Source organism: Verrucomicrobium spinosum DSM 4136 = JCM 18804 (genome assembly GCF_000172155.1).
Classification (GTDB): Bacteria; Verrucomicrobiota; Verrucomicrobiia; order Verrucomicrobiales; family Verrucomicrobiaceae; genus Verrucomicrobium; species Verrucomicrobium spinosum.
On record NZ_ABIZ01000001.1, the window covers coordinates 1,729,782 to 1,787,452 of the forward strand.

Annotated in this window: 34 protein-coding genes (1 of these 34 only partly in view); 22 read left to right on the forward strand and 12 right to left on the reverse strand. The window is 61.3% G+C overall.

Annotation, left to right across the window (positions count from 1 at the left end):
- The first annotated feature begins 90 nt into the window (after nucleotides 1–90).
- Together VSP_RS43915 and VSP_RS42005 are read left to right on the forward strand one after the other, a co-directional pair.
- The gene (locus VSP_RS43915) at nucleotides 91–234 is read left to right on the forward strand and encodes a LytTR family transcriptional regulator DNA-binding domain-containing protein (RefSeq protein WP_081452431.1); all 144 of its coding nucleotides are present in this window, start codon (nucleotides 91–93) and stop codon (nucleotides 232–234) included.
- 710 nt (nucleotides 235–944) lie between these two features.
- Nucleotides 945–12,839 carry a beta strand repeat-containing protein gene (locus VSP_RS42005; protein ID WP_157210770.1) on the forward strand — a complete coding sequence of 3,965 codons (11,895 nt, stop codon included), beginning with the start codon at nucleotides 945–947 and terminating at the stop codon, nucleotides 12,837–12,839.
- A 106-nt stretch (nucleotides 12,840–12,945) separates the two neighbouring features.
- Here the strand turns inward: VSP_RS42005 and VSP_RS06740 are convergent, their stop codons facing one another.
- Nucleotides 12,946–14,082: a hypothetical protein gene (locus VSP_RS06740; protein ID WP_009959590.1), complete on the reverse strand. Its 1,137-nt coding sequence runs from the start codon at nucleotides 14,080–14,082 to the stop codon at nucleotides 12,946–12,948.
- Between the two features lie 98 nt (nucleotides 14,083–14,180).
- Nucleotides 14,181–14,528 (reverse strand): hypothetical protein, encoded by a 348-nt coding sequence (locus VSP_RS06745; RefSeq protein WP_009959591.1) that lies wholly within the window; start codon nucleotides 14,526–14,528, stop codon nucleotides 14,181–14,183.
- Between the two features lie 356 nt (nucleotides 14,529–14,884).
- Here VSP_RS06745 and VSP_RS06755 point away from each other — a divergent pair, with 356 nt between their 5' ends.
- The 3 genes from VSP_RS06755 to VSP_RS06765 all read left to right on the forward strand — a co-directional run bounded on the left by VSP_RS06755 (nucleotide 14,885) and on the right by VSP_RS06765 (nucleotide 20,176).
- Nucleotides 14,885–15,190, forward strand: a complete 306-nt coding sequence (locus VSP_RS06755) for a hypothetical protein (protein ID WP_009959594.1) — start codon at nucleotides 14,885–14,887, stop codon at nucleotides 15,188–15,190.
- Nucleotides 15,191–15,307: 117 nt separating this feature from the next.
- Nucleotides 15,308–19,189, forward strand: coding sequence for an NHL repeat-containing protein (locus VSP_RS06760; protein ID WP_009959596.1), 3,882 nt, complete (start codon nucleotides 15,308–15,310; stop codon nucleotides 19,187–19,189).
- Between the two features lie 114 nt (nucleotides 19,190–19,303).
- Nucleotides 19,304–20,176 carry an SGNH/GDSL hydrolase family protein gene (locus tag VSP_RS06765; protein WP_009959597.1) on the forward strand — a complete coding sequence of 291 codons (873 nt, stop codon included), beginning with the start codon at nucleotides 19,304–19,306 and terminating at the stop codon, nucleotides 20,174–20,176.
- A 566-nt stretch (nucleotides 20,177–20,742) separates the two neighbouring features.
- Here the strand turns inward: VSP_RS06765 and VSP_RS06770 are convergent.
- Complete coding sequence (locus tag VSP_RS06770; protein WP_044134060.1) at nucleotides 20,743–21,630, reverse strand: LysR substrate-binding domain-containing protein; 888 nt, start codon at nucleotides 21,628–21,630, stop codon at nucleotides 20,743–20,745.
- Nucleotides 21,631–21,738: 108 nt separating this feature from the next.
- Here VSP_RS06770 and VSP_RS06775 point away from each other — a divergent pair, with 108 nt between their 5' ends.
- From VSP_RS06775 to VSP_RS06785, 3 genes are all read left to right on the forward strand, one after another.
- Nucleotides 21,739–25,002 (forward strand): efflux RND transporter permease subunit, encoded by a 3,264-nt coding sequence (locus VSP_RS06775; RefSeq protein ID WP_009959599.1) that lies wholly within the window; start codon nucleotides 21,739–21,741, stop codon nucleotides 25,000–25,002.
- 54 nt (nucleotides 25,003–25,056) lie between these two features.
- Nucleotides 25,057–26,277 (forward strand): efflux RND transporter periplasmic adaptor subunit, encoded by a 1,221-nt coding sequence (locus VSP_RS34225; protein WP_009959600.1) that lies wholly within the window; start codon nucleotides 25,057–25,059, stop codon nucleotides 26,275–26,277.
- 325 nt (nucleotides 26,278–26,602) lie between these two features.
- Nucleotides 26,603–27,118, forward strand: coding sequence for an SgcJ/EcaC family oxidoreductase (locus VSP_RS06785; protein ID WP_053332315.1), 516 nt, complete (start codon nucleotides 26,603–26,605; stop codon nucleotides 27,116–27,118).
- 4 nt (nucleotides 27,119–27,122) lie between these two features.
- Here the strand turns inward: VSP_RS06785 and VSP_RS06790 are convergent, their stop codons facing one another.
- Nucleotides 27,123–28,187: a zinc-dependent alcohol dehydrogenase gene (locus VSP_RS06790; protein ID WP_009959602.1), complete on the reverse strand. Its 1,065-nt coding sequence runs from the start codon at nucleotides 28,185–28,187 to the stop codon at nucleotides 27,123–27,125.
- Nucleotides 28,188–28,512: 325 nt separating this feature from the next.
- Between VSP_RS06790 and VSP_RS06795 the strand changes: the two genes are divergently transcribed.
- From VSP_RS06795 to pbpC, 4 genes are all read left to right on the forward strand, one after another.
- Nucleotides 28,513–34,299 (forward strand): alpha-2-macroglobulin family protein, encoded by a 5,787-nt coding sequence (locus tag VSP_RS06795; RefSeq protein WP_198141336.1) that lies wholly within the window; start codon nucleotides 28,513–28,515, stop codon nucleotides 34,297–34,299.
- A 29-nt stretch (nucleotides 34,300–34,328) separates the two neighbouring features.
- Nucleotides 34,329–34,910 carry a hypothetical protein gene (locus VSP_RS34230; RefSeq protein ID WP_198141337.1) on the forward strand — a complete coding sequence of 194 codons (582 nt, stop codon included), beginning with the start codon at nucleotides 34,329–34,331 and terminating at the stop codon, nucleotides 34,908–34,910.
- Between the two features lie 127 nt (nucleotides 34,911–35,037).
- Complete coding sequence (locus VSP_RS42010; RefSeq protein ID WP_157210771.1) at nucleotides 35,038–35,178, forward strand: hypothetical protein; 141 nt, start codon at nucleotides 35,038–35,040, stop codon at nucleotides 35,176–35,178.
- A gap of 152 nt (nucleotides 35,179–35,330) precedes the next feature.
- Complete coding sequence (gene pbpC / locus VSP_RS06810; protein WP_009959607.1) at nucleotides 35,331–37,607, forward strand: penicillin-binding protein 1C; 2,277 nt, start codon at nucleotides 35,331–35,333, stop codon at nucleotides 37,605–37,607.
- Nucleotides 37,608–37,622: 15 nt separating this feature from the next.
- Here the strand turns inward: pbpC and queA are convergent, their stop codons facing one another.
- The 4 genes from queA to VSP_RS06830 all read right to left on the reverse strand — a co-directional run bounded on the left by queA (nucleotide 37,623) and on the right by VSP_RS06830 (nucleotide 41,471).
- Nucleotides 37,623–38,597: a tRNA preQ1(34) S-adenosylmethionine ribosyltransferase-isomerase QueA gene (queA, locus tag VSP_RS06815; protein ID WP_009959608.1), complete on the reverse strand. Its 975-nt coding sequence runs from the start codon at nucleotides 38,595–38,597 to the stop codon at nucleotides 37,623–37,625.
- Nucleotides 38,598–38,621: 24 nt separating this feature from the next.
- Nucleotides 38,622–39,170, reverse strand: coding sequence for a DUF3592 domain-containing protein (locus VSP_RS06820; RefSeq protein ID WP_009959609.1), 549 nt, complete (start codon nucleotides 39,168–39,170; stop codon nucleotides 38,622–38,624).
- A gap of 57 nt (nucleotides 39,171–39,227) precedes the next feature.
- Nucleotides 39,228–40,001 (reverse strand): SDR family oxidoreductase, encoded by a 774-nt coding sequence (locus VSP_RS06825; RefSeq protein ID WP_009959611.1) that lies wholly within the window; start codon nucleotides 39,999–40,001, stop codon nucleotides 39,228–39,230.
- Nucleotides 40,002–40,085: 84 nt separating this feature from the next.
- Nucleotides 40,086–41,471: an apolipoprotein N-acyltransferase gene (locus tag VSP_RS06830; protein WP_157210772.1), complete on the reverse strand. Its 1,386-nt coding sequence runs from the start codon at nucleotides 41,469–41,471 to the stop codon at nucleotides 40,086–40,088.
- 301 nt (nucleotides 41,472–41,772) lie between these two features.
- On the opposite strand from VSP_RS06830, the gene VSP_RS06835 reads away from it, so the two are divergent.
- Entirely contained in the window at nucleotides 41,773–42,393 is a 621-nt protein-coding gene (locus VSP_RS06835; RefSeq protein WP_157210773.1) for a hypothetical protein, read from the forward strand.
- 34 nt (nucleotides 42,394–42,427) lie between these two features.
- Here VSP_RS06835 and VSP_RS06840 read toward each other — a convergent pair whose 3' ends face one another.
- The 3 genes from VSP_RS06840 to VSP_RS06860 all read right to left on the reverse strand — a co-directional run bounded on the left by VSP_RS06840 (nucleotide 42,428) and on the right by VSP_RS06860 (nucleotide 47,303).
- A complete protein-coding gene (locus tag VSP_RS06840; RefSeq protein ID WP_009959616.1) occupies nucleotides 42,428–43,510 on the reverse strand; it encodes a sugar kinase in 1,083 nt (360 codons plus the stop codon).
- A 1,552-nt stretch (nucleotides 43,511–45,062) separates the two neighbouring features.
- The gene (locus VSP_RS06855; RefSeq protein ID WP_009959619.1) at nucleotides 45,063–46,181 is read right to left on the reverse strand and encodes an Ldh family oxidoreductase; all 1,119 of its coding nucleotides are present in this window, start codon (nucleotides 46,179–46,181) and stop codon (nucleotides 45,063–45,065) included.
- 162 nt (nucleotides 46,182–46,343) lie between these two features.
- Nucleotides 46,344–47,303 (reverse strand): phosphoglycerate dehydrogenase, encoded by a 960-nt coding sequence (locus VSP_RS06860; RefSeq protein ID WP_009959620.1) that lies wholly within the window; start codon nucleotides 47,301–47,303, stop codon nucleotides 46,344–46,346.
- 160 nt (nucleotides 47,304–47,463) lie between these two features.
- On the opposite strand from VSP_RS06860, the gene VSP_RS34235 reads away from it, so the two are divergent.
- A complete protein-coding gene (locus tag VSP_RS34235; protein WP_009959621.1) occupies nucleotides 47,464–47,709 on the forward strand; it encodes a hypothetical protein in 246 nt (81 codons plus the stop codon).
- 550 nt (nucleotides 47,710–48,259) lie between these two features.
- Here VSP_RS34235 and VSP_RS06870 read toward each other — a convergent pair.
- On the reverse strand, nucleotides 48,260–50,419 hold the full coding sequence (locus tag VSP_RS06870) for a TonB-dependent receptor plug domain-containing protein (RefSeq protein WP_009959622.1): 2,160 nt from the start codon (nucleotides 50,417–50,419) through the stop codon (nucleotides 48,260–48,262).
- A 263-nt stretch (nucleotides 50,420–50,682) separates the two neighbouring features.
- Here VSP_RS06870 and VSP_RS06875 point away from each other — a divergent pair, with 263 nt between their 5' ends.
- From VSP_RS06875 to VSP_RS06910, 8 genes are all read left to right on the forward strand, one after another.
- Nucleotides 50,683–52,014 carry a sensor histidine kinase gene (locus VSP_RS06875; protein WP_029190236.1) on the forward strand — a complete coding sequence of 444 codons (1,332 nt, stop codon included), beginning with the start codon at nucleotides 50,683–50,685 and terminating at the stop codon, nucleotides 52,012–52,014.
- A gap of 24 nt (nucleotides 52,015–52,038) precedes the next feature.
- Entirely contained in the window at nucleotides 52,039–53,433 is a 1,395-nt protein-coding gene (locus VSP_RS06880) for a sigma-54-dependent transcriptional regulator (protein WP_009959624.1), read from the forward strand.
- A gap of 180 nt (nucleotides 53,434–53,613) precedes the next feature.
- On the forward strand, nucleotides 53,614–53,997 hold the full coding sequence (locus VSP_RS06885; protein WP_009959625.1) for a rhodanese-like domain-containing protein: 384 nt from the start codon (nucleotides 53,614–53,616) through the stop codon (nucleotides 53,995–53,997).
- A gap of 98 nt (nucleotides 53,998–54,095) precedes the next feature.
- Complete coding sequence (locus tag VSP_RS06890; RefSeq protein ID WP_009959626.1) at nucleotides 54,096–54,413, forward strand: heavy-metal-associated domain-containing protein; 318 nt, start codon at nucleotides 54,096–54,098, stop codon at nucleotides 54,411–54,413.
- A gap of 82 nt (nucleotides 54,414–54,495) precedes the next feature.
- On the forward strand, nucleotides 54,496–54,963 hold the full coding sequence (locus VSP_RS06895) for a thioredoxin family protein (protein WP_009959628.1): 468 nt from the start codon (nucleotides 54,496–54,498) through the stop codon (nucleotides 54,961–54,963).
- Between the two features lie 154 nt (nucleotides 54,964–55,117).
- Nucleotides 55,118–56,287 (forward strand): glutamine-hydrolyzing carbamoyl-phosphate synthase small subunit, encoded by a 1,170-nt coding sequence (gene carA, locus VSP_RS06900; RefSeq protein ID WP_009959629.1) that lies wholly within the window; start codon nucleotides 55,118–55,120, stop codon nucleotides 56,285–56,287.
- Nucleotides 56,288–56,492: 205 nt separating this feature from the next.
- Nucleotides 56,493–57,071: an FHA domain-containing protein gene (locus tag VSP_RS34240; RefSeq protein ID WP_009959630.1), complete on the forward strand. Its 579-nt coding sequence runs from the start codon at nucleotides 56,493–56,495 to the stop codon at nucleotides 57,069–57,071.
- A gap of 120 nt (nucleotides 57,072–57,191) precedes the next feature.
- Nucleotides 57,192–57,671, forward strand: partial view of an adenylosuccinate synthase gene (locus VSP_RS06910; RefSeq protein ID WP_009959631.1) — the start only. The gene runs 795 nt beyond the window's last position; only the first 480 of its 1,275 coding nucleotides appear in the window; it begins with the start codon at nucleotides 57,192–57,194; its stop codon lies beyond the right edge, outside the window.

Sequence of the window (57,671 nt, forward strand, 5' to 3'; positions counted from 1 at the left end):
GCCAGGCAGATGGTGCGGAAGGGTTGAACGGGAGCTGCCGGTGAACATCGATTCCATTAACCGGATCGAAGCAGATGCAAGCTATGTACCTTGCGCTGCGACAACGAGCGGCATCTTGTCCGATGCAGTATTCGCGAGCTGGAGCAGCGGATTGATGGGAGGTTCTTTCTGCGGTTGAATCGATCCGCATTCGTCGATTTTGACCGGGTTGCGGAACTGCGTCACACAGGATAGACAGTGCGAGTTGTCTTGAATGCCCCGAGAATGACTCCAGGTGACAGAGGCTTCGAGGATCGGGTCAGTTTCGCAAGAGGGGAGAGTGGTGATTTGTTGTATTTGTCAAGAGACAATTGAGCGATGTCTGGGCAGGCTGTTTTCAAGTTGGAGCAGCGTTGCCAATGGGGATGGCGAGAATGTTTTCGGCATGGTTTGGCAAAGTTGGTCCATTCTTCGAACGCCTCTCGTCAGGCCCCTTGAGGGGCAGGATACAGCTCTCTGTGCGGAGAACTTGTTCAGCTAGTCGGCCTGTTCTCAAAAGCCGTTTGCTCTCAAAATGATTTTTTGAAAGAAATGGATGCCAATACAACGTACTCACCGAGACATGAACTCACCCCTTCAGCTATTCTGTGGCAATCCATACTGGCCGACTGCCGATATGGTCATTGTGGAACACGTGTCCCCTGAATACGACTGAACGAAATTGTCCCGACCGCTGGCCATTTTTTGCACTGTATGGAGTTGCAGGAAATCTTGTCGTCGAGTCCACCTGGGATGTTGTTCTAACAGGATCATCTTCCCTCCGCCGTGATGTCTTTTATGGACTCATGCGTTAAGACGCATGCTCTCCTCAATTCATCTCCCTGAGCGGATTGCCATGCGCAACCTGATTTCGTTCTTCCTCCCACTGTCTCCAGTATTGGTTCTTTTTCCGTTGCTGTTTCCTCATGAGTCCCCGTCGTTTTTCCCGATTGATGATCTTGGCCGCCGTCCACGCATTGCTGCCATGGTCGCCATTCGCACATGCACAGTTCTTTGACGCGTCTAGTGATTCCGGACTCAATCCCAATCCCGGGGCGGCTCCGATGTTGTGGAACAGCAATGTCTGGCAGATCAGTGGCACGCCGGGTTCAACCGCGCCATCAGCTTGGGTGAACGGGAATTCCGCGATGTTCCAGACTGTGGGCATCAACCGGTTGGATGTTGCCGGTCCCGTTTCCGTCAATGAACTGCATCAATACGGCTCCAGTGAAACCTACATCGGGGGATCGGGAACTCTGGAAATCTCCGGTGGTTTTGTGGTCAACTATTCGACGGAGGATCTTCATTTCTCCAGAGGGTTGAGGTTGAACCTCAATCCCGCCTTGCTGGGCTCATCGAACCAGACTTGGGATGCCTCGGGTGCGGACATCGTCGTTGATGCAGTCATTTCGGGAGAGCTTCCGGGAGATCCATTGATGGGAGGGGGAATGGTGAAGCAGGGGAGCAACACGCTATTCCTCAACAATGCCAACACTTACTCCGGAATGACCACCGTGAACGCGGGTTGGATTCACCTCGGCAACACTCGGGCGTTGGGGGCGAGTACCGTCACTCTGGCAGGGGGAGGACTGCGGTATGGCGCGGGGATCACGGTGGACATCTCCTCGAAAATCGCTGAAATCACTGGCGCTGGAGGTTTGATCGATACAAACGGAAACGACATCACCTTCAAAAAGAGCCTGGTGGGTGCCGGCACACTTTCGAAGACGGGTGACGGGAGGTTGACGCTCAAAGCCACGGCCGGAGATGTTTCGTTTGCCGGGTCCGTCATTGTGGAGCAGGGTATCCTAGCCCTGTCGGCGGGGACGGGTTTTACCAACAACTTTATCCCCACTGGCGGCATTGTCGTAAAGGACGGGGCCACCTTGGACATTTCCGGTCTGGCGGACACGGTTGCCACCGTGACGGCTCCAATTTCGCTTGCAGGACGTGGAGTGGACAATCTGGGTGCGTTGGTAAAGAACTCATCTGCGGATTGGGATCCTGGGTTTTCGGGACTGAGCCTCACCGGGCACACCACTGTCGGAGTGCACGGAAGCCGTGTCGATATTGAAGGCCCATCGAACGCCAATGGGTACAGTCTCACCAAGATTGGAGCGGGCTCGTTTCAGATGGACAGTTCGTTGGAGAATCTGGGCAATGTGTATGTGAAGCAGGCCGAAGTGGGCTTTCATGGCAGCTCGACCCTGGGAGTCAATACGCATTCTATTGTGATCAATTCCGGGGCCGGCATCTCCTCCTGGGAACGCGGAGTAAGCTCGGAAAAGGGCATCATTCTAAACGGCGGATACATTTCGCGGACGGGGCGCAACACTGCCGTGACGTCCAACGGCATGCTGATCCAGGTTCGAGGAGGATTGAGTGTGGCATCCGGCCATTCGGAATTCCGCAACAACTTCGGTGGCTATAACTATGTGGTTTACCAGTTGAACACGATCAGCCGCCAGATCGGTGCCGCGTTGAATGTGCAGGACACTTCAGCATTGTCCACGACAGGTACGATTGGTGGGACCCCACAGTTGGGCAACCCAACCCTTGTTACCACCAGCACAGGCAACACCAATGGCATCATTGGGGGTTACTTCACCTACGGCAACAACACCTGGGCGGTCAACGCCACGAATGGAACCAATGGCTCCGTGACTGGCCTCACTGCCTTTGAAATGAGCCTGGACCCTGCGGCTTGGGCAGATGCCACACCCAAGAACATCAGCTTGAATGGCAATGCCTCGGGTTCGATTGCGAGTGATTTGACCATCAACTCCTTGCGGCTCACCGCTGCATCGGTCGTCAACATTGATGCCACCCGGACCCTGACGCTCCAGAGTGGCGGACTTCTTGTGACAGGCAGCGGTGCCACCTCCATCGCAGGTGCTGGAACCTTGCGTGGTGCGGCAGGTCAGGATCTTGTCATTCACCAGAACGGTTCCCAGACTCTCACCATTGCTGCCACCATTGCCGACAATGGGGGGGCAACAGCGCTGACCAAAACGGGAGACGGCATGCTGGTGCTTTCCGGCACCAACACTTATACGGGGCACACCTACATCAATGGGCGGGCAGGCGGTGGCAGCAGCACCGGTCAGGCGATCCTCTCGGTCACCAGCCTGGTATCATCAGGCTCCGACAATTTGGGCAGTTCCACCAATCAGATCTACTTCAACAATGGAGTGTTGCGCTATGCCAACACCACCACGGATGCGACCACGGTCCGCACAGTGAATCTTCTCTCCGGCGGCGGCACTTTTGATGTTCAGACTTCAGGACGCGTCTTGACGCTCTCTGGCAAGATCACTGGCGAGGGACTTGCCGCTGATGAGGGCTATTTCTTCGGTCAGGGTAATCTTAACAAGGTGGGCGCGGGCACGCTAATCCTCACCAGTGGGGACAATGATTATACCGGATCCACCATCATTAGTGCGGGAACGCTCCGACTGGCAGGTGCAGGCAAGTTGGGTGGCAAGGACACTTACTATTCCCAGGTGGTGATGAGCGCGGGTGCCACGCTGGAATTAAATGGCACAAATCAGACGGTGGGTTTGCTGTCAGGTGCTGGCGGTTCCATCCGGAACAGCGGGTCTGGCACTTCCGTGTTCACCATCGGTGCGGACAATGTCAGCAGCAATACTCCGTTGTGGGGAGTGGGTGCGGGCTATGGCGGGGTGATTGAGGACGGCACGACCGGCAAGGTTTCCCTCGTGAAGACTGGCACGGGCCTGCAGATCCTTTCGGGAAACAACACCTACACTGGGGCTACGGATGTGACCCGGGGCAACCTTCAAGTGGGAAGTGGCACTGGTGCCACCAGTGGCGCGGTGGCTGGAGCTGGCGGAACCACGGTGAGGACCGGTGCAACCCTATCTGGCAACGGTACAGTGGGGGCCGCAACAGCGCTTACGCGGGTGCAGAGTGGGGGTATGTTGTCAGTAGGGACTTTTGAGCAGACTGTTGCTCAAACACTGGCCATCAACGGTGCCTTCCTCAACGATGGCGTCATCAGTCTGGATGTCTGGGGGAAAGGGCTTTCCGACCGGCTGAAATTCAACACGGATTCTTCCATCGATCTGAACGGCAGTCTTATCCTCAATAATCAGTCAACCTTCACCGCGTGGGAACTTGGTGACAGCCTGCAGTTGATTGACTGGGGTGCCGTCTCTCTGGCTAATCGCAACATCAACTTCGCCACGGTAGATCTGGGTTCTCTCGGCATCCTTACCGAAGGGCTGCTTTGGGACTTCGGTCGTTTTCAGAGCACAGGCGTAATCCGGGTGATGGAAGATGTGTTGTATGGGGCCCTGGTCTGGGACGCAAACACCAGCACCTCTGGTGCCCAGGACAACAACGGCATCTGGACCACTGACAATCACTGGTGGGACAGCAACACGGCAACGAACACCGCATTTGTAAATGGCGGCAGCGTGATTTTCGGCGCAGGGAATGGTGCCCCTGGCACCGTATCCGTATCCGTGGCAGCGGCCGGGGTGACGGTGAAACACATCACCTTCCAGAATCCCGGAAGCGGCACATATGATATTCAGGGACCGGGAGCCATCACCCTTGGAACCAACAGCTGGATCACCACCAATGTGGACGCCACCATCCGCGCCACTCTGGCAGGTGCTGGAGGTTTTACCAAGGCAGGCGCCGGAACGTTGACTCTGCTCGGAAATAACACCTTCACGGGCATCTCCACCCTGTTTAGCGGCGTGCTGGAAGTGGGATCCACCCGTGGGCTCGGCCTGGGCGGGGCAGGAACCATCGTTTTTGATGGGGGTACCTTGCGGCATGGCATGGGTATCATCAACGATTTCTCCACGCGATTCGGAGCGATTGGCGGTGGCGGTGCAGTGGTGAACACCAATGGCCAGCATATCACCTATGCTACCGGCTTCACGGGCAACGGCACCTTCACGAAAACGGGTGACGGGCGGCTGTTGCTCAGTGCGACGACCAACACCTACGGAGGGCAGATTGTCGTGGATCGCGGCATCCTCGCCATTGGTTCGCGCAACGTGTTTGGCACAAGCTCGAATTTCACCAACGGCATCGTGGTGCGTAGCGGCGCGACGCTTGACCTGTCTCCCGTGCCGGATGCGGAACTTACAAGCAACACGCAGGAGCGCATTGAGCTCTACGGACGGGGGGTGGACGGGCTGGGTTCCCTGATTGTGAACTCCAACACGAACTGGTTCACGGGCAATCTCCAGCAGTTCTATCTACGTGACAACGTCACCATCGGGAAATCCAACGGCAACCGCCTCAACGTCAATGGTGACGCAGGTGGTTTTGCCATGACTTTGGTGGGCAATGGCCACTTCACGACGGACGGCTTCAACAACATGGGAAACGTCTATGTGAAGGGGGGGCAGTTCATGATGCAATCTGGCACCTTTGGCTCCTCCAGCACTTCTGTGGTCATCAACACGGGGACTTACATGAGTTTCTGGGAGCGCAACAACACGCTCAACAAGCGGATCGTACTCAACGGTGGTGCGATGTTTCGCACCGGCGGGTCCACTGCGGCTGTGGGCACCGCCGGCGTGCTGGATATGACGGGTGGGTTGGTTCTGGCAGCGGGGCACTCTGAGATCCGTCACGGGTCTTCACAGATGATCTTCAAGCTGAATGGCATCAATCGCGAAACTGGTGGCACACTGAACATTCAGGATACGGCAGCGCTGACGGGATTCCAGAATCCGGCAATGGTGACTACCACCACAAGCAACACCAACGGCATCATTGGCGGGTATCTGACCTACGGCAAAAACACTTGGGCAGTGAATTCTGGCGCAACGGCCGTGGGCGGCAAGACCGACGTGATCGTGGGGCTGGCTACGGCTGACTACGCCAGCGACTTCCTGGCGACTGGGAACAACGTGGACGTCACTTCCGCCAACCAAACGCCGGGCGCGGGTTTTACCGTGAACTCTCTCCGCTTCAATCAAGCGGCGGCAGTGACTCTCACGCTTGGCGGCACCAATACGCTAAGCAGTGGCGGTATTCTCGTGACGTCAACCGTGGGGAACAATGCAGTGAACATCAACGGCGGTACGCTGGTGGGTTCGGCTGGTACGGGAGGGGATTTGATCATTCACCAAAACAACACCAGCAACGTCCTCACGATCAATTCCATCATCGCCAACAACGGAGGCAGCGCCACTGGCCTGACCAAGTCAGGTGCAGGAGCTTTGGTTCTCGGAAACACGAATACCTACACCGGCCACACGTACATCAATGGTGATGCGGGTGGCGGTGGCGTCGGGGAAATTCGCGTGTCCACACTCTCCACTTCCGGCAATGACAACCTGGGGGCCTCGTCCAATGGCTTGTACCTGAATAACGGGCGTCTGCGCTACACCAACAGCGGCACCAATGCGGAGACAAGCCGGGAAATTCACCTGCTCTCGGGCGGCGGACGGTTTCAGGTGGATACTGCTGGTGTCACCCTGACGCTCAGCGGCAAGATCACAGGCGAGGCGCTTGCTGCGGATGAAGGATGGTATTGGGGGCAGGGCACCTTGTTTAAAGACGGAGCAGGCACACTGGTCATCACCAATGGCACCAATGACTACACCGGTGGCACTACGATTACGGCGGGAACGTTGCGCTTGAGCGGGGCTGGCAAGTTGGGGGCTGCCCATGGCTATCTCAGCGTGAGCAACGGCATCCTCGATCTGGGGGACACCAGCCAGGCGGTGGGTTTGCTTTTGAGCACTTCCACGGGCGGCATCATCCAGAACAGTGGTAACGGTGTTTCAGTGCTCACCGTGGGAACTGGCAATGCGAGCAGCGGCGTGAACGGTTCGACGTATGGATCGGGCAGCGGCTATCAAGGTGTCATCCGGGACAATGCAGGCACGGGTACAGGAAGCGTGGCCCTGGTCAAGACGGGCACGGGCCTTCAGATTCTGACGGGCACGAGTACTTACACCGGCACCACTCTGATTCAGCAGGGCATCCTTCAGATTGGTGCAGGTACAGGCACTACCTCAACTGCCCGCACGGGAAGCGGCCTCCATACGGTCCTCACCGGAGCGACTCTGTCGGGAAATGGGATCATTGGTGGAAACACGGTGGTAAACAGCGGGGGGCTTATCAGTGTGGGCAACTTTGGCCAATCAGCCGCGCAGACGCTCTCATTTGCCGGTGGTCTAACCAATTCCGGGGTCCTTGCCCTGGATGTATGGGGCGCGACCTCGGTGGATCAGATCAAATTCCTGGGCAATGCCACTGTGAATCTCGGTGGGAACCTGGTGCTCAACAATCAGGGTGCCGTGGCTGCCTACGGATGGCAGGTCGGTGAGGCTCTCTCGCTCATCGACTGGGGCGGCACCTGGCTGGACAACCGCAACCTGCAGAACCTGTCTCTCGACATGTCTCTGCTGGGGCTGGCCGACGGCGTGAACACCTACTGGGACGTCAGCCGTCTGGGTGTGGACGGTACCATTGTGGTGCGTTCCAATGACCTGGTCTGGGATGCTGACACCGGCACGACGGCAGCGCAGGATGGTGCCGGAACCTGGACGACGGACAATCGTTGGTGGAATGGCTCCTCCAACGTGAACTTTGTCTCCAATGGCACCTCCAACGTGATCTTCGGGACGGGGTCCGGCAACGGGGCGGTGGTTCAGGTGAATAACACGGGCGGCATTTCTGTCCGCGACATCACCTTCAAATCAGGCACCGGCACCGGTGCGGCCAAGTACTACTCCATCTCCGGCGCTGCCGGTGCCAATGGTGTGCTGACACTGGCTGCGGGCAGTTGGGTGAAGGCTGATCACGACTACGAGGTGGATTACGGCTCCACCATCAGCGCCGTGATTGCCGGGACCAACTGGTCCAAGGCAGGCCTTGGGCGCCTGATCCTGTCCGCCGACAACACCTTCACAGGAAACCTTTCCGTGCTGCAGGGCGTGTTGGATGTCCGCAGTGCTTTGGCGCTCGGCACCACCGCGGGAAATACCCAGGTGACGGGTGGCGCGACTCTGGAGGTGCGCGGCGGCATCACCGTGGCGGAGAACCTGGTGCTCAATGGCAGCGGCTACAACAACGGTGGTGCTTCCCTCGGTGCACTGCGCAACCAATTAGGAAACAACACCTTCTCCGGCACCATCAGCCTGAACTCCGCCACCCAGGTGACCTCAGATGACGGGACGCTGTCTCTCTCTGGCGTGATCAGCGGCACCGGTGCCCTGAACGTGACCGGGGTGAAGAGCACTGCAATTGTCCAGTTGTCAGGCTCCTCCGCCAACACCTTCTCTGGTGGCGTGACGGTGACTTCCGGTGAGCTCCGCCTCAACAAGACCGCTGGGGTCAATGCCATTGCGGCCAACTCACGCATCCAGATTGGGACGGGTTCCTCCCGTGCCGTGTTGCGCCTGGCCCAGTCCAACCAGATTGCGGATGCAGGGACGATTCTCTCGTTTGGCGGCACAGGCTCAAATGCCGGTGTGTTCCAGATGATGGGACTCTCGGAAACCGTCGGTGCCATCGAGAGCACCGGAGGGGCCGGGATCATTGAGAACGGAAACACTTCTGCCACCAGCCTGAGTACCCTCACGGTCAATCACACCACCGATCACGTGTTCAGCGGCATCATGCAGAATGGAGCCGCAGGTCTGCTGGCGTTCACCAAGAGCGGGACCGGAAAGCTCACTCTCACCGGGGCCAATACGTACACAGGTGCCACCGCGATCCGCGGTGGTGTTCTTGAGCTCTCCGGAGCCAATGGCAGAATCACTGGCAGCAGCGGGATTCTGGTGACAGAAAACACGGTCTTGCGGCTGACCAACGCCAGCGGTGCTAACAACTCGGATCGCCTTGGCAGCGGGGTCTCGATCCTGCTGTCCGGCAGTACCCTGGACTTCAGCCATGATGGAGCGGCCAACTACTCTGAAACGGTCAGCGCGGTGCAGATCAGTGCAGGTTCCAATGTGATTTCCACTTCGCAGGCCGCGGGGAGGACTTCCGCATTGACGATCGCTTCATTGCAAAGGCTGGATCGCAGTGTGCTGGCTCTCTCTGGAACACAACTCGGACAAAATGCCAGCAACCAGATCCTGGTCAGCAACTTCTCCCAGAATACTCTGGACCACGGCATGCTTCAGGCCTGGATCACCATTGGCAACAATTTCACCAAATACGGTGGCAACGGCGTGACGGCATTGTCCGGGAGCGACTACCACACCGGGGCTGAATCCACTTGGGCGTTCGACAAGAACGTGAAGATCACCTCCAGCCAGACGCTGACCCAGGATCGCAACGTCAACTCGCTGAACATTGATCAGACAGGAGGTGGCGCGAACCTGAACCTCGGTGGCAGGAACCTGCGTGTGGAGTCAGGCGGTCTGATGGTGGGCGGTGCCTATGATTCCTCCATCTCCAATGGTACACTCACCGCAGGGACGGGGACGCAGCAGGGTGGGGAACTTATCATCTATCAGAACTCCGGATCGGCCTACACGCTGAACATCTCAGCCAACATCACGGACAACGCGGGTTATGCCGTAGGGGTGACCAAGGCAGGCAGTGGAAACTTGATCCTGTCTGGCCAGAACACCTTTACGGGTGGTCTTGCCGTGCAGTCCGGCAAGGTGACTCTGGCCGCAGGCGGAGCGCTCGCTGCGGGCAATGATCTGGTGGTCAACTCCGGCCGCTTTGACTTCAACGGTCAGAATCTCGTGCTGGGCAAGCTGGCCAGTGATGTGAACTCAACCTCTGGTGTGGTGGAGAACCTGGGCGCGGCCGCCAGCATGACCATTGGATCCGGTGGCGCCAGCAGCAGCTTCTACGGCAGTGTACGCGGAGCGGTGACGGTGACCAAAACCGGCACTGGCACCATTACCCTGGGAGGAAACAACACCTACACGGGGCAGACGATTGTCTCCGGGGGCATCCTCCGGATTGGTCATGCCAATGCACTCGGTGCGCTGGGGAATGCCGGCAACGGCACCATCGTGCAGAACGGAGCCACGCTGGATGTTTCTGACATGCCGCGACTGGGGGCACCCTATGGCGAGTACATCACCGTTTCCGGGCACGGCGTGGACGGGCTTGGTGTTATCACCAAGAACTCTGCGGAGGAGTGGAACTACGGCTTCGGTTACCTGTTCCTGGATGGCGATGTGACGCTGAACTCCAGCGGCGGTCGTTTCGATGTGGAAGCCGGCGGTTCGGATGCCCGCGGCCACAGCATCACGAAAATCGGCGGCAGCGGTCTGACCTTTGACGGCACGATGGCGAACCTGGGCAACCTCTACTCCAAACAGTCCAGCATTCAGTTTGCCGGTGCTGCGGACATGGGATACACCAATGATGCCTCCGGCCACAACTTCATCTATGTGCTGACCAATACCGGACTCAACTTCTGGGACAAGCAGTCTGACGCCAAAGGCGTGGTGCTGCGCGGCGGTTCGATGAACCGCAACGGCTCCAGCGCCACCTCGGTGACGGGCAGTGTGCTGGATGTGACGGAAGGTCTGTACATCGAGGCTGGCAACTCCGAACTGCGCTCCAGCAACTCTGCCCAGGTGTTCCAGCTGAACGCCATCAACCGCTCTGTGGGGGCCACGCTTAACGTGGTCTCCACCAGCAGCACACTGGCCACCACCACCAGCCAGAACGTGAACGGCATCATCGGCGGCTACGCCACCCATGGCGGCTCCACCTGGGCTGTTGGCTCCACGAACGGCACCGCTTCCGCGATCACGGGCCTTGGCACTTACGAGACCAGCACCACCGCCAGCAACTGGGCTGCGGACGAGAACATCAGTCTGGGAGGCAACGCCTCGGGGATCGTGACGCAGTCGATCAACTCCCTCCGCCTCACGGCGGCGGCTACGGTGACCATCGGAACCACCAATACCCTGACCATCAGCACGGGCGGTCTCTTGGTGACCGGCTCTGGAGCCACCCGGATCACCGGAGGCACCTTGGTGGGGGCTTCTGGGAAGGACCTGATCATCATCCAGAACGCGTCTGCGGCTCTGACGATTGACTCTGTCATCACCAACAACAGCGGAGCCACTGCGTTGACCAAGGTGGGTGCCGGGACCCTGGTCCTTACTGGAAACAACACCTACACCGGCGGCACGCACATCCACGGCCAGGCGGGCGGGGGTACCCGCGGGATCCTGCAGGTGTCCAAGATCGCGGACGCGGGAGATAGCAACCTGGGGAACTCCACCGGTGGAAGCAACGGCCTCTACCTGAACAACGGCCTCTTGGAATACACGGGCGCTGCGGCCGCCACCACCGGGCGTTCCGTGCAGCTGCTTTCCGGGGGCGGGGAGTTCCGCGTGACCACAGCCGCCGCATCGCTGGAACTGAACGGCGTGGTGTCGGGTGAAGCGCTGAACAGTGATGAAGGCTTCTATTCTGGTCAGGGAATCCTCGTGAAGAGCGGCGACGGCACCCTCATCCTGAGTGGCACCCAGGCCAACACCTACACAGGCGACACCACGGTGAACACCGGAACCCTGGCACTCAACAAGACGGGCTCTACGGAAATCAGCCCGGTGAATGCCGTCAATGGCAACATCATTCTGAACAACAGTGCCCGGCTGGTTCTGATGGCCTCCCATCAAATCAAGGATACGGCACTCGTCACGCTCAACGGCTCCAGCGTGCTCCGTCTGGAAGCGGCGAATGAGACCATCGGAGGACTCGCAGGAACTTCTGCGACGGCCACGGTGCAAGACGGAATGGATGGCCTGAACTCGCTCACTCTCAAGGTGGCTGCCGGGAAGACTTACTCCTTTGCCGGATCCATCTCGGAGCCAGGCACCCTGCTAAAAATCATCAAGGACGGTGAGGGCACCCAGATTCTCACCAAAGGCCTTGGCACCTTCGGCGGCCTCGAGGTCAAACAAGGGAAGCTTCAAATCGGGGACGGTCAGACGATCACCGGTATCGGCATGGGGAGCGACATGAGCGTGGAGGAGGGTGCTGAGCTGATCCTGAACACGAGTTCCGCGGTGGAGTTCTCTCCCCAGCTTTCCGGACAGGGCACCCTCACGCAGGCGGGCACGGGGACCACCACCATCTCCAGCGGTAGCTTCAGTGCAAAGACGCTCAATGTTCTGGCGGGCCGGGTGCTCGCAAACTCCAGCAGCATGACGACGAACATCCAGGTCACCGGAGGCGTTCTCAGTGGCACCGGTGTCGTCACGGGGAACGTGATGGTGAAGGGTGCCGGCCAGATCAATCAGAAGAACTCAAATGGGTTCGATGATGGCTATGGTGTATTTACGGTGAACGGGAACCTCACGCTGGCCCGGCCAGAAACGTCTTCTGTCCCAAGACTGGTTCTTGGAGTCAATTACGGAGGCGCCACCGTCAAAGATGCTGACTTGGCCAGCTGGATTAACACGAACGGGGCGGACGTCTCCGGGTACTTTGCTTCCGTGGGGGACGCGACCTTCATTCAAAACACCTACGACGTCAGCAACTACACGCATGACCAGTTGCTCGTGAACGGTGTGCTGACTCTCGAAGCGGGGGCACTCATTGTGCTGGAGAATACTCACGGCTATGAGTTTGAACTCGGGGATGTCTTCAACCTTCTTGACTGGACCAGTCTGAATCTCGTGGCATCGGGCACGGACAGGCTGTGGAACAAGGAGTGGGACCTGCTGTTGCCCACCCTCACCGGAGCCAACATGCGCTGGGACACCAGCCTCTTTGACCAGTACGGGATTGTGTTTGTCTCGGCACCTGAACCCGGGAGAGTTTGCCTGTTGTTGTTCGCCTTCGGAGGTGTTCTGCTGCGTCGCAGGCGTTCTGTCCGTCCGCAGTGCTGAAACGTCCAAGATTGCATCAGAGAGCCACCGCCTAATCCGGCGGTGGTTTGGCCTCGCCCCAGGGTGGGGAAGGTTTCTGACTGTCTTTGACCCTGTTTCTTCGATTTCACCTGCGCCTCGGCGCACTGATGAGCTGCATGGATCCAACAAATTCCGAAGCACCAAGAGGGCTTCGGACGGCAGTGTTTTTTTGCCATTTTCCTTCTGTGGATAAGAAGGTTGGCCGTGCGCCCGGCTTCAGCTCCGGGCCGGGAAAAGAATATTCCGTTGGCCGATGAGGAGAAGGTGCGGGGGCGCTCTTCCACGCAGAGACATCGCGGCGTCTTTGAGTGGCGATGGCAACAAAAGCAAAGAACACCAACACCACAATCCGCGGTTCCGGAACGGTCGAGAACTCGATGCCAGATGATGCCATGCTGTCCAGATAGAGTGCGATCAAGTCGTCAACCGAAGTGGTGCCTCCCACTCCGTAGTGGATGCCCACGAGGACGAGTTGCCCGTCAACGACCGTAAAGGTGGGGCTGCCGGAGTCGCCAGCCTGCAAGAGCGCTTCGCCAATGCTGGAATCTTGATCGTAAACCAGTCCCTTCTTGATCACGCCGCCGCCCAAGTTCACGTCCACCAGTCCCTCGGAAGTGTTGGTTCCAATTCGTGGAGAGTACCAGGGGGCAGTGGTTTGTTCTGTCCCGTCACCATGGCCATACACCAGCAGGGAGAGGCCTTGATATTCGCTTGTGTCTCCCAGATCCAGAATGGCATATGAGGCGATGCTGGATGATACGGTGGTGGTGAGGCGCCCGATCCTCAAGTCACCCAGGGCATCTGCAATCTCGGCAGTGGGTTCAAAAGTGTAGCTCGTGTCCACAGTGTAGGTCAGGACGGTGCCGTCTGCCGTCACAAACGACACCTCGGACCCAATTCCGTAGTGTGCCGAATAGACAAAGTACTGGTCGCTGATCATGGTGATCGCGCGGGTGGGCAGAGCCGTGTCCCAGCCGACTCCCGAGAGGTCGTAGCTCGCCGCAACGGACCCTGCGCTGGAGTTTATCACCGGGGCGCTGGGGAAGCCGGAATCAAACCGGTCATGCAAGTCCGGGTTGTAACCCACAATCGTGATCGCGTGGGCGGACGCCGTGAGGCACAGCGCGAAGATGAAGAGAATGAAACGACGCAACATGACATGCCGTGGTGGATGATGCGGGGTGCTCAACAAGGCGTTGTCCAGATTCCAGCGCGGTTTCATCAGGAATAGAGGAAAGTGCAAATGATCGGCTGAAGATGAAGGGCAATTTCATGGACCGGATCCATCGGGTTCGGTCTGCTACCCCGTGGAGGTCGGCGTCAGGCTGCATCAATGTGCCCATCGTTTTCCAGCAGTTTTGCCACGGATGACCATGTGTGAATCCATTCTTTGATGTGAGCGGGATCAACTTCGAAGAGGGAGGCGCAGGCTGACAGCTGCGTGTCCTGGGTGGATAGCACCACCACCAGAGCTGCCATCAAGATCGGATTGCAAGCCATGGTGAAGTGAGGCCTCCCGCGAAATGTCCTGGGCACCGACTCGTGACGGGAGGCCTCCAACAGCGCGATGACGTCACTCTCGTCATTCACCCGCAGCCAGAGCCGGATGACCAGATAGTGGCGTTCCTCCACTAAGAAACTGCTGATGATGCCTGAGCTTTGTTCCATGACGGTCGAGGGGTGACTCTCAGCCGGAACACTGCCCGTCCGACAGGAATGCTCAAATGGGATGGCTCAAAGGCGGTCAATTGTGTCATGAAGGCAGTGGATGCGATCATGAACCCCGCCCCTCACAGCTGCATGGAGCCGAAAAAAATTCAATTTCCAATGCCAATTTCAGAAGGGGACGACAATTCCACTGTGTGAACGTATTTGAGCAAAACGCCCCCTCCGCCAAGGGCATTCGGCCAGCCCTCCGGCGTGGACGCCTGCCTTGCCGCTGGTGTCAGTCCTGGAAACGAGGGTGGGGCTCAGTTTTGACGACAGACTGGACCGTCCCGGGTGTTTTTTGAGAGAGAAGATTCATGGACCAGCCCGCCACCATACCAGAAGCCATCACAGACGAACTCTTCGTCAGCCTGCTCGTAGCCAATCAGCCCCGGGTTTACCGCTTTCTCATGACGCTGGTGCCGCTGAGGGAGGGGGTGGAGTTTGCCGGGGGCAGTGTCATCGTGCGGCTGGCGGCAGACGGCGGGCTGGGCTGGCCCTTGAAAGGCTCTGCGGAAGACGTGGCCGTGGCCCGGCGCAAGGGCACGGCACCCCTGCCACTAAAAGTTAGAAGACTGAACACCAGTGAGTTGCGCCTAAACGCCTCTTCACCTGCAAGATGAGTTTGACGAACATCATCTAGCGTTCTGTGTCAGACACTTGACTCATAACCCGTAACCTCCAAGTCTGATTTTAGGGTTATTTCAAACAGCCCGTTCCATTTCAACCTCCGTTTCCTCATGCGTTTGTCCCATTTTGTTTTCATGGCCGTCATGGTCATTGGACAGTTCTTGTCTCGCGCCCAGGCTGCGGGGGAGGGCGTGCCCGTCACTTTTGAGTTGCCCAACACGCCGGGGAAGACCTATCTGGTCACCCTGGCCACGGTGGAGGAGTCCCGGCCAGACTGGGTGGTGAGCACCTTCGTGGCGGGCGAGCCATTCACCGTCACGACGGAAAACAAGGGGCGGTTCACGGTGCGATGGGATGGCTTGGATGAGAACTGCATGCCCGTGCCTCCCGGATCTTACGGTCTGAAGGGCATCTGCTCTGAGGCGCGCGTCTGGCCGGTGGACGGGGAGATGCATGCCATCACGCCGTGTTTCGCCGGTGGGGCTTCCCGCTGGTTGCCGTCACCCGATCGCTGGGAGCTTCCGGTGCCCTTTGGCGGGGATCCCGTCAATGCACCGCTTCAAGATGTGGCCGTGGGCCCGAACGGTGTGGCGGTCTTCTACTACCAGTACCTGGAGAACGGCACGAACTGCCCCATGTTCGACCTGAACAAGCCCGTGGGATATGAACAGTTCCTGAAAGCCTTCTCCTCGGGTGGCGCGGGTGGCGGGCCTGCGGTCGCCACGGACGGTGAGACCGTCTGGGCCTTCAGCACCGATGGCGGGCCCAAGTTTGTGTATCGTGCGGACCAGAAGTCGTTTGGTCAGAGCCCCGGGGCGAATCGTCGCAACGGCTATCTTCCAGAAGGCTGGGTGACGGCCATGGCGGTGGCGCGGGAGTCGTCCGCCGCCCGACCCGTGGTTTATGTGGCCCAGCGCGGCAGGATTGTGACCGAATCCACTGCGGGGCCATCTTCCTACTCGCACCGGTTTGTGGAAAGCAAGACCGAAGCCGTGGACCAGATCACCGTGCACGACGGGGGCGTGGGCAAGGTGCTTCAGACCTTGACGCTGGAGCGGCCCCTGGGGCTCGTGATTCAAGGTGGCCGGCTGCATGCGCTTCACAAGCGGGCAGAGAGGTTCGTGGTAAGCACGATGGCTTTGAAGGACGGTCTCCCCGCCGCAGACTGGGAGCTGGCGTTTGAAGTGCCCGTCGAGGTGACGCCCGGAGACCTGGAGTGCGATGCGTCCGGCCGGTACTACCTCAGCGATGCCCCCGCCAACAAGGTGTACCAGTACGACAGCCAGGGCAGGGTGCTGCGGACCTTTGGCCGTGCCGCCCGGCAGGAGCCAGGAAAATACGACCGGGAGACTTTCATGGCTCCCGGCAAGCTCGCAACGTGGCGGGACGCCGCAGGCAAGGACCGCCTGCTGGTCGTGGACCAGGAGGGGCCCAACCGCGTGAGCGAATGGGGCGCAGAGAGCGGCCAGCTCATCCGGGACTTCCCCTCCCACCAGACCAAGTGCAACAATGGTTATGCCATCGATCCCGCGGACTCCTCCCTGGTCTATCTCCCGGGTCACGGTGGCTGGCTGACCCGGTTCAAGATTCACCCAAGCACCCGGGAGTGGCAGGTGGATGCCGTCTGGCCGGATGTGGAAGCGGGGCAGCGCAAGGGTCTGGACAAGCCGGTGGCCGTGCGGGTGCAGGACCGCCTCTATCTTGCCAGCGACCAAAACCTCTCCATCTACCGCCTTGAGGGCAACCGCTGGATGCGCTCCGCAGGGCTGGTGCAGCAGGAGAAGAAGTCCTTCTTCTGGAATGACGCCAACCACAATGGGGCGGCTGATCCGGAGGAGTTGCGCCCCACTGACGTGCCCAAGGGCGTCCTTACCTATCACGGCCAGCGCTGGCTGTCAGACCTCAGCTATGTGGCCCCGGCCATGGGCGGGCAGGACGTCTGGCGTCTGGCTCCAGCGTCCTTTGATGAGCACGGCAATCCGGTGTTCCAGTCCTGGCAGAAGGTGCTCACAGACCCTGTCTTCGCCTCACGCAACGCAGGCACCGCCGATGCGCTGCACGGGGGCAACGAACTGGCGGACAACTTCTCCAGCGACTGGATGCAGGTGGATGGTTCGATGAAAGACGGGTTCTACATCCAGGCCCGGGGCGGGCGCAACTTTGATGCAAATCGCGGACCCCAGCACAAGATCTCCCGCTATGTGCCGGACGGGAAGGGGGGCTTTCAGTTGAAGTGGCGGGTGGGGCGGAGCGTGTTGGGCGGAGAGGCCCGGCGTGGCGAGCTGACCGGCGGCATGCGCCTCTTCAAACCGCTGAACGGATTGCTCACGGTGGTGGACCAGAGCCGGAGCGGACTCTTCCTCTATACCGATGACGGGCTGTATGTGGACACGTTGTTCCCACCGGGCGAGAGGAAGGGCACAGGCGTGTATCAGCAGCCTGGCGAATTCTTTGCCGGGACCGTCTTTACCGATGCGGCGAGCGGCAGGATCTACTACGGTTCAGGGAAGTACACCCCCCTGCTGTATGAGATGCGGGGCTGGTCTTTGCAGGAAAATCCCGTCCGCCGTCTCACCACGCTGCCCAAGGCCGTTGTCATTCGTTCCAGTGAAACAGCCTCCCCTCCGGAAATCGCGCTCAGCTTGCGAGGCGGGGCCGGGAAGGCGCGCGTGGCCCGTTTTGCCCCTGCGCTGGGCGGCGCCGTGCTGGATGGCTCATTGACAGGATGGGAGAGTGCGGCCCCGGTCATCTTCGGGCCGGGTAAAGATCGCACGGTGGAGGTTCGAGGTCTCTATGATCCGGATCACCTTTACCTCCGGTGGCATGTGCGCCTGGGAGCCGCGTTCCAGCCAAGGTCCACGCCGCCGTTGGAGCGGTTGTTCACGCATGACCAGTCGGCAGAAACGGTGGGCCTCTATTTTCAAGGGGATGTCAATGCCCCGGCCAAGGGGCCTGCAGTGGGGCGCCCGGGAGATGTGCGACTGGTCTTTGGCTTGTTCAAGAATGGGGAAAAGCTCGTCCCGGCGGGAGTTGGTCTGTATCCCAAGTGGGAGGGGAACAAGGGCGTACGCCAGGTGTACCGGACTCCGGTGGGTGAGGCCGTCTTTGAGCATGTGGGGAAGGTGGAGGGGCTGAGGCTGGGCCACGCCATTGATGAGGACGGCAGGGGATTTGTCATTGTCGCCTCCATCCCGCGCAACGCGTTCCCGGCTTTGAAATCTGGGTTCGATGGAACACTTCGGACCCAGGTTAACTTTGATGCCAACCTTGGCGGGCATCAGAAGTTCTGGTGGGCGAACACCGATGGCTCAGCCAGCGTGGAGACCTATGATGAACCCAGCGAGGCGCGGCTTTACCCAGGATCGTGGGCACCGCTGACGTTTGAAGGCCTGGAGCGCGGCGTCGTGGCACAGCATTGGCAGTTGCTGGGCCCGTTCGGCGGTCCTGGGGCAGAGAAGTTCACGCGCGATCCGCAGAACAAAAAGGAGGTGCAAAAGTTCTATGAATCGGCAACCTTCCCGCCAGATGATGCCAGGGTGGATTTGAAGGCTGCCTATGAGGGGCCGCAAATCAAAGGCTACTGGCCAGATCAGAAACGGCTGATGTGGAAGCCAGCGAAAGCCGCGGACCTCGATACCCGCATCATCTGCGGAGAGGGGGCGCAGGTGAACTATGGGGTGACCTGGGTGCATGTGCCGGAGGACAAATCACTGATCCTTGAGTTCCAAGGGCACCGCATGACCTACCTCCGCTGGTCGCTGAATGGCGAAGCTCTGGAGGTGCCGGCCAAGGAGTACCTGGAAGCCGGGGCGAAGCAGCTCATGACGGCGAGTCGCCCGGTCCTTCTGAAGAAAGGGTGGAATCAGATCTTCTTCCGCAGTTACAACGTGGGTTATGTCCCCTATCGCGTGGGCTTGGTGGTAAAGGGGCCCGCAAAGGACCTGTGGGACTTGCGCTTTACCGGGAACCCTCCGGAAGCTGGCGACAACTAGCGGCATCGCGATTTAGGAGTCTGTCGTCATGTGCCGGTGGAGTTGCTAATTTTGGTCGAAACGGCGCGTTAATATCTCACTGGTCTTTCGGCCAGCCTCACTCATCTCTCTACCATGAAGTCAAAACCGTCCTTCTCCCGCCTCGCCATCGCGCTGGCCGCCTTGTCCGCCTTTGTCACCTCCCTTACGGCGGCAGATGCTCCTCTGGTCAAAACGGGCACCAAGGTCGCGTTCCTTGGCGATTCCATCACCCAGGGCGGAGCGAGCCATCCTGGTGGCTATGTGCGCCTGGTTGAGAGCGGGCTCAAAGCCGCTGGCATCAACATCGTGGCCATCCCGGCGGGCATCAGCGGCCACAAGTCCAACGACATGCTGGCCCGTCTGGACAAGGATGTGATCAGCAAGACGCCGGACGTCATGACCCTGAGCTGCGGCGTCAATGACGTCTGGCATGGGCCTCGTGGTGTGGAGCTGGATGCCTACAAGAAGAACATCACGGAGATCGTGGATCGCGCTCAAAAAGCCGGCATCCAGGTGGTCATCCTCACTTCCACCCTCATCGGCCCCAAGCTGGATGATGCCAACAACACCAAGGCCAAGGCCTACAACGAATTCCTTCGTGATCTGGCCAAGGAGCGCAAGCTGCCGGTCGCAGACCTCAATGCCGACATGATCGAAGCACAGTCCAAAGACGCCCCTGGCGGCGGCAAAGTAAATGTCACCACCGACGGCGTGCACATGAACTACCTGGGCAATCTCATGATGGCCAAAGGGGTGCTGAAGAGCTTCGGCCTCAGCAGTGCCGATCTCGCCAAGGCAGAAGCGAGCTGGCAGACCATTCCCGATGCGGTGACCGTGACCGCCAAGGCCAAGCTCAGCTTGAAACAGATGGAGGCCCTGGAAGCCTACGCCGCTAAACAGAAGAAGTCTGTGGATGCGGTGATCGCGGAGATGCTGCAGGCCGCGGTGGCGGGAGCGGTGAAATAGTTTGCCGGTTGCGCGCGCTTTCTGGCACCCCTTCAGGGTGCAATGAAATATCAAAGATACCAGGGGCAGGGCTCGTCAGACTCGCCCGGCCCCTGGCTACCCTCTGAGATGCCTTCGGCATGGCGGAGATGACGGCTAGAGTGGGAGCGGGGGGAGCTTCGCCGCGGGCCGCACGTGACGCTGGAGGCTGATACGCTTTATCTTACGTGACAGATGACCATCACCTGGATGCGAAGCATCTTTAGGAGTGCGGCGAGAATCGCCGCTTTCGGGAGTCCTGTGCAGGATAGGCGGCGAGAAAGCGTCGTCGAAGGGAGGCGGCGCTGCGGGAGAGCGAAGGGTGACAGGAAATCACAAGGGGTGCCCAAGCGGCGGTTCCCGCGCGCACTCCAAAATCCCGCTTCGCGGGATCAGGTGCTGGCTGCGCTGGGTGATGTGGGAGCGCTGGGGCCTTGATCTGGAGTTCCATTCTCCATCACTCCACCACTCCGTCACTCCACCACTCCGTCACTCCATCACTCCATCACTCCATCACTCCATCACTCCACCCTGTCCACCGCCCCCCCTCACGACTCCGCCGCCAGCTCTTTGAAACAACCCCGGAAGTTCGCCAGGATCGGGGACTCATCCTGCTTCCGCCAGACCAGCACGGTTTGCACCTTGGGCAGCCCTTTGGGCAGCGGGCGGAAGATGAGGCCGGGGCGTTTGACCTGGGCCAGGGTCGCTGTGGTGGGGGCGACGCCGAAGCCGGCGGAGATGAGCCACATCTTGGTCTGGATGTCGTGAGCATACTGTACTGCTCGTGGCGTGGCACCCACTTTGGCGCACTCGGCGAGGAATGAATCGTAGTACCCGTGCTGCACCCGCGGGTCCATCATCACGAGCCCCTCGCCGTCAAAGTCAGCCCAGGTCAGCTTCTCTTTGCGTGACAGGCGGTGGCCGGTGGGCATGGCCAGGAGCTGGCTGGATTCCTCCACATGCATGGAGTCCAGCTCCGCGAAACCCACCGGCGGCCGCAGCAAGCCGGCGTCCAATTCCCCGGCGCGGAGTCGATGCAGTTGCTCCGTGCTCGTCAGGTCAAAGAGGGACAGCTGCACGCCCGGGAACTTCTGATGGAAACAACGAAGGATCTTGGCCAGCCACGCATTCGCCGTGGGCGCAATGATGCCTACTCTCAAGGTGCCCACCAGCCCCTGGTCCGCATGGCGTGCCCGTTTCTCCGCCTGATTGGCGGCAGACAATACGATGCGAGCTTCCTCAAGAAAGACTCTTCCCGCGTGGGTGAGATTGACGGATCGCGTGTTGCGAATGAAAAGCTGGACGTTGAGTTCTTCCTCCAGAGATTTGATCTGCGAACTCAAAGCGGGCTGTGCGACATGAAGAATCTCCGCTGCACGGTGAAAGTTTAAAGTGTCTGCCACCGCAGTAAAGTAACGCAAATGTCGCAGTTCCATGGCCATTGATACGTTTGGCCTATCAGTGCGGGACCAAGCTTATATTGGGAAAATGTGTGCAAATCGTTTATTTGCCCGCCCAGCAATTATTGAAAGGAACCCCCCCTAATGTGGATTGTCCGTCTTGCGCTTCGGCGTCCTTATACCTTTGTCGTTCTGGCATTGGTGCTCCTCCTGTCCACGCCGGTCATCCTTCTCAGGACCCCTACGGACATCTTCCCGTCGATCAACATCCCGGTGATCTCCATCATCTGGCAGTATGCAGGATTGAGCCCGCAGGAGGTGGAGCAGCGCATTCTCTACATTCACGAGCGCTCGTTGAGCGCGACGGTCAATGACATTGAGCACATTGAGTCGAACTCCTATAACGGGGTGGGGATTATCAAAGTGTTCCTCCGCCCAGGTGCCTCCGTGGATGCGGGCGTGGCCCAGTTGACAGCGGTGGCGCAGACCATCTTGAGACAGATGCCGCCGGGCCAGACGCCGCCGCTGGTGATCCGGTACAACGCCTCCACGGTGCCGATTCTGCAGTATGCCTTTACCAGCAACAAGATGTCCGAGCAGGAGATCTATGACACGGCGCAGAATCAGGTGCGCGTGGCTCTGGCCAGTGTGCAGGGGGCACAGATCCCCTGGCCCTATGGTGGCAAGACGCGGGTGGTTTCCGTGGACCTGGACCTCACGGCGCTCAAGTCCAAGAACCTCACAGCGCGGGATGTGGTGAACGCCATGGATGCGCAGAACCTCATTCTCCCGGCCGGTACGGCCAAGATCAAGGAGACGGAATACAACGTGGGGGTGAACAGCAGCCCGCGGGTGCTGGATGAACTCAACAACCTGCCGGTGAAGACGGTGAACGGGGCCACCATCTATGTGCGGGATGTGGCGCAGGTGCGCGATGGTTATCAACCGCAGCAGAACGTGGTGCGCAAGGACGGCGTGCGCGGGGTGTTGCTCACCATCATGAAGAGCGGCATGGCCTCCACTCTCCAGGTGGTGGACAGTGTGAAGGGCGAGTTGCCGCGACTGCTGGCGGGCCTCCCGGACGATCTGAAGGTGGAAGAGTTTGCCGACCAGTCCCTCTTCGTGCGGGCGGCGGTGAATGGGGTGGTGCATGAGGGCATCATCGCGGCGGCGCTGACAGCGTTGATGATCCTCCTCTTCCTTGGCTCATGGCGCAGCACCGTTATCATTGCCGTCTCCATCCCGCTGTCGGTATTGGCCTCCATTGCCATCCTGAGTGCGCTGGGGGAGACCATCAACCTCATGACGCTGGGCGGCCTGGCCCTGGCCGTGGGCATCCTGGTGGACGATGCCACGGTGGAGATTGAGAACGTGCACCGGCACATGAGCATGGGGAAACCCTTCGTGCAGGCCATTCTGGACGGGTCCAAGGAAATTGCGCTCCCTGCCTTCGTGTCCACCCTCTGTATCTGCATCGTGTTCGTGCCCATGTTCTTCCTCACGGGGGTGGCGCGTTACCTCTTTGTGCCGCTGGCAGAGGCGGTGGTGTTCGCCATGATGGCCAGCTACTTCATCTCCCGTACGCTGGTGCCCACCTTGATCGCCTGGTTCTACAAGAACGTGCCCCATCATGCCCCGGAAGATGCGGCTCACGGCGGACAGGGCCAGGGTGCCCCCGGGAAGAAGCCGTTCCTTCTGGCGCGTCCTTTCGTGGCTTTCCAGCGCGGCTTCGAGCGTGCGTTCGCCAGCTTCCACGCCGGCTATCAGCGGTTGTTGGGGGCGGTGCTGCAGCAGCGGGTGGCCTTTGTCATCCTTTTCCTGGCCATGGCCGCAGGGTCCCTGGCCCTGGTGCCGCAGTTGGGACAGGATTTCTTCCCGCAGGTGGATGCCGGGCAGATGAAGCTCCACCTCCGTGCCCGCAGCGGGACGCGGATCGAGGAAACCGCCCGGCTGGTGGACGCGGTGGAGCAGGTCATCCGCAAGGAGATCCCCTCCCATGAGATTGCCGGCATCCTGGACAACATCGGGATTCCCAACTCCGGCATCAGCCTTTCGTACTCCAACAACGGCCTCTACGGCACGGGGGATGCGGACGTTTTGGTGTCCCTGAAACATGGCCACCAGCCCACAGAGGAGCATGTGCGCCGTCTGCGCCTGCGCCTGAACAAGGAGTTTCCCGGAACCACCTTCTACTTCCTGCCGGCCGACATCGTGAGCCAGACGCTGAACTTCGGTCTGCCGGCGCCCTTTGACGTGCAGATCTACGGGCGTAATCAGACGGCCAACCGGGCGCTGGCGGCGAGGCTGGCCGACAAGATTCGCGCCATTCCCGGCGCGGTGGATGTGCGGGTGCAGCAGCCTGCGGACCAGCCCCAGTTCACCGTGGAGGTGGATCGCGAGAAGGCCGCCGAGATCGGCCTCACCGAGCGTGATGTGGCCAACTCTGTGCTGCTGAGCCTGAGCGGCAGCGGCCAGGTGCAGCCCCTCTACTGGCTGAACCCCACCAATGGCATTCAGTACCTCATCAATGCTCGTACCCCGGAGCGTGAGATGGACTCCCTGGCGAATCTGGAGGCCATTCCGGTAAGCCGCAGCCAGGCGGGTGAAGGAGACGGGCAGCTCCTGTCCAACCTGGCCACCCTGAAGCGCGGTCAGGGGCCGGGCGTGATCTCGCACTTCAACGTGCAGCCGGTGATCGACGTCTTCGGCGGCGTGAGCGGCCGGGACCTGGGCGGCGTGGTGAGCGATGTGCAGAAGCTGGTGGATGAGATGCAGCATGAACTGCCCAAGGGCACCTACATCCTGATGCGGGGCCAGGCAGAGACCATGCGGAGCAGCTTCCACGGACTGGGCCTGGGCATGATCATGGCCATTGCTCTGATCTACATGCTGCTGGTGGTGAACTTCCAGAGCTGGGTGGACCCCTTCATCATCATCACCGCGCTGGTGGGCGCCATTGCCGGGGTGGTGTGGGGCCTGTTCCTCACCCAGACCACGCTGAACGTGCCTGCGCTGATGGGTGCCATCATGAGCCTGGGTGTTGCTACCGCGAACTCGGTGCTCATTGTGAGCTTTGCCCGGGACAACGTGTTGCAGGGGGCGACCCCGCTGCAGGCGGCCTTCAACGCCGGCAGCACCCGCATCCGTGCCGTGCTCATGACGGCCCTGGCCATGGTCATCGGCATGGTGCCCATGAGTCTCGGCGTGGGTGAGGGGGGCGAACAGAACGCCCCGCTCGCCCGGGCGGTGATCGGTGGTCTGACCCTGGCCACGCTGGCCACCCTCTTCTTCGTGCCGGCGGTGTTCTCCCTGCTGCATCGCCCTAAGGTGACCGTGCTGGATCCGCTCCTCATGGACGAGGACGACGCTGCCCTGCCCGCCGCAGCCATGAAGTCCGCAGTTTCCTAGTCCCTTTCATTCGTAAGGTATTTTCATCAAACCCCCCGTCGTCCTTTTCAGAACATGAACGCTGACATTCCCGCCACCCCCGGCGCTCCGGTGACCCGTCCGCCTGAACCCTTCTCCGTGCCTCCCGGCAGACGCCCCCGGCTGAGTCTCTATTACCTGGGCACCATCCTCCTGGCAGGTGCCGGGGTGTACTTTGGCATGGTTCCCCGTTTGCAGCAGAAGGCGCTCGTGGCCGCAGAGACGCAGGAACTCTCCACGCCCACGTTTGACACGGTCAACCCCGGGCCAGGCAAGGTGCCGGAAGGTCTGACCCTGTCTGCCGAGCTTAAGCCGATCATCGAAACACCCGTGTACGCCCGTGCGAGCGGATATGTGCGGGCCTGGTCGGTGGACCTCGGCGCGGTGGTGAAGGCGGGCGACCTGCTGGCGGAACTGGAGACGCCGGAGCTGGATCGTGAAGTGGCCGAGGCCCATGCGACCCTGCAGCAGGCCGAGGCGGCTCGTGCCCTGGCAGAGACCACCGCCAAGCGGTGGGCGACTCTGGCAGAAACCCGCCTGGTGAGCACGCAGGAGGTGGATGAAAAACGCGCTGACCTCACGCTGAAAACGGCCGCTGTCAATGCCGAGCGCGCCCGCGTGCAGAGGCTGGAGCAGTTGGTGGATTTCTCAAAGATCACCGCGCCCTTTGCCGGCACCATCACCGCCCGCCAGGTGGATGTGGGGGAGCTCGTGAGCGCGGGCAGCAGCCATGAGCTCTTTCGCCTTGCCCGTACGGACCGCTTGCGTGCGTACATCCGTGTTCCCCAGAGCCAGTCTCGCGCCGTGAAGCTGGGGCAGATTGCGGAGATCGCCCTCCCTGAGGCGCAGGGACGCACGTTTGAGGCCAAAGTCGTGCGCACCGCCGGTGCGATCGATGCGGCCTCCCGCACGCTGCTGACCGAGCTGGAGATCGACAACTCCAAGGGCGAGATCCTCGCCGGCAGCTATGCCCGGGTGCGCCTGGCACATGCCCAGGAGAATGTGACGCTGACGCTCCCTGCCAACACCCTTCTCTTCCGTGCCGAGGGCATCCAGGCTGGCGTCATCGACGCCAACAACAAGGTGCAACTCCGCACGCTCAAGCTGGGGCGTGACTTCGGACCCAGTGTGGAGATCCTGGACGGCGTGACCGTGGCCGACCGTGTGATCTTGAACCCGCCCGACTCCCTGTTGCAGGGAGCGATGGTGCGGCCTGCCACGCCCGCCAAGCCGGAAGTGACCACGGCGGCGCGGTGAGGATTTCGAACCCGGAGGGTTCACCACGAATAGCCACGGGTTAGGCGAGTCTAGCGAGCTCAACCCGTGGGAAGTCGTCTGCACCGAACTACCGCGGAGCGGTAGGCCCTGAGCGGGGAGCTTAGAATGTGGCGTTTGGTCGCCCTGATGGCCTACCGCTCCGCGGTAGAGCTTCTGCCCCACCTGTCCCATGGGTTTCACTCGCTACGCTCGTTTCACCGCATGGCTATTCATGGTGAACCCTTCGGGTTCGGGGCGGTGCGCGCCTTATATCGTCGGCGCATGACTTCTTGCCTTCTCCCGACAATCTTGCTTGGATGATGGCATGCCTGCCGCACCTGCTGATGGGGACGTGAACAAGGAGATCACAGACCTTTACCACCACCTGCTGGCAGCGTGGAATGCCCGGGACGCCAGCGGGATGGCGGCCCTTTTTCACGGGGATGGCAGCGTGGTGGGCTTCGACGGCAGTCAGATGAATGGACGGGCCGCGATCGCCGCAGAGCTGGGCGACATCTTTGCCAGGTATCCCACCGCCGCGTTTGTGGGGCTGATCCGGGAGATCCGTGCTCTGGGGCCGGAGGGCGTGCTGCTGCGTGCGGAGGTGGGGATGGTGCCGCGGGATCTGGCGGACATCAATCCGGCGCTGAATGCCATCCAGAGTCTGGTGGCGGTGCGCCTGCCGTCTGGCGTGTGGAGGATCGCGTTGTTTCAAAACACCCCGGCGGCGTTTCACGGCCGGCCAGAGTTGAGTGAGAGACTGACGGAAGAGCTGCGTGCGGAGGTGCAAAGATTGCACTCAAACCCGCACGCGCATTCCCAGCCGCCTACGGCGAGCTGATCGATCAGCCTTCCGGCGTCAGCACCACCTTGAGCAGGCCGTTGCCCGGCTGCACGCCCTTGTGGAACCAGTCGCCGCCCTCGCTGAGCGGGGCCACCACGCTGAGAAGGGGCTGTACCTGGATGGTGCCGTCTTCGATGCGCTCGATCGCCTCGGGATACTCCCCGGCGCAGGCGCAGGAGCCACGCAGCGTGATCTGGCGGGTCACCACTTCCTGGAGCGGGAAGGGCACATTTGGCTGGAGGTTGCCCACCAGCACCACCGTGCCGCCCTTGCGCACACTGCGGATGGCGAGGTCCACCGGCGCGGCGGCACCCACCACCTCGAAGCTGGCGTCCACGCCATCGCCGCCACCCAGTTCGCGCAGCTTGGCGGCCAGGCCTTCTTCTTTGGCGTTAAAGGCGTCTTCCGCGCCCAGTTGTTTGGCCAGAGCCAGACGGGAGTCGTCCAGATCCACGGCGTACACCTTGTTCCAGCCGCGAGCCTTTAGCGCCTGCAGCACCAGCAGGCCGATGAGGCCTGCGCCCACCACCACAGCCATCTCCTGACGGGTGGTCAGGGCGGGGGAGTGGGCATTCGGCTTGGGGGCCAGGTTCACCGCGTGCAGGGCAATGCTCACGGGCTCGGCGAAGGCGGCCTTCTCATAGGCGAGGCCGTCTGGCAGGCGGTAGAGGATGTGCTGGGGCAGGGCCACCTGGTCGGCGAAGCAGCCGTGGCGGCGGTAGTCGCCACAGGAGACCCCCAGGACTTTGCGGTTCTTGCACAGGTTCACATTGCCCGCCTTGCAGTCGGGGCAGTGTCCGCAGTACTCCGTGGAGTCGAAGGTCACGCGGTCCCCCACCTTCCAGTCGGTCACGCCTTCACCCACGGCGGAGATTTCACCGGCAGCCTCATGGCCCATGATGATGGGGGGGATGCGGCGGCCGCTGCGGCCGTCCATGCCGTGCAGATCACTGCCGCAGATGCCGCAGGCCTTGATGTCCACCAGCACCTCGCCCTGCTGGGGCTGGGGGGCGGGAGCATCACCAAATTCGAAAGTAGAGGGGGCGACAAGGGTCAGTGCTTTCATGGAGGGAGGAGGAAAAAATCAGCCCCGGCTCAAATCCGGGGAAAGGAAGAAACGCCGGTCAGGAAAGGACTTTTCAAGGGGGGAGTCAAACAGTCTTGGAGAATCTGCGTGGATTCAAAAATATCGCCCAACAGTTCTTTCTCCGCGCTGTCTTGTAATTCCGCGTCACAATCTTTAACACAGTGCGAAGCACAACCATATGTCCCGCTGGTCAGGAATTTTCGTGCCGCGCAATTGGGGGAAGTTGCCCGGCGCGGTCTTTGGAGAGTTTAAATACCGTCCCCCGGCATGGGGGGTTGCGGCATTCCAAGCCACGTTCGAGAGCATGTCCCGACGGCCTGGCACCTGGGCGGGCACCATCGTCGCGGCCGGTCTGCTGAGCATCGGCGGCTGGCATGGCTACCACTGGTGGGAGGCTCACAAGCCGCGTCCCACCGTGCTCACCGTCCAGCGGGAGGTCATCGGCAAGCTGACCGCCCCGCCGGTGACGCCGGTGGTGAAGGGCAAGGCCCAACCCCAACCCCTGCGGCTGGACTTTGACCAGTCCCTGGCACAACTGGATGAACTCGGCAAAGCCGGGGCCAAGGGGATGGAACTGGACCCGCCCCTGCCCGGCACCTGGAAATGGGTGGACGACAAGCACCTCATCTTTGAACCTGGGCGCGACTGGCCCGCCGGGGTGGACTATGAGGTGAAGCTGGACACGAGCGCCTTTGCCAAGGAGGCAAAGCTCAAGGAGTCCGTCTTCAAATTCACCACCGTGCCCTTGCAGCCTGCGGTGGTGAAGGCAGAGTTCTACACAGACCCCCAAGACCCCACCCTGCATCAGGCGGTGATGGAGTTGAAGTTCACCCATCCCGTGGAGCGGACGGATCTGGAGAAGCTCTTGAAGGTGGAAATGCTCGGGAAGACGCCCGTCTTCGGCAAGCGTGATGCTTCCGCCCCTCTCTTCACCGTGGTGGAAGGCGCTCATCAGCGGCAGTTCTGGGTGCGCACCAGCCGCATCAGCATCCCGGAGAAGGAGGACTTCATCAAGTTGACCCTCGAACCGGGGCTGAAGACCACCAACGGAGGCGGGGGCACCAGCAAGCCGGTGGGCTCGAACGTGCGCGTTCCGGACATCTACAGCGGCTTCAACGTGGAAAGCGCGGACACCCGCATCATTCGCACGGATGAAGGCGAGCCCGAGCAGTATCTGTTTGTCGAAGCGAGCGGCTATGCCCGCGGGGAGGAGATGGAGAAGCACATCCAGGCCTGGCTGCTCCCCAAGGACAAACCTGCGGACAAGGACGGCAAGGTGGTGGAAGACTACAACTGGCCGGGCACCGGTGAGGTGACGCCGGAGGTGCTGAAGCTGGCCAAGCCGGTGAAACTCACCCGCGTGGAGACGGAAGTGGAGGAGGGCGAGCCCCTGAGCACTTCGCATGCCTTCAAGCTCCTGGTGGAAGAAGCGGGCCGTCTCTATGTGCGGGTGACAAAGGGCGTGGAGGCCCTGGGTGGCTTCAAGTTGGGCAAAGACTTCGCCGCCGTGGCGGATGTGCCTGAGTTCCCGAACGAGGTGGACATCCTGGGTGAGGGCGGGCTCCTGGCGCTCAATGGAGAACGCAAGATCTCCATCAAGTCCCGCGGCGTGGGCCATGTGCGCTACACGCTGGCGCGCGTTCCCTTCAGTCAGGTGAATCACGTGGCCCGCTTTGCCAAGGGCGACTTCCAGGACCCCTACTGGTCTGGGGACGTGGATGAGGAGAACATCTCCCGCATCAAGCGCGAGATCAAACCCACGGCGATGCGCAATGAGTACCAGGCCAACTACCTGACCTTTGACTTTGCCGAGGCGCTGACTGCTGCGGATCCGGCCGATCCCGATGCCTCCCGTGGTCTCTTCTTCCTGGATGTGGAAGGGGTGCGCCAGCGTGCCGATGACGAGAAGGAGGAAGCAGATGACGAAGAGGAGGGGAGCGATCCTGAGGAGGCCTGGGTGCGGGTGGAGGAGGACTGCCACGCGCGCCGCTTCATCCTGGTGACCGATCTCGGCCTGCTGGTGAAGCGCAACGCGGACGGTTCTCGTGAAGTCTTCGTGCAGAGCATCCAGAAGGGGGAACCGGTGGAAGGCGCAAAGATCATCATCCTGGCGAAGAATGGCGAGTTCATCAGTGAAGGCACCACCACCGCCGACGGCCACTGGCATGCGGATGCAGTGGAGCACCTGAAGCGTGAAAAGACCCCCGTGGCCATCCTTGCCCGCCTGGGGAACGATGTGTCGTTTATTCCCTTTAACCGTCCGGACCGGCTGGTGGACTTCTCCCGGTTCGACACGGGCGGGGTGCAGGCCTCGCAGAATGAGGCGCTGGATGCCTTCCTCTTCACAGAGCGGGGCGTCTATCGTCCGGGGGACACCGTGCACGTCAGCGGCGTGGTGCGTCGCCGGGACTGGGGCGGTGAGTTGGGTGGGCTTCCCGTGAAGATGCTGTTCTACGATGCCAAGGGCAACCAGACCGGCTCAGAGGAAGTGGCGCTGCCTGAAGACGGCTTCTTTGACCTGGAACTCCCCACGGATGAAGCCGACCCCACCGGCACCTTCCAGGCCCGACTCTATCTCATGCAGGGTGAGGATGAGGAACGCAAGATCCTCCTCGGTCGCACCACGTTCCGTCTGGAGGACTTCCAGCCTGATCGCATGAAGCTGGCGGTGAACTTCAACTCGGACGTCGGCACTGGCTGGGTGCAACCGCGCGAGGTCACGGCCTCCCTGTCGTTGCAGTCCCTGTTTGGTTTCCCCGCCGCAGACCGCACCATCAAGGCGCGGCTGGAGCTCAATCCCGCGTGGTTCGCCTTCGACAAGTTCCCAGACTACACCTTCCACACCTGGGCCAAGAGCAACCTCAATGAAGAGGATGCGGAGGAGGGGTCAGATGCCGCCAAGACGGTGGACCTGGGTGAGCAGGTGACGGATGCCCGCGGCGAGGCGACCTTTAATCTCGCGCTGGAGCGCTTTGCAGAGGGCAGCTTCTTCCTGAACTTCCTGGCCGAAGGGTTTGAGAAGGACGGGGGGCGCAGCGTGCGCACCGCCCAGTCCATGCTGGTCTCGCCCCAGCCCTTTGTGGTGGGTTACAAGCCAGATGGTGACCTGTCCTACATCTCGAAGGACAGCCAGCGCAACCTGCACCTGATCTCCCTGGCGCCCAATCTGGCCCAGGTGGCGCAGGCCGGGCTCAAACAACGCATCGTGGAGGTGCGGCATGTCTCCGTGCTGACGAAGCAGCCCAACGGCAGCTATGCGTATGAATCCACAGCGCGTGACAAGACCGTGTCTGAGGTGGACTTCAGCCTGCCTGCCGATGGCCTGACGGTGGCCCTGCCTTCCCAGCAGCCTGGCGAGTTCCGCTATGAGTTGCTGGATGGTGACAACCAGGTAGTCTGTGTCTGCCCCTTCACCGTGGTGGGCAAGGGGGAGAGCAATCGCAGCCTCGACCGCAATGCCGAACTGGATCTCAAACTGGCCAAGGGCTCCTGGAACACGGGTGAAACCCTCGAACTCAGCCTGAATGCCCCCTACACCGGGGCCGGGCTGATCACCGTAGAGCGGGAAAAGGTGCTGGGCTGGCAGTGGTTCAAATCCCCCACCACGGGAAGCACCCAGCACATCCCCGTGCCAGAGGGCATAGAGGGGAATGCGTATGTGAACGTCTCGTTCGTGCGTGCTCTGGACTCGAAAGAAATCTTCATGTCTCCGCTGAGTTATGCCGTGCATTCGTTCGCGGTGAACACGGACCAGCGCAAGATGGCGGTGGAGCTGGATGCACCTGCTCTGGTGAAGCCCAACCAGGAACTGAAGATCGGCTTCAAGGCATCCAAACCCTGCCGTCTGGTGGTGTACGCGGTGGATGAAGGCATCCACCAGATCACCGGGTACAAGCTGCCCCAGCCGCTGCCGCACTTCATGCGCAAGCGCTCCCTGGAGGTGGAGTCTTCCCAGTTGATGGATCTCATCCTGCCGGAGTTCTCCCTGCTCACGCAGTCCAGCGCCTTCGGCGGTGATGACGGCACGAAGATCAAGATGCACCTGAACCCCTTCAAGCGGAAGAAAGAGCCGCCGGTGGTCTTCTGGAGCGGGCTGGTGGAGGCCGGTCCTGAGCGGAAGGAAGTTTCCTATACCGTGCCGGATTACTTTGCCGGTCGCCTCAAGATCATGGCCGTGGCCGTGGCATCGGATGCCGTGGGCACGGCGGAAACGGCCTGCACGGTGCGTGGTCCGTTTGTCCTCAGCCCGAATGTGCCGGTCTTTGCCGCACCGGGTGACGAGTTCACCGCCAGCCTCACCGTGGCGAACAACCTGGAAGGGGCTCAAGCAGGTCCTGCCATCAAGATCTCTGCCGCTGGCGATGACCGCGTGGAGATCGTGGACGGTGCCGACCGCGACCTGGAGGTGGCAGTGGGCACGGAGGGGACCGCGAGGTTCCGCGTACGGGTGAAGAACCATCTGGGTGGCGCAGAGCTGGTCTTCAAGGCCAGCGGCGGCGGGGAACTCATGGAGCGCCGTGCCACCCTGAGTGTGCGCCCGGCGGCTCCGTTCCTCACGCACGTGCAGAGCGGTTACTTCCGCCTCGCCAAGCAGGATGTACCGGTGGAGCGTGTCATGTACCCGCAGTTCCAGAAGCATCAGGCCACGGCCAGCGCTGTGCCCATGGGGCTGGCCCGCGGTCTGGAGGCCTATCTCTCCGGCTATCCGCATGGGTGCTCAGAGCAGATCACCAGCAAGGCGGTCTCACGTCTGCTGGTGTCCAACGAGGCCGACTTTGGCTTCGACAAGGCAGAATCGGTGAAGCAGCTCGACAGCGCCTTTGGCCTGCTTCAGGCCCGGCAGAACAACAACGGTGGCTTTGGCTACTGGAGTGATGCCTGCTCAGGCGGGTTCGACTTCCTCACCATCTATGTGAGCCAGTTTCTGACCGAGGCCAAGGACGCCGGATTCGCCGTGCCTGCAGACCTGCTTGACGGTGCCAGGAGGCGTCTCTTGCAGATGGCCAAGGGGAAACCCTCCGGCCTGAACGAGACCTATCTCCAGGCGGCGGCCATTTATCTGCTGACCCGCCAGGGGGAGGTGACGACGAATTATGTCCTGAACCTGCGAGACACGCTGGAGAGCAAGTACAAGGATCAGTGGGGCAGAGATCTCACCGCTCCCTACCTTGCCGCCACCTATGCGCTGCTCAAGCAGCCCAAGGAGGGCCTCGCTCTCATCACCCAGTACCGCAAGCTGGCCAAGGCCAAGGCACCTTCGGCACGCTGGCTGGGGCCGTACTATGATGATCCGCAGGTGAACAATGCCCTGGTATTCGCCCTGGTCTGCCGGCACTTCCCGGAACTCGCGGGTGAAATCGGGTATGATGACCTCGCAGTCATCACGGATCCCATCGTGAAAGGCCGCTTCAACACCATCAGCGCGGCCAGCACCATCCTGGCGCTCAAGGCCTATTCACAGCTCGCCCAGAAGGCAGAGGTGCAGGTCTCCATCGCTGAACTGGCCCGCAGCGGCGGTGCTTTGAAGATGCTCATTCCCGGTTCGACAGGGCTGCTCTCCACGCCCTTCTCACCGGATGCCGGAACGATCCGCTTCCAGCTGGACCAGGGGGGCAAGTCGGATCTGGGAGCCTTCTATCAGGTGGTGGAGGAGGGCTTTGATGCCGGTGAGGCCAAGAATGCGATCACCGACGGCCTGGAAGTCTATCGGGAGTTCGTGGACAAGGACGGAAACCCGGTGACGAAGCTGAAAGTGGGAGAAGGCGCGGTCGTTCGTGTGCATGTGCGCAACGTGAGCGAAGGCAACCTGGAGAACATCGCCGTGCTGGACCTCATGCCCGGCGGGTTCGAGGTGGAACCCAACGCCCTCCGCCCCGGTCTGGGCACCGTCCCCGGTGCCGTGTATGTGGATGTCCGCGAGGATCGCAACGTGTTCTTCTGCTCCCTGGACAAGGGCGCGGTCAAGACCTTTGCCTACCGCATCAAGCCCGTCGCTGCCGGCTCCTACACCGTGCCTCCCGTCTTCGCCGAGGCGATGTATGACCGCGGCTTGAAGGGACGCGGGGCGTCGGGGAAGGTGGTGGTGGAGTAGGGAGGATGGCGATGTACTCTTGGAGAAGCATGAGTGAACTGCAGCGTGGTGAGACGCTGCGGCTGCGGCAGCAGTTAAAGCTGCCGCAGCATGGCCCTGCTCACCGTAGAAGTTTTGGACCTGGACAATGGATGTTGACTGGGGCGTGTTTCGAACATCAGCCGTGGATCGGGGCGAGCGTTGACAGGATGGAGGAATTCGAGTCGGAGTTGGTTCAGGCATTGCAGGGGTGTTGCGATTCCGTGATGGCCTGGGTGGTGCTTCCAAATCACTACCATGCGCTTGTGCAGACGGCCGATATCCGGGCGGTGCTCGCATCGATTGGCAGAGTGCATGGCAGAACCGCCCACAAGTGGAATGGTGAAGACGATAGGCGGGGTCGGCAGGTGTGGTTCAGATGTGCGGAAACCCTGATGAAGAGCGAAGCTCACTTTTGGGCGACAACGAACTATGTTCACCACAATCCTGTGAAGCACGGGTATGTGAGAAAGTGGACGGAGTGGCCTTTTAGCAGTGCGTCCAGTTATCTGAGCGAGGTAGGGGAGACTGAGGCGGCATTGATATGGAAGAAGTTTCCCATTCATGAATATGGAGCGGGCTGGGATGAATGATGATCAAATACCGCCGACTAAAGTCGGTACTCCAACCATGCTGCCGGGGTTGAACCTACTTGGGAGGTTCGGAAGCCGGGTTGGAGTACCGACTTTAGTCGGCTCAGTGGCGAGGCGGATAGTCCGCGTGGGGCTCATCACCACCCTCACCCTGGCCCTCCTCTACCTCCTCCTCCCCAAGCCGGAGCTCTACCCGCCCAGCACCCCTTTCGTCCGCCAGGTCTATGACCGGCACTTCGAGACAAACCTTGCTGTGAACCCGATATGAATATGGAGCGGGCTGGGATGAATGATGATCAAATACCGCCGACTAAAGTCGGTACTCCAACCATGCTGCCGGGGTTGAGCCTACTTGGGAGGTTCGGAAGCCGGGTTGGAGCACCGACTTTAGTCGGCTCAGTGGCGAGGCGGATAGTCCGCGTGGGGCTCATCACCACCCTCACCCTGGCCCTCCTCTACCTCCTCCTCCCCAAGCCGGAGCTCTACCCGCCCAGCACCACCTTCTCCCGCCAGGTCTATGACCGGCACGGTCAACTCCTGAACCTCACGCTCACGGCGGACGGCAAATACCGTGTCCGGCTCGCGCTCGACGACTTCAGCCCGGATCTCATCGCGGCCACGCTCCAGCACGAGGACCGCCACTTCTACACGCACCCGGGCGTGAACCCCGTCTCCCTCCTGCGGGGCTTCTGGGGCATGGTATCTCGCACACCGCGCGGGGGCGGGTCCACCATCACCATGCAGTTCGCGCGCCTGCGTTATGATCTGGAAACGCGCTCGATCAGCGGCAAGCTCGTTCAGGTCTTCCGCGCGCTGCAACTGGAGCGCCACTACTCCAAACCCCAACTGCTGGAAGCGTACCTCAATCTCGCACCCTATGGCGGCAATGTGGAAGGCGCGGGTGCGGCCAGCCTGCTCTGGTGTGGCAAGCCGGTTCATGAAATTTCCCTGCGCGAGGCGGTGGCGCTGAGCGTCATTCCGCAGAGCCCCTCCCGCCGCACGCCCAAGACCAAGGAGGACAACGAGAAGCTCGCGGCCGCGCAGTATCGCTTGTTCCAAAGGGTGCAGACCGCTCGCGGACTCCGGGCAGATCCGCTGGATGGCACTTTTACCCTGCGGCCGGATCGCACCGTGCCCCGCGATGCGCCGCACCTGTCCCGGCGTTTGCTGGAGGAGACCCGCAACGACCTCGTGCAGAGCACGCTCGACGCCGACAAACAAAGAACCGTGGAGGCGGCTCTGGCTGACTACCTGGGTCGCAAGCGGGAGTTGGGCATCCGCAACACCTGCGCGATCCTCGTGCACGCCCCCTCACGGGAGGTGCTGGCTTATGTGGGCTCCGGTGGCTTCCTCAATGAGGCCATTCAAGGTCAGGTGGACGGCGTGGTGGCCCGGCGGTCTCCGGGTTCTGCGCTCAAGCCCTTCATCTATGGCCTGGCTCTCGACCAGGGATTGATCCATCCCCGCACCTTGCTGCGGGACTCCAAGGCCAGCTTCGGCGAGTACAATCCGGAAAATTTCGACCGCGGCTTTGCCGGTCCCATTTCTGCCTCGGAGGCGCTCTACCGGAGCCGGAACATCCCGGCCGTGTCCCTGACCCAGCGACTGGCCGCTCCGGGGCTGTACGGCTTCATGAAACAAGCTGGCGTGGCCCTGCCGAAGTCGGCGGATCACTACGGTCTCTCGCTGCCGCTGGGAGGGGGTGAGGTGACCATGGAGGAGCTGGCGGGCCTGTACTCGCTGCTGCTCGACGATGGCCGCCCGCGCCCGCTCCGGTATCTGCATGAAAAGGTGAAGGAGGGCGCGCCTCAGCAAATCGCCGAGCCGCTGCTCACTCCGGAGGCTTGTTTCCTCGTCCGGGACATGCTCACCCTGCGGGAGGGGGACGATGCTGCGTTCGACGATCCCAACGTGCACTGGAAGACCGGCACCTCCCACCGCTTTCGCGATGCCTGGGCGGCGGGCATGCGGGGCGACTACGTGCTGGTGGTCTGGATTGGCAACTTTGACGGCCGGGCCAATCCCGCCTTTGTGGCCAGGGAGTGTGCCGCGCCCCTCTTGTTTGAGACCTATCGCCGCCTGCGTCTGCCCTTAAAGGAATCGCCCCCGCCCGCTGGAGTGGAGCGCATTGAGCTGTGTGCCGTATCGGGCCAGATGCCCACGCCTCATTGCCAGCACCGCCTGCATGGGTGGTTCATCCCCGGCGTTTCACCGGTCACGCCGTGCGACATCCATCGCGAGATCCTGGTGGATCCGCTGACGCACCTGCGGGTGCTGCGGGACGATGGAACCCGGGAGCTGCAAAGAGAGGTGCATGAATTCTGGACGCCTGACCTTCTTGAGTTGTTCCGGCAGGCGGGTGTTCCGCGCCGGGAAGCACCTGCCCTGGAGCCGGGATCGGCCCCCTCCTTGGCAGGGGGAGACAGCCGGACTGCGCCCCGCATCGTCTCGCCCCGCCCGGCGCTGGTGTACACCATCCGCGCCAGTGATCCCAGCCATCGCACCATCTCGCTCCTCGCGGAGACTTCGGCCGGCGTGCGGAAGGTCTTCTGGTTTGCGGGGCAGCAGTTCCTCGGGGCCTCAGAGCCAGCCAAGCCGCTGTCTTGGGAGCCGCGTGCGGGGAAGTGGACGGTCCAGGTCATGGATGACCGGGGCCAGTCTTCCTCCTGCCACATCCGGGTGGAGATGGTGGAGTAGTCCTTCTGGAGAGCCCTACAGGATCAGCATGCAGTCGCCATAGCTGTAGAAGCGGTAGCGCTCGCGGATGGCCTCCTCATAGGCACGGAAGATGAGGTCCTTCCCCGCCAGGGCGCTCACCAGCATCATCAGAGTGGACTTGGGCAGGTGGAAATTCGTCACCAGAGCGTCCACCACTCTAAACTCATAAGGCGGATAGATGAAGATGCTGGTCTCTCCTTCGGCTGCTTTCAACCCGCCGTGCTTCTGTGCGATGGATTCCAGCACGCGGGTGGCGGTGGTGCCGACGGCAATGACCCGGCCGGCTTCGTTGATACGCTGTGCTGACGCTTCACTGAGGAAATAACGCTCGGAATGCATCACATGGTCGGTGATGCGGTCTGCCTTCACTGGCTGGAAGGTGCCCACGCCCACATGCAGCGTCACAAACGTGTGCGGCACGCTCGCCAGCAGTTCGGGGGTGAAGTGAAGGCCCGCGGTGGGAGCGGCGATGGAGCCCTCGTGTTTGGCAAAGACTGTTTGGTAGCGCTCCTTGTCCTCAGTGCGCTCCTCACGCTCCATGTACGGAGGCAGCGCCAGGTGGCCAAAAGCCGCCTCGTCCACCATTTGGTCGAACTCGATGAGGCGGTCACCGTTCTCGTAGATCTCCTTCACCGTGCCGGTGGCGGAGCCGATGGCGATGGTGTGGCCCACGCGCAGCTTTTTGCCGGGCTTCACCATGCAGCGCCACAGGGTGGGCGTGGCAAAGGTGAGCCTGAGGAGCTCCTTCGTGCCGTCATTGGAGAAATACCGGGCGGGAAGCACCCGGGTGTCATTGAGCACCAGGAGGTCGTCGGGTCGCAGATACTTCGGCAGATCCGTGAAGGAGCGATGCTCAATCGTCCCGGATTCCCGATGCACCACCAGCATCCTTGAGGCGGAGCGGTCTGCCAGAGGTTCGCTGGCGATGAGCTCCTCCGGGAGCTGGTAGTCGAAGTCTGAGGTCAGCATGCGGTGGGGAACCGGCGCAAAGTTCTAGGCGTTAACACGAGGTGCCTCGTCCTTCTTGATGGCGGAGGGCAGGTAGTACGCCAGGGCGCAGCCGACAAGGAAGAACACGGCCCCAAGGCCAGGCAGCAGCAGGGTGACACCGGTCACGCCGGGTTCCAGCACGGCCAGAGACGGCTCCTTGGGGGAGTAGTGCACCGGCACCTCCGTGCCGAGTTTGTACTTGTTCTGGATGGTGCGCGCTCCGGCGGGATTGCTCGACCTGCTGTCACCAAAGGAGACCCGCTTCGCAGAGTAGGTGGTCCCTTCCACCTGGTAGTCATAGACCACGTTGGCGCTGTAGTTCGTGGAGCCCTTTTCACTGCGGTGACGGTCCACCTCTGAGATCACCACCTTGCCCGGCACGGTCGGCCAGTTCTTGCTGGCGGAGGCGTTGCGGAGGTTTGTCACTCCGGCATACATGATGCCGCCTCCCACCAGGATGAAGATCCAGGGGAAGATGATGGTCATGAAAAACCGCATGCCCGGCCCCATGGGGGCGCTGGGCGTGGATGAGTGGGTGGTGCGCTTGAGCATAGGTTGGCAGGCGATGGATAAAACAGGAACGTGCGAGCCCCGTTCGGCTTAGGCCCATCAGATCGTCATGGAGGAGTAGCCGCCGTCCACCACCATCTCGTGACCGGTGATGAAGGAACCCGCCGCATTGCTGGCGAGCAGGAGGGCGGCACCCACCAGTTCCCTGGCCTCGCCGAAGCGGGCGGCCGGGGTGTGCGCCATGATCTTGGCGATGCGCTCTGGCACGAGCACCTTCTTGTTCTGCTCGGCGGGGAAGAAGCCGGGCACCAGGGTGTTCACGCGAATGCCGAGCGGGGCCCACTCACGGGCGAGGTTCTTGCTCAGGTTGTGCACCGCTGCCTTGCTCATGGAGTACGTAAACACGCGGCTCAGGGGCAGCAGGCCGGACATGGAGCCCAGGTTGATGATGGAGGCTTCCACCTTGTTGTCCACGAAGTAGCGGCCGAACACCTGGCAGGCAATCACGACGGCCTTGGTGTTGATGTTCATGATGCGGTCATACTCCTCCTCCGGGATGTCGAGGAACGGGGTGGGGGAGTTCACTCCGGCGCCGTTGACCAGGATGTCCACTTTGCCTTGCTCGGCCACCACTTGGGCCAGCAGGGCTTCCAGCTCAGCGCGCTTGGAGGCGTCTGCGGCGATGAAGCTGCCCTTGCCACCGGCTTCAGTGATCGCGGCCAGGCGCTTTTCCGCCTTGGCTGCATCCCGACCCACCAGCACCACATGCGCCCCGGCAGCAGCAAAACCTTCAGAAATGGCACCGCAGAGTTCGCCGGTGCCGCCAATCACAACAGCGGTTTTGCCAGACAGATCGAAGAGGGAAGTGGACATGGAACGGATCGTTGGGAGGGATGGAATTGAGCCCTTAAGGGCGGTCAAACATGGCGGGATGACCGGGGAGAGCAACCCCCAGTGTCAGCTTCTTGACCGGGAAAGGCAGCCCCAGAGCATCCAGATCCCTGCCGCCGTGATCACGACCCCGGGGAACATCCACCCCCAGCGGGTGTAGAAGGTGAGTTGCTGCTCCCGACCGACGACTCCCTGGAGAGTGCCTTCCGTGAGGGTGGGGAGGCGGGCGGTGACCTTCCCCTTGGGACTGACGATCTGGGTCACTCCAGAGGAGGAGGCCACGGCGAACCAGCGACGGTTTTCCGCAGCGCGGATGCGGACGAGTTCGGCGTGCTGCTCATGCTGACGGGCCCCCCAGCGGGCGGGATCCATGCTCGGAACGGCAAAGAACTCGGCCCCTGCCAGCGTCATGCGGCGGGGGACATCTTCGAAGTCGTTGTCGAAGCAGATGGAGGTGCCGATCTGGCCGAGAGTCGTGGGGATGGGCACGAAGCTCTGCCCAGGAATGCCTTCGTTGAAGAAGTGTACCAGGTGGTGCTTCACGTGCGTGCCGAGAGCTCCGGTGGCATCCAGCGTGAGGGCGGTGTTGTACCAGCCCCGCTCGTCTGGAGAGGGGGTGTAGGTGCCCAAGGTGAAAGTGCGCTGATGCAGTTGCGCCTCGTTTTTCAGCCGGGCCCATTGATCTGGCACTCGTCGCGGATCTCTGGACGTGCTGATTTCCGGCCAGACCACGAGCTGGACATCTGCTCCGGCCTTTTGGCTGGCCGCCAAGTGCTGCTCGAAGTCCGAGGACTCGTTCTGCACGAGCATCACTTTTACGGGCGACTTGGGGGCAGCAGGCTTCTGGGATTCAGAGACCCAGACTCCGTAGAGGAATGGGGACAGAATGACGATCCCGCCATGGATGGTGGAGTTTTTCTGTAGGAAGCCGGTCCCCAGCACCACGCCAAAGCTGGCCCCATACACCCCGATGAGCTGGAGCATCTGATGTGGACCCATGGCCAGCCCCGGCGTCGCCCAGGAGAACTCCAGCCAGAAGTGTTCTGAGCGGATGTACTCACACGCCAGCCAGCAGGCCGCGATGGCCAGATTTCGTTTTCCAAAGCTGGCGATGCGGGATTCGATGATCCCGTGAAGCCAGCCAAAGACCCCCGTGAAGAGCGCCAGGATGGCAAAGAGCGCCAGGCTGAAGGCTCCGAATACCTGCCACAGCCAGGTGAGCGTGCAGGCATAAGCTGAGAAGCCGAAAACAAAACCCAGCCGCGCACCCGTCTTCGGCGACTGCCCTTGCAGCGCTTTTAGCAGGAGAAAAAGGGCGGGCACCACCGCCCAGCGCCATGTCAACGGAGCGAATGCCAGGGAGAAACATCCTCCGGCAAGGATCACTTGTAGCCAGTGACGGAGGCGAGCGCCAGCGGCTGCGGCGGGAGGAGTTTTTTGTGCGAATGACACGCCGCATCCTGCCGGAAGTTTCTGCTACAGGCAAGTAAAGCATCTCCAGCAGCGGATGAGCTGTGGCAACATTCCAGGTGAACGCGATAAGCAGGGGCGAGCTGCCGACAGGTCCCAGAAGACCTTTCGCGGCCGTCCCTACGTATCCCTTTGGAGATGTAGGTCCTACCGCCAGTCCTTGACCGGACCCGCATGTCCGACCAAGGTTGCATCAACGGCAATGTGGAAAGAGATACTCATATTTTTGGCGGGCCTCGTCTGCGGGATGGGTGGCCTGTTCATATGGTATGGCCTCCGTTTCATGTCGGATCTCAAGACGGCCCGCCACGCCTCGGCAGCGGAGCTTTTCACCCATGAGCCGGGCGAACGGGACCGGGCAGCTCTGGCCGTGGTAGAGGCCTGCAAGAACCGCATGCGCTGGCACACGAACCCGAATCCAGAGTGGTTCCCACCCCTCGTGGAGGAGATTCCCCGGCTGGTAAAGGAGATCGCCGTGGTGTACCACCCTGACTCGCCGCACCCGCTGCTGGCACCGGGCTTGAGCCACTTCACGCGCGCCATTCAGCTCGCAGCCACGGATGTGACCGACTTCCTGCAAACCCGCACGGTGGGCAAGCTGGTGGACGTCAGTGCGCACACCGCCTACAAGACCTGGGAAAAGGGGAAGGAAATGATGCAGCACGAGACCGTGCAGAAGCTCAACAAGTGGTACAAGCGGCTGCTGCCCGTGTGGCAGGTGCTGCGCTGGAACAGCCCCCTGACCTGGGCCTCCATGGCGGTCTCCAACGTGGCGGCGCGGACCCTGCAGCCTGCCATTGTGGACATCGTGGCGCGTCGCGCCGTGGAGCTCTACAGCGGCCGGGTCATGACCAAGGGCACGGCCCCCGGCCTGCTGAAAATGGAGAACGGGGAGCACCCGTAGGCGACTCCCCGTTTCAAAGAATGGCTGCTACAGCCTATCGCTGCACCTTGGCATCGCCGCCTTGAGCCAGCTTCAGCACCTCGGCCAGCGTGGCCATGCTGGTGTCTCCCGGCGTGCTCATGGCGAGAGCGCCGTGGGCCGCACCCAGATCCAGGCTGAGCTGTGGCGTCTGGCCAGTGAGCATGCCATACACAAGGCCTGCCACAAAGCCGTCGCCCCCGCCAATGCGATCCATCAGATCGAGGTGGGGGTAATTTTTGGCGCGGTGGAACGCTCCATCCATCCAAGCCAGCGCACCCCAGTCATTGCGGGAGGCGGTGTGCACGCGGCGGAGGGTGGCGGCGGCCACTTTGATGTTGGGATAGCGCTCCAGCATGCCGGTGATGCCCTTTTGCAAGGCGGCGGATTGGGCCGCGAAGATGTCGTTGGGATCGTCGTTCCCGGCAATCGCCGCTGGCTCGTCGTCCGTCAGTACGCCGAACATGACATCCACATACGGAGCCAGGCGGTGGTTCAGGGCCTGGGCTGTGGGGAAGCCGCCCCGGGACTGCCAGAGGGAGGGGCGGTAGTTGAGGTCGTAGGAGACCGTCACGCCGTGGCGCTTGGCGGCTTCGCAGGCCTCGATGGTGAGCTGGGCCGTGGTCTCGGAAAGGCCGGCGAAGATGCCGCCCGTGTGCAGCCAGCGCACACCGCCATTGGCAAAGATCTCATCCCAGTTGTAGTCGCCCGGCTTGAGCTGGGAGGCAGCGCTATGGCCGCGATCCACGCAGCCCTTGGCTCCGCGAATGCCAAAACCGCGCTCGGTGAAGTTGATGGGGTTGCGCACGGCGCGACCGATGCCGTCGTACGGCACCCATTTCACGTGCGTGGTGTCCACCCCGCCTTGCAGGATGAAGTCTTCCAGCAGGCGGCCGATCTCATTGTCCGCAAACGCCGTCAGCACCCCCGTGCGGAGGCCGAAGCAGCGCCGCAATCCGCGGGCCACATTGTATTCCCCGCCACCTTCCCAGGCGGTGAACTGGCGGGACGTGCGAACGCGGGACTCGCCCGGGTCGAGGCGCAAAAGGACTTCACCCAGGGCGAGGAGATCGAAAGAGGCGGTGGACGGAACGGACATGAGCCCGGTCAGCTAAGCGAGCGGGAGACCGGGCGCAAGTTTCCAGTGGGCGGTGGGCAGTGGGCAGTCAGAGTGGCTTGAGACCAAGGTTCTTCAGAAGGTGCTCGATCTTGCGCTGGCTATAGAAACCCTGGATCGGAAATCTGACTGGGGACTTAGAGATTCGCTCTCAATCGCGAGGATCGGCGGCGAGGACGCCATGTGAAATTGAACACAAGCTGCTGGAAGGTGCCGACTCCGAGGATCAGAGAGGCGATCAGCCCCTCATGCGAGTGAGTGGCCAGTCTGCGACGAACGGGGCTGGGTGGTGTCATCGGGGTGTTGGGAACGTGCTCGCCTAGCTCCAGCAGGTCCGAATGATGACCGTGCCCCGGTTTGGAAGCCTGCACAAACGTCCCATGACGTTTCCTCCGCACCTCACACCCAGACCACCCTGGGTTGTAGGCGACCGCTCCGGTTGCCTCAGTCCGTCAGGAGACACTTGCGGCAAGCGGAGCGCTTGCCCTACAGGGCGTCTGGGGCGGGGCGGAGTAGTCACAGTTCCGCATGCGGGCCTGTTCCGCCCGATTTTGCGACACCATCGACACCCTTTTTGTAAGTTCACCAAAACAGGGAGGGGGTGTTTTTTTGGCGTAACTTGGAAAAAGGGTGTCGATGGTGTCGCAGTTTGGTGATATCGGCGTGAAGACGAAGCTCGGGCAGCACACGACATCGCATTTGTGTGACTTGGAGGTGTTGATGGCAGTGGGGAGAAAGCAGATGCGGTCGGCCTTCCCACCTGATCAACCTTTACGGAGGTACCCAACGTTGACTCGCTTAGGGCTCGTCCAACGTTGGGCTGTGTTAGAGATCCCCGTTGGGGATCAACTTCGAACTGAGGTGGCGACCAAGGAACCGGCTCTGCTCAATCCGAAGTCAATCCCTGAAAGGGATTTATAGCCCAGCCCAGGGGTTGGACGAGCCTCAAGCGAGTCAACCCTGGGTACCTCCAAGGACGATGATCAGGTGGGAAGGCCGACCGCATCTGCTTCCTCCCCTCCGTCCTCAACACCCCCACGTCAGTTGGACCTGATGTCATGCGCTGACTGACGTTCGCGGCAAGATGCCGCGAACAGCACGCAAGATGCGTGCGCTCCCCGAGCCGCCCCCTCGTTTCCTTGACCCCCTCAGGATGGATGTCTGACTGCTGCTGGCTGTGTCGGTGTTTCTTAGGACTCAAGACAATCTGCCCGTAGCGATTGGTCTCAATTTTGTAAGGCAGATCGGCCAGAGACCGATCTGCGCAGATTTCGTCCCAAGTGAGCGTAGGCATGGTAGCTGGGGCTGTTCCAAGCTAAGAATCCGCCAGTCGCTGGAGACTGGCAATGGCACCCATCTCGAATCTGTGCGTTGTAGAGCTTCGCTAGTCCTGAGTCCCTATCCGAGATTGTCCCTTCTGCGATGCCTGCCAGTACGAGTTGGTTCGAACGGAACACCATAGGAGCATTGCCCTCATTAGTGTTCCGTTAGTGTCAATTAGTGGTTAAATGCGCTCGCTCTTGAACGCGGTGTCCTACACCTCGTAGCTTGGCAAGGCTGCCACGTCGAACTTCGGCAGGCCGCACTCTTCGGCGATCTCGTTGAGCGCCTCCACTTCCGCATCTGTGAAGAGCAGGCCACCCGCCTTGGCGGTGTGGCGGGCATTGTCTGCCTCGGGCTGGCCGGGCAGCATGCACTTCTCATTGCCGTGGCCCAGGATGTCCTGGAGGACGGCTTTCACGTTCTGGGACTGGTTGCGGCCCTTCGCGAAGAGGCCGGAGCCGATCGCGTCGGGATGAATCACCTGGAAGTAGAAGCTGCTGGTGCGCTTCTCGCCTGCTTCCAGAGGCTTGTCCTTGAAGTCAGGATGGCCGCCGCCGCCGCGGATAGTCGGCAGGGAGCCGCCGATGAGTGCTCCCATCACCTCGATCAAGAGGGAGAGACCGTAGCCCTTGTGGGCACCGAAGGGCAGCAGCCACTGGGCCTTGTGTGGGTCGTCAGTCGGGTTGCCTTCGGCATCCACGGCCGCACCGGGAGGCAGGGGCTTGTTCTCACGGCGGAGCTGCTGCACGCGGCCCATGGCCACAGTGGAGGTCGCCCAGTCGATCACAATCGGGAACCCGCAGGCCTCGGTGGTCGGCAGGCCCCAGGAGTGCGGGTTGGTGCCCAGCACGGGGAACTTGCCGCCAAAGGGCACCACCTCACCGAGGGTGGAGGTGCAGTTCGTGTAGGCGATGTAGCCTTTCTTGGCCGCATCCATGACATAACCACCGCCCCAGAGGTAGTGGAAGGCGTTGTCCACGCTCACCTGGCCGATGCCGTATTGGTCGGCAAGCTTCATGCAAGTCTCCATGGCCTCGAACGCCACGCTCTGGCCGAGCTTGAGCTGGGCGTCCCAGACCTGGCTGGCGGCGAAGGGCTTCTCAATGACCTTGATCTCCGCACCGGGTTTGCAACCGCCCACAGCCGAACCAAACAGGTGGTCCAGATGCAGCGCCTTGATGGCATTATGGGTGCGGATGCCGTGGACGGAAGCCATCTCACAGAAGCGGGCGGCGTCTTCCGCCTCGGCGGCGGTGTAGCCGCGGTGGGTGTAGGCTTTGCGCACCAGATCGTTGTGCGCCGCGGTGGGAAGAATGCGATACGTTGGCATTTCGGTAGATCAGTAATTCGGTGACTCAGTAATCCAATACTCCAATACTCCAGGACTCCAATACTCCAGGACTCCAGGACTCCAGGACTCCAGGACTCCAGGACTCCAGGACTCCAGGACTCCAGGACTCCAGGACTCCAGGACTCCGGGACTCCATCCGCCCTAGAACTTGTTGGCCTGGATGACGTCCTTCTCGCCCTTGAGGTAGTTCACGAGGTTGAGGGTGGCGCGCATGGCCTGGCGGGGCACGCTCTCGTAGGTGCGGGAGCCGATGTGCGGGGTGATGAGGGCCTTGGGGTGCTTGAGCAGCGGGTGGTCGGCCGGCGGGGGCTCTTCGTCGAGCACGTCCGTGGCGTAGCCGCCCACGGTGCCGGCGTCCAGCGCGGCGATCATGTCGGGCATGTTCACCAGCTCGGCGCGGGAGGTGTTCACCACCAGCAGGTCCTTGCGGCAGAGTTTGATGCGTTCGGCATTGACCAGATGGCGGGTGGATTCGCTGAGGTTGGCGTGCAGGCTCAGCACGTCGATCTCCGGCAGCATGGTCTCGATCTTCTCATGGCGGGTCACGCCGTTTTCGGTGGCAAACGCCTCGGGCCAGTAGGGGTCCAGAGCGTGCACCTTCATGCCAAAGGCGATGGCGCGTTTGGCCACTTCCTGACCGATTCGGCCCAGACCGACGATGCCGATGGATTTGTTCCAGATCTCATGACCGGTGACGCGCTTCCACTGGCCGTTGCGGACGGCATTGGCGGAGTCCACAAGGTTGCGCACCTGGGCCAGCAGCAGGCAGAAGGTGTGCTCGGCCACGGTGGTGTGGTTCACGCCCGGGGTGAAGAGCACCGGCAGCTTGGCGGCAGTGCAGGCGGTGACGTCGATCTTGTCCAGGCCGATGCCGTATTTGCTGATGACCTTGAGGCGGGGCAGGGATTTCTCCAAGACAGCCTGGGTGATTTCGTCGTCGCCGCAGAGGAAGGCGTCGAACTCGCCAGCGAGTTCCAGCATGCGGCTCTCTGGGAGGGGCCCGCGCTCACGATGGATCTCGAAGCCCTGGGATTCAAGGAGGGCGTGGTGGTCGCCAGGAGTGTCCTGGTACGAGGTGGTGGTGAGGAGGACTCGGGTCATGGGCTGGGCAAAATGGGCGGAGAGGGGGACATAGCAGAAGCTCCGCGAGAGTCCAGCAAGATGGCAGTGAGGGGATCAGTCGATGGACAAGGACGGGGAAACGGGTAAGTTTATTGCCCCCTTTCACCTTCCCGGAATCCTGAAGTTCTAACCAATTTATATGGAAAAGCAGCTCGACAATGGCCCCCAGCCGCTGGACGCCATCCTCACGGAACTGACGATCAGCAATCACGACCTCGTGGCCGCCTGCTCAGAGCCGCTGACTCACAAGGCGGTGCAGCGGGCCCGCAAAGGCCGTCGCCTCACGCCCAAAATGAAAGTCCGCATCACAGAAGCCCTCAACGGCCTCCTGCGCGACCGCACCCTGGACCGCCAGTTTGCGCTGAAGCAGCTCTTTACGTATTGAGCCGGTTTTTTTGCCGCGCGGTCCTCATGTCGTCCGGCGCCGCAGTCGTATGGCGAACCGAGCCGCCTAAAGGCCAATGCCATCGGGGAAAACGCATCGTCTTGCTGTTTGCCTTGGCGCGCCTCGGAGCCGCGATGGTGCAACCGCCACGACTGTAACTGGTGAGCCCCTTTCAGAAGGGCCGAAGGTCCGGGTTCATACCAGCCTGGGGCAGCGCCCCAGGTTAGGGGTTGAAAGAAAATCGGAGGGCTGAAGGCCCGGCCTCATCAATCCTGCCCACGACGAGCATCCCTGAATGACGTCGGGCCTACAGCCCTCAACATCTAAAACGAGCGCCTACCTTGGGTGTTGCCCAAGGCTGCAATGATGCCGGACCTTCGGCCCTCAATACTTTCACAAAAGGGAGATGCTCGACCTCTCCACTTTTCCCTGATGGCATTGGTCCCGCATGCGGGACGGTACTCCAACCCCGCTGCGGAACGGAGGAGGTAGTCCGGCTGTCCCCAGCCGGGGTCGGAGCGGAGGAGAGGGTGCTCTGTGGCACCGCGCTTCAGAAGCGAAGCTCAGCACCAAAAATGAAGTTCACACCTGGCTCATTCACCCCCGAGCCGTGGATCCGGTAGTCCTCGTCGAAGACATTTTCCACGGCGGCAGTGAGGGTAAAGGAGTCGGAGACACGCCATCCGCTGCGGACGGTCGCCACGGTGTAACCCGGAGTGCCGCCAGGAGGGATGCGTTGGGTGTCGCGCCGGTCAGAGGCGCTCAAACGGTCTTGGCGGTCGGCAATGAGTACGTTGCCTTCCACCCAATAGCGCCGGGAGGGGCTGTCCCAGCGCAGGCCGGCCAGACCCGTGATGGGCAGGAGACGGCTCAGAGGTTCTTCCACGCGGCGGGTGGTGGAGTCCGGGTAGCCCTCCACCTGACCGTCCTGCCAGGCAATGCTGCCATACAGGTGCCAGTCATCTGCGAACTGCCAGTTGAACTCAAACTCGATGCCCTGCACATAGCCGTCGCCAGCGTTAAGCTTGGTCACTTCGTCGAGTCCATCGATGACTCGTCCGGTGGGGGCCCGCACGATCATGTCGCTGATGTCCGTGTAAAAGTAAGTGAGGCTGGTGCTCAGACGCTCTGAGCTCCAGCGGATGCCCGCCTCAGCGGTCAGGTATTTTTCCGGGTCGAGCCCCTGAGAGGGAGTCTCCAGCTCATTGGACCGCGCGGTGTCGAGCCGGGAGAGGTCGGACAGGTTGGGCGCGCGGAAGCTCTGGGAGACACCGGTAAAGATCTTGAACCGCTTCGCCTCGTCCACGCTGTAGAGCAGGCGGGCGCTGCCGGAGAAGTCATGCCAGTCATCATCGAAGGAGATTTCGTCTCCGCTGATCGGGTCCTGGGCCTTGCCGACATCGGCCGCCGCGTAGGTGTAGCGGCCTCCCAGAGTGAGATCGAGGCGGTCACTGAGGGCCACGAGATCCTGGAAATAAACTCCGGCCAGATGGTACTCGGAGTCATCGGCCACGGGGCCCTGGATGGCGCTGCGATTGAAGCTGCCGTCCGCCTTGTAACGGTCGGAGAAGGAGTCAACGTTGTCGAAGTAGTAGTTGGCCCCGTAAGTGAGCGTGCCGATGGAGGTAAGGGTCTCGAACTGAAGGTCAATCCCCCAGGTGGAGACATCGAACCCGTCCACCCGGCTGGTGTGGTCTGCCGCCTTCCGGTGGTTGTCCTCGCTCTGCCAGTGGTGGGACAGCGTCAACTGCCAGCGGTCTGCGAAGCCGGTGTCAGGCGTGCCTTCCAGCCGGATGTAGCTCAGGTACCGGTCCTGGTCGAAGTAGTGTTCCAGTTCATTGCCCACCGTGCTGCCGGCATAGGGCACTGCGTAGATGGTGCGGTGCGTGCGCCAGACATCGTCCTGGATGAACTGGTTGTGCGCCACCGTCAGCTTGAGGTCGTCTGCCAGGAACACCTCCAGCTTGGCATCGATGCCCAGTTCATCATAGCCGGTGTGGGAGAGATCCCCCAGTTCAGCGGCATGCAGATCCCCGTACGTGCGACCGGTGACGCCGATGTAGAACCCGTACTTGTTGTACTCGCTGATGCTGCCTTCCAACCGGCCCATCCAACTGTCTTCGGCGGTGGCATAGCGGGTGGAGGCGGCACCCGTGATGTAGGGGCCAGTGGGGACAGGGGGCGCAACAGGGGCGACCTCCTTGGGCGACTTGCCGGAGCGTGTGGTGGTGACCGTTGGCGGCTCCATGTAGATGGGGCCCTTCGTCAAGGCATTGACAATACCGCCGATGGCGTCACTGCCGTAAAGAAATGATCCCTGTCCTTTGACCACCTCGATGGAACTCAAGCTGAGGGGATCGATCGTGCTGAAGTACTGGTTGGGACCGTCGCGAAAGACAGAGTTGTTCAGGCGGATGCCGTCGATGAGCCCCAGTGTCCGGAAACCGGTGAAACCGCGGATAAAGGGTGACCCTTGGCCATGCCCTGTTTGTTGGATGAACACCCCGGGCACCTCCTTCAGAGCTTCAGGGAAGCTTTGGGGTTGCATCTCGAGGATGCGGCGGGCGTCCACATCGCTTACGCTGTAAGGGACGTTTTTTGCCGGGGATTTTCCCCGTGTCGCCGTGACGATGACTTCGTCCGTTTCTGTCAGCGGCAGCTCTGCACCGGCAGCGGAAAGGCAAAAGCCAGTCGCCGTGGCGAAGAGCATTCTTTGGAGGGAGTGTGCGAGGGATTGCATGCGGGTTGCCCCCATTGGCACATTACATGCCAGCGCTTGCACAAATCCTCCAATCCCTAGTGGGACAAGGGTTTGGCAGCTTCGGGCAGGTGTGGCAACCAGGGGCAAAAGGGATAAAATTTACTCATGCGTGAAGCGGTGTGGACGATATTCAGCCATGGAAAATTCTCATGGTGTTGCGCCTTTGCAACTGCCCGGTTCTGTACCAGTTTTGCCGCTTCAATAACGATTCCATGCCTGCTCAACGTCTTCCCTGGCGCATTGTCCTCCCGTTCGCCGGGTTGGTGCTGGCGGGGTCGCTGGCGCTTTTGGTATGGATGGTGGTGATGGTGGGGCGTGAGGATCGGGCCCGGTTCGAGTCGCTGGCGCGCACGAATGCCGGCTTCATGGGGGAGGCTGGATTTCCTCCCACGGAGCGGATGGCGCGTCAGTTGGGGGAGGTGCTGGACATGGCGGTGGCCTTCCGCCGGCAGGGTAAGTTGATTCCTGAATCCCTGCCTGGTGTGCCGGTCGGTGAACTTCAGAGCTTTCCCGCAGACGGCTTTTGTCATGCGGTGGCGGCTTGGGAGGTGGTCGGCGTCGGTCTTCCGTCTGGTGGGGATCTTTTGTTGATCCGGCCGCTGAGGCCCGTGTGGCGGGGAGTCTCGCAGCCGCTGACCTTTGCGGTGCTGGGTGCCTTCTGGCTGCTGGCTCTGGGAGTGGGGTGGTTGGTGTCCCAGGGGTTGGTCCTGCCGCTGCGGAATCTCGCCTCGCGTCTGCCTGAGATTGAGAAGCCGGGCGAACTGGTGCTTCCAGAGGCGGAAAGGAACGATGAAATAGGCGATGTGGCGCGGGCCTTTGTGCGCACCCGGGATGCCTTGCATGAGGAGCGTGCCAAACGGGAGCAGGCGGAGAAGCTGGCGGTCCTGGGGCGGATGACCGCAGCGCTGGCCCATGAGATCCAGAACCCTGTCTCCGCCATCAAGATGCACGCTGAGCTGGCGGCCCTGGATGGGAATGCCCCGATCGCAGAAGTGATTGCCAGCGAGGCGGCCCGCATCGAGGGGCTCGTCAACCAGTGGATGTTCCTCAGCCGTCCGGAGCCACCGGCGCTTCAGATGGTGGATCTGAAGCCCCTGTTGGAGGCCGTGGTGGTCACGCATGGTCCGCAGATGCGCCATGCTGGTGTGCAGGTTCAGTTGGAGGTGCCGGGTGGCATCCAGATCATGGCGGACCGCAGGCGTCTGGTGCAGGTGTTCAGCAATCTGCTCATCAATGCCACCCAGGCAATGCCTCTGGGGGGGCTGACCCTGGTGACAGCCATCCAGGAGCAGGGGATGGTGAAAATCTCCTTTGCGGATGAGGGGAAGGGGTTCTCTCCTGAAGCCCTGGCAAGGTTCGCGGAATTTTTCTATTCTGAGCGTGAGGGGGGCATGGGTATCGGTCTCACCGTGGCCAACGAGATCGTCAAAGCCCATGGTGGCACGCTTTCCGTCGTCAATCTTGCGCGCGGCGCGGTGGTCACGGTGGAGCTTTCTCCGGCTCCTTCAGTGTCCGCCTCGCCCCTTCCCCAGTCTCTCCACTAGATCATCCATTCAACGACTCGTCCCATGTCTCGCATACTCATTATAGAAGATGAAGCCGCACTGGCTTCCGCCATCGGGCAGTTGACTCGCCGCATGGGATTTGAGCCATTGCTGGCTGCCTCCGCCGCGCAGGGGTTGGAGCAGTTGCGACGCCGTCGTCCCGACCTGGTGGTGCTGGACATCGGGCTGCCGGATCGCAGCGGTCTGGAGGTGTTGCAGGAGATCCGGAGCATCGATGCGGATCTGCCCGTGCTCATCATCACCGCCCACGGGCATCTGCAGAATGCCGTGGAGGCGAAAAAGCGGGGTGCCTCAGGTTATTTGGTAAAACCCCTGGACCTTCGCGAGCTGGAAAAGTCTCTGCAGGTGCTCCTTCAGTCCCAGGGGGATGGAGCCGTGGCGGCCGCGGTCCCGGACGCCTCCTCAGATTCCGCGTTGCTGATTGGCAGTGCTCCGGCCATGCAGCCGGCCTTTGCCGCCATCGCGCATGCGACCACCTCAGACGCCCCGGTGCTCATCACCGGTCCCACCGGCATCGGCAAGTCGCTGGCGGCCCGCGTCATCCATCTGCACAGCCGCCGCCATGCCGGGCCCTTTGTCACGCTCTCGTGTGCCAGCCTTCCGGAGAATCTGCTGGAGAGCGAGGTCTTCGGTCATGAGAAGGGCGCCTTCACCGGAGCGCTCGCCACCAAGGCGGGCCACATTGAGCGCGCTGCGGGCGGGACCTTGTTTCTGGATGAGATCGGTGAGCTCTCTCCCGCGCTGCAGGTAAAGCTGCTCCGTTTTGTGGAGGAAAAGGTCTTCTCCCGCGTGGGGGGGCGGGAGGACCTGAAGGTGGACCTGCGCATCATCGCCGCCACCAACCAGGACCTGGCGCAGGCGGCGGCCGAGAAAAGGTTTCGTGAAGACCTCTTGTACCGCCTGCGGGTGTTGGAGGTGCACTTGCCCCCGTTGCGGGAGCGTCTGAGTGACATTCCCGGTCTCTGCTCCTACCTCCTCGCCTCCGTCGCCGGTGACCGGAAGCTGGCGGTATCTGAAGAGGCACTCAGCGTCCTCCTTCGTCACGACTGGCCGGGCAACGTCAGGGAACTGCGGAATGTCATTGAGCATGCCGCCGCCGTGTGCACCGGCCCTCTCATCCTGCCCACCCATCTCCCCAGGGATGTGGTGAGCTCCCCTGCGGGGGAGACCTCCGGCTTCATCAGCGGGCTGGATGCCGCGCTCCACGAGTGGATTGAGGCCAGGCTTCGTGAAGGGATGAAGTACGACGCCCTGCATGAGGAGCTGGAATCGCGACTTTTGGCAGCGCTCTTGCCCCGGTTTGAGAATAAACCGACGGTTTTGGCCCGAGAAATGGACATGAACCGCGCCACGCTCCGCAAAAAACTGCGCGACCCAAGCAGTATGGAGGAAAACTAACGAAAAAGTTAATCAAGAAACAAAGAAGAGGCGGCTGCGGGTCGTTTCAGATGCGTAGTCGTACCGATGTCTCGTGGGATCTCTTCACCCTGATGGTGAAAAGGTCGCTCAAGACCTCGTTTTGTGGTCCGATTGCCGGACATTCCGTCAAAAAACTAAACATAACCTGCATCAGATATCATGAAGAAAGCACTCGCATTCCTTGCCGCAGCATTCCTCGCCATCCCAGCCGTATTCGCTGGTGAGTATCCCGATATCAGCATCGAGGACCTGAAGAAGGCCATCTCTGAGAAGAAGGTGACAGTCATCGACGTGAACGGCAGCAAGTCCTATGAAAAGGGCCACATCCCCGGGGCGATCGACTACACCGCCAACAAGGAGGCCCTTGCCTCCAAGCTTCCTGCTGACAAAGGCTCCCTTGTCGTGGCCTATTGTGGTGGCCCTACCTGCAGCGCCTACGCCAAGGCTGCTACGGCTGCCAAGGAGCTCGGCTACACCAACGTGAAGCACCTCTCCGCTGGCATCTCCGGCTGGCTCCAGGCGGGTGAGAAGACTGAGAAGTAAATTCTCTTGAATTGGAATGCAGTCTGGCTTGGATTTTTCCCGGTCAGGCTGCATTTTTTGTTTCCCGGTCTGACTTTTCTCTCGTTTCGTTATCTGTCATGAAGCGCCTTCTCTCCGTACTTCTCGCTGTCGCCGCCCTGCCTCTCTTTGGTGCGGATCCCGCCGCCAAAGGAACCGAGTACACCGCCACCGTGTCCGGCATGGTCTGCGCTTCCTGCAAAGCCCATGTCACCGAGGCGCTCAAAAAGCTCCCCGGCGTGACCGCAGTGGAAGTGACCAAGGGAGCAGAAGCCAACACCCAGAAGGTCACCTTTGCCGCTCAGGCCGACAATCTGACCAAGCAAGATGCCGTGAATGCCCTGGGGGAAAGCGCCAGCCGTTACCAGGTGCTAAGCCTCGAAAAGACTGCCAAATAAGTTTTTTGGAATATTTCCGACCCTTTGGGAGTCGTAGCTTCAGTGACCCGCGAGGGTCGCCCGTTCAACCACCCTGCCCTCCATGAAAACACTCATCAAATCGTTCGCCCTCGTTCTTCTCGCTTCTGCAGCCCTGGTTCACGCGGGTGACTTCCCCAAGGGGAGCCCCAAGTTTGAAACCAGCCTCCGGTCCGCCCTGAATGACGCCAAAAAGAACGGCAAGCCCATTGTGGCGGTGTACTCCGCCGTCTGGTGCGGCCCGTGCCAGGCCATGAAGAACAACGTTTATCCCAGTGATGCGGTGAAGCCGCTCCATGACAAGTTTAACTGGGCCTACCTGGATGCGGATGACCAGCGCAACGAAAAGGACATGAAGAAGTTTGGCGTGAGTGGCATTCCCCACATTGAATTTCTCAATGCCGCCGGGGAATCTGTGGGCAAGCAGGTGGGGGGCAACTCGCCAGAAGCCTTCGCCAGCAAGCTCAACGAAGTGCTCACCAAGGCTGGCACAGCCCCCGCAACGGCGGCCGCTGACAGCGCCAAAAAATAACCGGCCACCAGCCCCTTCCATCTCTCAAAACCGTGACTTCGCCAGAGCGATGTCACGGTTTTTTCACATAGGGGGAGTGGTGGGGCGGTGCCTGCCGGGAATCCCATCTTGCATCACCTGGAAAATGCGGGTAAGTCGCCCCATCGCACAATAGATGAAAGCCATTCTTGCACTGGAAGACGGACGTTACTTTGAAGGGGAAGCTTTTGGAGCCCCGGTCACACGCACCGGGGAAATCTGCTTTAACACCTCAATGACCGGATATCAGGAGGTGCTGACAGACCCGTCCTACCGCGGTCAGATGGTGGCCATGACCTACCCGCTGATCGGCAACTACGGCGTCAACCCGCTGGACACAGAGAGCGATCAGCCTCATGTGCGAGGCTTCATCATCGAAGAGCTCTGCGAAATCCCCAGCAACTGGCGCAGCCAGCAGTCCCTGGACGACTACTTGAAACACTGGGCGATTCCCGGCATCCAGGGCATCGATACCCGGGCGCTGACCAAGCACCTGCGCACGCGGGGTGCCATGCGTGCCGTCATCACGAGCGAAGTTTCCTCCGTCGCGGAGGCCGTGGCTCTGGCCCAGGCCAGCCCTTCCATGGAAGGCAGTGACTATGTCAAAGAAGTCTCCACCGTGAATCCCTATCACTGGGATGCAGACAACTCCGACAGCTGCCGCTGGGACATTCCGAATCCCAGCCAAGGCACGCTTGGTGGAGAGACGGGAGTTTTCCATCCTCTGGGTGAGACCCGGCATCGCGTGGTCGCCTATGATTTCGGCATCAAGCGCAACATCCTGCGCCGTCTCCGGCAGGAAGGATTTGAAGTTCAGGTCGTTCCCTCCACCGCCAAGGCGGAAGACGTGCTTGCGCTCAAGCCAGACGGCGTCTTTCTGAGCAACGGCCCCGGGGATCCGGCGGCCCTGGACTACATTCATGGGGAGATTCGCAAGCTCATCCCGCACCAGCCCATCTTCGCCATCTGCCTGGGGCATCAGATCCTGGGTCACGCGTTCGGCGGCAAGACCTTTAAGCTCAAGTTTGGGCACCGCGGCGGCAACCAGCCCGTCAAAGACCTGCGCAGCGGTAAAGTGTCTATCACCAGCCAGAACCACGGCTTCGCGGTGGATGGGGAGTCTCTGCCCTCGAATGTGGAGGTGACCCACCTCAACCTCAACGACCAGACGGTCGAAGGTCTGCGGCACAAGGAATGGCCCGTGTTCAGCGTCCAGTACCATCCTGAGGCAGCTCCCGGGCCGAACGACGCGAGCTACTTCTTCCGTGAGTTTGCCACCCTGATCGACCAGACCAAGGGCAAATAAAGCCCGGTGGGAAGTGCACCCGGAGGGGAAAAGAGCCGGCCCGGCTCTTCTGCTTTCAAACGTGAGCGTCAGGCGGACTTCGCTTGAGAGGGGGGGCGTGGCAGCCGATGGGGCGGGACGCGACCGGGCACTGCTGACGTTCGCAGCTTGGATTCACGGTATTGGTCTTGCCTCGGCATTCGCGCCCTGCTAAAAAACTCGCGATATGCCGAAAATTCAATTCACCACGCCTGATGGCGGCACCCTGGAGCTGGACCTGACGACTGAACGCGTCCGCGTGGGTCGTGCTGAGGACAACGACTTTGTCATCCCGGACGGTTCCGTCTCCAGCTACCATGGTGAGATCATCAACAAGGGTGAGAGCGTCGAACTGCGCGACCTCGGCTCCACGAACGGCACGCATTTTGATGGAGCCCGCGTCGAGCAGGCTGAAGTAGGCCCTGGGCAGAGCTTTCGTCTGGGCAGTGTCACCGGCTATGTGGAAGGGGAGGCGGTGGCGGAAGCCCCGGCTGGCTACGATGAATCTGCGGCCCCTGCCTATGAGGAGGAAGCGATGCCGCAAACCGCAGCTGCCCCATCCCGCTCCTGGTCCCAATCTTCTGCGGCCTCCGCCGCTCCTTTGGTCACGGGTCTGGGCTCCACCCCCTGCCCGACAGGTCAACGCCGTGGATTTGGCCCCAAGGCCAAGCCGAAGAACGGCGGCGGCGGCTTGATGGCCCTCGCTTTTGTGGGGCTCGCCGCCTGTGGCGCGGCTGTTTTTATGATTCTTAAGATGGGCGCTTGATTTTTTCGCGTCCCGGTCAAGGGAATCAGGCTGGCCAATTGGGGTTCAGACGTGCGCTCTACGGGGTGGACGGGCTGAGCCTTCTTTTTGCCGCTTCCCGTCAGTTCTTACTTTCATCTCATGAGCAATACCATCATCGTCGGCCTCCAGTGGGGGGACGAAGGCAAAGGAAAAATCGTGGACTATCTTACGGAGCGTAGCGACGTGGTCGCACGCGCCCAGGGTGGCAGCAATGCCGGCCACACGGTGATCAGCGGTGGCACGAAGTACATCCTGCACCTCATTCCCAGCGGCATCCTCTGGCCGGAGAAGAAGTGCGTGATCGGCAACGGCGTGGTGATTGACCCGCTCGGCCTGCTCAAGGAGATGGAGAAGCTCCGCTCCCAGGGCGTGCACATTTCCCCGGAGAACTTGCTCATCAGTGAGCATGCGCACCTCACCATGCCCTACCACTGCTCTCTGGACAAGGCCCGGGAGGCCCGTCGCGGCGTCAACGCCATCGGCACCACGGGCCGTGGCATCGGACCCACCTATGCCGACAAGATTGAGCGGCAGGGTCTCCGCGTGACCGATCTTCGCGACCCGGACAAGCTCACCCAT

What these genes read in the sequence shown, in the direction of transcription:
- VSP_RS06875 (WP_029190236.1), top strand. Translation starts at nt 50,683, where the DNA reads ATGCCTGCTCAACGTCTTCCCTGGCGCATTGTCCTCCCGTTCGCCGGG.
- VSP_RS34235 (WP_009959621.1), top strand. Translation starts at nt 47,464, where the DNA reads ATGGAAAAGCAGCTCGACAATGGCCCCCAGCCGCTGGACGCCATCCTC.
- VSP_RS42005 (WP_157210770.1), top strand. Translation starts at nt 945, where the DNA reads ATGAGTCCCCGTCGTTTTTCCCGATTGATGATCTTGGCCGCCGTCCAC.
- VSP_RS06740 (WP_009959590.1), bottom strand. Translation starts at nt 14,082, where the DNA reads ATGAAACCGCGCTGGAATCTGGACAACGCCTTGTTGAGCACCCCGCAT.
- VSP_RS06755 (WP_009959594.1), top strand. Translation starts at nt 14,885, where the DNA reads ATGGACCAGCCCGCCACCATACCAGAAGCCATCACAGACGAACTCTTC.
- VSP_RS34240 (WP_009959630.1), top strand. Translation starts at nt 56,493, where the DNA reads ATGCCGAAAATTCAATTCACCACGCCTGATGGCGGCACCCTGGAGCTG.
- VSP_RS06835 (WP_157210773.1), top strand. Translation starts at nt 41,773, where the DNA reads ATGTCGGATCTCAAGACGGCCCGCCACGCCTCGGCAGCGGAGCTTTTC.
- VSP_RS06895 (WP_009959628.1), top strand. Translation starts at nt 54,496, where the DNA reads ATGAAAACACTCATCAAATCGTTCGCCCTCGTTCTTCTCGCTTCTGCA.
- VSP_RS06770 (WP_044134060.1), bottom strand. Translation starts at nt 21,630, where the DNA reads ATGGAACTGCGACATTTGCGTTACTTTACTGCGGTGGCAGACACTTTA.
- VSP_RS06760 (WP_009959596.1), top strand. Translation starts at nt 15,308, where the DNA reads ATGCGTTTGTCCCATTTTGTTTTCATGGCCGTCATGGTCATTGGACAG.
- VSP_RS34225 (WP_009959600.1), top strand. Translation starts at nt 25,057, where the DNA reads ATGAACGCTGACATTCCCGCCACCCCCGGCGCTCCGGTGACCCGTCCG.
- VSP_RS06790 (WP_009959602.1), bottom strand. Translation starts at nt 28,187, where the DNA reads ATGAAAGCACTGACCCTTGTCGCCCCCTCTACTTTCGAATTTGGTGAT.
- VSP_RS06820 (WP_009959609.1), bottom strand. Translation starts at nt 39,170, where the DNA reads ATGCTCAAGCGCACCACCCACTCATCCACGCCCAGCGCCCCCATGGGG.
- VSP_RS06880 (WP_009959624.1), top strand. Translation starts at nt 52,039, where the DNA reads ATGTCTCGCATACTCATTATAGAAGATGAAGCCGCACTGGCTTCCGCC.
- VSP_RS06890 (WP_009959626.1), top strand. Translation starts at nt 54,096, where the DNA reads ATGAAGCGCCTTCTCTCCGTACTTCTCGCTGTCGCCGCCCTGCCTCTC.
- VSP_RS06855 (WP_009959619.1), bottom strand. Translation starts at nt 46,181, where the DNA reads ATGCCAACGTATCGCATTCTTCCCACCGCGGCGCACAACGATCTGGTG.
- VSP_RS06775 (WP_009959599.1), top strand. Translation starts at nt 21,739, where the DNA reads ATGTGGATTGTCCGTCTTGCGCTTCGGCGTCCTTATACCTTTGTCGTT.
- VSP_RS06765 (WP_009959597.1), top strand. Translation starts at nt 19,304, where the DNA reads ATGAAGTCAAAACCGTCCTTCTCCCGCCTCGCCATCGCGCTGGCCGCC.
- VSP_RS06795 (WP_198141336.1), top strand. Translation starts at nt 28,513, where the DNA reads ATGTCCCGACGGCCTGGCACCTGGGCGGGCACCATCGTCGCGGCCGGT.
- carA (WP_009959629.1), top strand. Translation starts at nt 55,118, where the DNA reads ATGAAAGCCATTCTTGCACTGGAAGACGGACGTTACTTTGAAGGGGAA.
- queA (WP_009959608.1), bottom strand. Translation starts at nt 38,597, where the DNA reads ATGCTGACCTCAGACTTCGACTACCAGCTCCCGGAGGAGCTCATCGCC.
- VSP_RS06785 (WP_053332315.1), top strand. Translation starts at nt 26,603, where the DNA reads ATGCCTGCCGCACCTGCTGATGGGGACGTGAACAAGGAGATCACAGAC.
- VSP_RS06870 (WP_009959622.1), bottom strand. Translation starts at nt 50,419, where the DNA reads ATGCTCTTCGCCACGGCGACTGGCTTTTGCCTTTCCGCTGCCGGTGCA.
- VSP_RS34230 (WP_198141337.1), top strand. Translation starts at nt 34,329, where the DNA reads ATGAGTGAACTGCAGCGTGGTGAGACGCTGCGGCTGCGGCAGCAGTTA.
- VSP_RS06840 (WP_009959616.1), bottom strand. Translation starts at nt 43,510, where the DNA reads ATGTCCGTTCCGTCCACCGCCTCTTTCGATCTCCTCGCCCTGGGTGAA.
- VSP_RS06745 (WP_009959591.1), bottom strand. Translation starts at nt 14,528, where the DNA reads ATGGAACAAAGCTCAGGCATCATCAGCAGTTTCTTAGTGGAGGAACGC.
- VSP_RS06885 (WP_009959625.1), top strand. Translation starts at nt 53,614, where the DNA reads ATGAAGAAAGCACTCGCATTCCTTGCCGCAGCATTCCTCGCCATCCCA.
- VSP_RS06825 (WP_009959611.1), bottom strand. Translation starts at nt 40,001, where the DNA reads ATGTCCACTTCCCTCTTCGATCTGTCTGGCAAAACCGCTGTTGTGATT.
- VSP_RS06860 (WP_009959620.1), bottom strand. Translation starts at nt 47,303, where the DNA reads ATGACCCGAGTCCTCCTCACCACCACCTCGTACCAGGACACTCCTGGC.